At 45.6% G+C, this 50,532-nt stretch carries 37 protein-coding genes; 25 read left to right on the forward strand and 12 right to left on the reverse strand.

Features of this window, described 5'->3' with window-relative positions; genetic code table 11:
* Positions 1–790: 790 nt before the first annotated feature.
* Genes eif1A through EO92_RS15585 form a run of 3 tightly spaced genes read left to right on the forward strand, consistent with a single transcriptional unit; the run spans position 791 to position 2,461 of the window.
* Positions 791–1,126: a translation initiation factor eIF-1A gene (gene eif1A / locus EO92_RS15575; RefSeq protein WP_082108212.1), complete on the forward strand. Its 336-nt coding sequence runs from the start codon at positions 791–793 to the stop codon at positions 1,124–1,126.
* A gap of 7 nt (positions 1,127–1,133) precedes the next feature.
* Positions 1,134–1,916 (forward strand): serine protein kinase RIO, encoded by a 783-nt coding sequence (locus EO92_RS15580; RefSeq protein ID WP_048173018.1) that lies wholly within the window; start codon positions 1,134–1,136, stop codon positions 1,914–1,916.
* Positions 1,913–2,461: a KH domain-containing protein gene (locus tag EO92_RS15585; RefSeq protein WP_048136999.1), complete on the forward strand. Its 549-nt coding sequence runs from the start codon at positions 1,913–1,915 to the stop codon at positions 2,459–2,461. Before EO92_RS15580 ends, EO92_RS15585 begins: the two co-directional genes overlap by 4 nt.
* Positions 2,462–2,492: 31 nt before the next feature.
* On the opposite strand, the gene EO92_RS15590 is transcribed toward EO92_RS15585, so the two are convergent.
* Complete coding sequence (locus tag EO92_RS15590) at positions 2,493–3,896, reverse strand: dihydroorotase (RefSeq protein WP_048173020.1); 1,404 nt, start codon at positions 3,894–3,896, stop codon at positions 2,493–2,495.
* A 140-nt stretch (positions 3,897–4,036) separates the two neighbouring features.
* On the opposite strand from EO92_RS15590, the gene EO92_RS18865 reads away from it, so the two are divergent.
* On the forward strand, positions 4,037–4,162 hold the full coding sequence (locus EO92_RS18865; protein WP_255350355.1) for a hypothetical protein: 126 nt from the start codon (positions 4,037–4,039) through the stop codon (positions 4,160–4,162).
* Here EO92_RS18865 and phoU read toward each other — a convergent pair.
* The 8 genes from phoU to EO92_RS15630 all read right to left on the reverse strand — a co-directional run bounded on the left by phoU (position 4,154) and on the right by EO92_RS15630 (position 15,688).
* Positions 4,154–4,804 (reverse strand): phosphate signaling complex protein PhoU, encoded by a 651-nt coding sequence (phoU, locus tag EO92_RS15595; protein WP_048173074.1) that lies wholly within the window; start codon positions 4,802–4,804, stop codon positions 4,154–4,156. The genes EO92_RS18865 and phoU overlap by 9 nt on opposite strands.
* 5 nt (positions 4,805–4,809) lie before the next feature.
* Positions 4,810–5,586 carry a phosphate ABC transporter ATP-binding protein PstB gene (gene pstB, locus EO92_RS15600; RefSeq protein WP_048134832.1) on the reverse strand — a complete coding sequence of 259 codons (777 nt, stop codon included), beginning with the start codon at positions 5,584–5,586 and terminating at the stop codon, positions 4,810–4,812.
* Between the two features lie 53 nt (positions 5,587–5,639).
* A complete protein-coding gene (pstA, locus tag EO92_RS15605; RefSeq protein ID WP_082106023.1) occupies positions 5,640–6,497 on the reverse strand; it encodes a phosphate ABC transporter permease PstA in 858 nt (285 codons plus the stop codon).
* 2 nt (positions 6,498–6,499) lie between these two features.
* Positions 6,500–7,390 carry a phosphate ABC transporter permease subunit PstC gene (pstC, locus tag EO92_RS15610; RefSeq protein ID WP_048173022.1) on the reverse strand — a complete coding sequence of 297 codons (891 nt, stop codon included), beginning with the start codon at positions 7,388–7,390 and terminating at the stop codon, positions 6,500–6,502.
* A gap of 27 nt (positions 7,391–7,417) precedes the next feature.
* The gene (locus EO92_RS15615; RefSeq protein WP_048173025.1) at positions 7,418–8,287 is read right to left on the reverse strand and encodes a phosphate ABC transporter substrate-binding protein; all 870 of its coding nucleotides are present in this window, start codon (positions 8,285–8,287) and stop codon (positions 7,418–7,420) included.
* Between the two features lie 601 nt (positions 8,288–8,888).
* Complete coding sequence (locus EO92_RS15620) at positions 8,889–11,696, reverse strand: DNA-directed DNA polymerase (RefSeq protein WP_048173028.1); 2,808 nt, start codon at positions 11,694–11,696, stop codon at positions 8,889–8,891.
* 124 nt (positions 11,697–11,820) lie between these two features.
* Complete coding sequence (locus tag EO92_RS15625; protein ID WP_048173030.1) at positions 11,821–13,959, reverse strand: putative cobaltochelatase; 2,139 nt, start codon at positions 13,957–13,959, stop codon at positions 11,821–11,823.
* Positions 13,960–13,981: 22 nt separating this feature from the next.
* Positions 13,982–15,688 carry an S-layer protein domain-containing protein gene (locus EO92_RS15630; protein WP_235283371.1) on the reverse strand — a complete coding sequence of 569 codons (1,707 nt, stop codon included), beginning with the start codon at positions 15,686–15,688 and terminating at the stop codon, positions 13,982–13,984.
* A gap of 415 nt (positions 15,689–16,103) precedes the next feature.
* Between EO92_RS15630 and EO92_RS15635 the strand changes: the two genes are divergently transcribed.
* The 9 genes from EO92_RS15635 (at position 16,104) to EO92_RS15675 (ending at position 29,919) form a co-directional block, all read left to right on the forward strand.
* Positions 16,104–16,697, forward strand: coding sequence for a hypothetical protein (locus tag EO92_RS15635; RefSeq protein WP_048173032.1), 594 nt, complete (start codon positions 16,104–16,106; stop codon positions 16,695–16,697).
* A gap of 39 nt (positions 16,698–16,736) precedes the next feature.
* Entirely contained in the window at positions 16,737–18,257 is a 1,521-nt protein-coding gene (locus EO92_RS15640; protein ID WP_048173034.1) for a WD40 repeat domain-containing protein, read from the forward strand.
* 4 nt (positions 18,258–18,261) lie between these two features.
* Complete coding sequence (locus tag EO92_RS15645; RefSeq protein WP_048173036.1) at positions 18,262–19,980, forward strand: WD40 repeat domain-containing protein; 1,719 nt, start codon at positions 18,262–18,264, stop codon at positions 19,978–19,980.
* Positions 19,981–19,989: 9 nt separating this feature from the next.
* Positions 19,990–23,907: a cobaltochelatase subunit CobN gene (cobN, locus tag EO92_RS15650; RefSeq protein ID WP_048173039.1), complete on the forward strand. Its 3,918-nt coding sequence runs from the start codon at positions 19,990–19,992 to the stop codon at positions 23,905–23,907.
* Positions 23,908–23,920: 13 nt separating this feature from the next.
* Entirely contained in the window at positions 23,921–25,486 is a 1,566-nt protein-coding gene (locus EO92_RS15655) for a hypothetical protein (protein WP_048173078.1), read from the forward strand.
* A 74-nt stretch (positions 25,487–25,560) separates the two neighbouring features.
* Positions 25,561–27,495, forward strand: a complete 1,935-nt coding sequence (locus EO92_RS15660) for an ABC transporter ATP-binding protein (protein WP_235283372.1) — start codon at positions 25,561–25,563, stop codon at positions 27,493–27,495.
* A gap of 41 nt (positions 27,496–27,536) precedes the next feature.
* Positions 27,537–28,430, forward strand: a complete 894-nt coding sequence (locus EO92_RS15665) for an energy-coupling factor transporter transmembrane protein EcfT (protein WP_048173042.1) — start codon at positions 27,537–27,539, stop codon at positions 28,428–28,430.
* Complete coding sequence (locus EO92_RS15670; RefSeq protein ID WP_048161126.1) at positions 28,427–29,194, forward strand: ABC transporter ATP-binding protein; 768 nt, start codon at positions 28,427–28,429, stop codon at positions 29,192–29,194. The genes EO92_RS15665 and EO92_RS15670 overlap by 4 nt, the downstream gene beginning before the upstream one ends.
* Positions 29,194–29,919, forward strand: coding sequence for an ABC transporter permease (locus EO92_RS15675; RefSeq protein WP_048161127.1), 726 nt, complete (start codon positions 29,194–29,196; stop codon positions 29,917–29,919). Before EO92_RS15670 ends, EO92_RS15675 begins: the two co-directional genes overlap by 1 nt.
* A 116-nt stretch (positions 29,920–30,035) precedes the next feature.
* Here the strand turns inward: EO92_RS15675 and EO92_RS15680 are convergent, their stop codons facing one another.
* Positions 30,036–31,040, reverse strand: coding sequence for a phosphate uptake regulator PhoU (locus EO92_RS15680; RefSeq protein WP_082108214.1), 1,005 nt, complete (start codon positions 31,038–31,040; stop codon positions 30,036–30,038).
* 849 nt (positions 31,041–31,889) lie between these two features.
* Here EO92_RS15680 and EO92_RS17315 point away from each other — a divergent pair.
* From EO92_RS17315 to EO92_RS15705, 4 genes are all read left to right on the forward strand, one after another.
* On the forward strand, positions 31,890–32,537 hold the full coding sequence (locus EO92_RS17315) for a PAS domain-containing protein (RefSeq protein WP_082108217.1): 648 nt from the start codon (positions 31,890–31,892) through the stop codon (positions 32,535–32,537).
* Positions 32,538–32,678: 141 nt separating this feature from the next.
* Entirely contained in the window at positions 32,679–34,805 is a 2,127-nt protein-coding gene (locus tag EO92_RS15685) for a GAF domain-containing protein (protein ID WP_235283373.1), read from the forward strand.
* A gap of 49 nt (positions 34,806–34,854) precedes the next feature.
* A complete protein-coding gene (locus tag EO92_RS15690) occupies positions 34,855–35,655 on the forward strand; it encodes a winged helix-turn-helix domain-containing protein (RefSeq protein ID WP_048173046.1) in 801 nt (266 codons plus the stop codon).
* Positions 35,656–36,341: 686 nt separating this feature from the next.
* Positions 36,342–38,246: a uroporphyrinogen decarboxylase family protein gene (locus tag EO92_RS15705; RefSeq protein WP_048173052.1), complete on the forward strand. Its 1,905-nt coding sequence runs from the start codon at positions 36,342–36,344 to the stop codon at positions 38,244–38,246.
* A gap of 59 nt (positions 38,247–38,305) precedes the next feature.
* Here the strand turns inward: EO92_RS15705 and EO92_RS17995 are convergent, their stop codons facing one another.
* Positions 38,306–38,461, reverse strand: coding sequence for a hypothetical protein (locus EO92_RS17995; RefSeq protein ID WP_156161221.1), 156 nt, complete (start codon positions 38,459–38,461; stop codon positions 38,306–38,308).
* Between the two features lie 179 nt (positions 38,462–38,640).
* Between EO92_RS17995 and EO92_RS15715 the strand changes: the two genes are divergently transcribed.
* From EO92_RS15715 to EO92_RS15745, 8 genes are all read left to right on the forward strand, one after another.
* Entirely contained in the window at positions 38,641–40,575 is a 1,935-nt protein-coding gene (locus EO92_RS15715; protein WP_048173055.1) for a hydantoinase/oxoprolinase family protein, read from the forward strand.
* A 528-nt stretch (positions 40,576–41,103) separates the two neighbouring features.
* A complete protein-coding gene (locus EO92_RS18000; protein WP_156165862.1) occupies positions 41,104–41,304 on the forward strand; it encodes a hypothetical protein in 201 nt (66 codons plus the stop codon).
* A 64-nt stretch (positions 41,305–41,368) separates the two neighbouring features.
* A complete protein-coding gene (locus EO92_RS15720; protein ID WP_235283374.1) occupies positions 41,369–42,082 on the forward strand; it encodes a winged helix-turn-helix domain-containing protein in 714 nt (237 codons plus the stop codon).
* A gap of 839 nt (positions 42,083–42,921) precedes the next feature.
* Positions 42,922–44,817: a uroporphyrinogen decarboxylase family protein gene (locus tag EO92_RS15725; RefSeq protein ID WP_048173060.1), complete on the forward strand. Its 1,896-nt coding sequence runs from the start codon at positions 42,922–42,924 to the stop codon at positions 44,815–44,817.
* Positions 44,818–45,334: 517 nt separating this feature from the next.
* A complete protein-coding gene (locus tag EO92_RS18005; RefSeq protein ID WP_156165863.1) occupies positions 45,335–45,496 on the forward strand; it encodes a hypothetical protein in 162 nt (53 codons plus the stop codon).
* A gap of 376 nt (positions 45,497–45,872) precedes the next feature.
* Entirely contained in the window at positions 45,873–46,892 is a 1,020-nt protein-coding gene (mtaA, locus tag EO92_RS15735) for a methylcobamide:CoM methyltransferase MtaA (RefSeq protein ID WP_048173065.1), read from the forward strand.
* Positions 46,893–47,324: 432 nt separating this feature from the next.
* On the forward strand, positions 47,325–48,989 hold the full coding sequence (locus tag EO92_RS15740; RefSeq protein ID WP_048173067.1) for a methylamine methyltransferase corrinoid protein reductive activase: 1,665 nt from the start codon (positions 47,325–47,327) through the stop codon (positions 48,987–48,989).
* 43 nt (positions 48,990–49,032) lie between these two features.
* Positions 49,033–49,389 carry a hypothetical protein gene (locus EO92_RS15745; protein WP_048173069.1) on the forward strand — a complete coding sequence of 119 codons (357 nt, stop codon included), beginning with the start codon at positions 49,033–49,035 and terminating at the stop codon, positions 49,387–49,389.
* Positions 49,390–49,485: 96 nt separating this feature from the next.
* Here EO92_RS15745 and EO92_RS15750 read toward each other — a convergent pair whose 3' ends face one another.
* The gene (locus EO92_RS15750) at positions 49,486–50,436 is read right to left on the reverse strand and encodes a PGF-pre-PGF domain-containing protein (RefSeq protein ID WP_048173072.1); all 951 of its coding nucleotides are present in this window, start codon (positions 50,434–50,436) and stop codon (positions 49,486–49,488) included.
* Between the last annotated feature and the right edge of the window lie 96 nt (positions 50,437–50,532).

Here is a 50,532-nt window from a genome sequence, read left to right on the forward strand (position 1 = left end):
CTAACAACTAGCAATTCAGTTAGTTCATTTCGCGATAGATGTTGAAACATCTATCACCCAGAATTAACCGAACCGACAAATCCTCGTCAGACAGAAAAAATAACTCCTGTCTCCACCAAATTAATAATGAGTAGTAATTGCTGCATTTATGATGCAGGAAATTATAGTTACTCACTCATAGTATTTAAAGGTACCTAATTCCCCCCTTGACAGGAAGAACCTTCACCAGATTACTATGAGAAAACTTTCTCGCGGGATTTGAGGTCCACGCCAGAGAGAGAGATATATGTACACGCTCATAGTATATAAGGCATTGCATTTCTCTTTTGAAAAAGACGAAATATCAAACCACATGACTATGAGAGAACCAACCAACACAACAATATTCATGTTGGCACTGGAAACATACATACATGAGTTGTAGTATATAAAGATTTTCATTCAGGCAACATTGTAAAGAAAAACAAACATAACATATAATGAAAGTTTGATTTTTCAGCCCCTGAATTCCACCCTTGAATTAATAATTCGAGAGCGATGCACGCTTGTTTCACGTGTAAGACATACAAACACGCATCCGATATATATACCTGTCGCCGTGTGCGTCACATTGAAAAAAAGGATAATAAGAAGAGATAAAAAGAAAGCAGAAAAGCGCAGCATTAAAATAACAACAGGAAGTTGAAAGCGGCACGATGAATAACCTTAAAGCCCGAAAAAAGAGATATAGGATATATAGGGTATAAAAATTAAAAATACTATAATAATTGCAAACTACATATAACGAGGTATCACACTGGCAGACTTAAAGAAACCTATATCAAACGCCAACCCCAGCGCGGAAGAGACCGTTACAAGAATACGTACTCCGCAAAGGGAAAATAACGAGATTCTGGCAACCGTTGAAAGTCTCCTTGGTGCAAACCGTCTTAAGCTCCGTTGCATAGATGGAGTCGTCCGTATGGGGAGAATCCCAGGTTCGATGAAGAAGAAAACCTGGATTAGAGAAGGAGATGTTGTCATTGTTGTGCCATGGGAATTTCAGAACGAAAAGGCAGACGTGATATGGAAATACACAAGGCCACAGGTAGACTGGCTCGAGAGAAAAGGGTACCTGAAAGGATAACATAGGAATGGACCAGGACGAAAAAATAAGGCGCCTTGACAGCGCCAAAGATAAAGCACGTGCCAGGGAGAAAGACTCCGAAAGGCTGAAGGTGGAAGAAAATGTATTCGACGTGCCCACCCTTAAAGTCCTTTATACCCTTTCCAATAAAGGCATAATAAAGGCGCTGGGGGGCTCGATCAGTACTGGAAAGGAAGCAAATGTCTTCTATGCAGAAGGTGAGGAAAGAGAACTGGCAATAAAGATATACAGAATGGCCAGCAGCACTTTCAAGGCGATGGATGCCTATATTATGAAAGACCCTCGCTTCACAAACATTAGAAATAACAGGCGAGACATCATTTTTGCATGGACACGCAAGGAATTCCAGAACCTGACGCGTGCAAAGAGCGCAGGAATACGAGTGCCTGAGCCACTGGTTGCGGAGAAAAATATTCTTATAATGGAGTTCATGGGAGAAGAAAAGGTGCCCTATCCCCTATTGAAGAACACGCACCTGGAAAACGATGAAGCAAAGCTTGTTTATGACAGAATCGTCGAATATATGCGCCTCCTCAATAAAGAAGCGAATCTCGTCCATGCCGACCTGAGTGAATACAATATCCTCATTGATCCGGCAGATACGACCCCGATTTTCATCGACATGGGGCAGTCTGTGACTCTAGAACACCCTAATGCCAGAGAGTTTCTCTACAGAGACGTGCAAAATATACTCAGGTTCTTCAGCCGCTATGGAATAACAGACAAACCTGAAGAACTGCTTTCAAAAATACAGGCGGAAACAACATGACTCAGTATCTTAAAATTCCCAAAGAGCGAATCGGAGCAATTATTGGTCCTAAAGGAGAAACAAAGAAATTTATCGAGGACAAAACCGCTTGTCAACTGGACATAGACAGCGACAGCGGAAAAATCGATATTACCTGCGGGGAAGATCCATTGAAAGAATTCAGGATTCTTGAAACCCTCAAAGCTATAGGAAGAGGTTTTAGTCCCGAAAAAGCCCTTGGAATCCTTGAAGATGACATGTTAATGCTTGAGATCATTGACCTATCCGACGTCGCCACCACTCCAAAAGAGCTCCAGCGCGTAAAAGGCAGGATTATAGGAAGAGGTGGACGAACCAGAGAGCTTGCGGAAAGCCTGATAAATGTCAAGATATCAGTATACGGAAAAACCGTATCCATACTCGGATACCCTGAACAGAACACCATAATCCGAACAGCCATAAAAATGCTGCTTGACGGAGCTACACACGGCGCGGTATATAAGTTCCTTGAAAAGAAGCATCAGGAGCTATTACATTCCCAGCTGGACTCAATTGAATATTACTAAAAAAGTGTTTAAAATGGAGAGTTCCGGAAGCTCAATCATATCCGGCCTCTTCAGAGTTTTCTTCATCATCTTCTTCTAACCTTTTTCCGCCGCCTTCAAGGAACTTACCCCTTCCCGGCTTTGCATTAATGGACTCTTCTATCCAGATTACCTCTCCTCTGGAGAGTGTATATTGCGGAAAGACCGCGTCCATTCCTTCAAAAGGCGTCCAGCCAGCTTTACTGTGCAGCATTTCAGCTTTTATGGGTTGAAGGTTGCGTGGATCTACAATAATGAGATCTGCATCAAACCCCACTTCAAGCCGGCCTTTTCCCTGAAGATCCAGCCCGAAAGCCTTTGCCGGGTTTCTGCTTGTTACCATAATCATCTGTGAAAGGGGCAGGATATTTTTTCTGACCGCGGCAAGCATGAGAGGCATAAGGGTTTCAACCCCAGGCACCCCGGAAGGAGCTACCCTGAGATCGACATCCTTTTCAGACTCAAGGTGTGGAGCATGGTCTGACGCCACCATGTCAATAGTCCCGTCATTCAGCCCATTTACAAGCGCTTTGATGCTGTGGCTTCCCCTCAGAGGAGGGTTCATTTTTCCAAAAGACCTGAGCCTCTCCCAGTCCTTCGTAGAGAGAAACAGGTGATGAGGAGCAACCTCACATGTAAAAAGGGATGTTTTGTTTTCTCTTTTTGCAAGATATTTTTCTTTTCGTATCATTCCAACAGCTTCAAGCGTACTTAGATGACAGAAATGTGCCCTGACCTGGAGTTTGGAAATGAGTTCAAGAGCACTCTTGACAGCCGATGCCTCGCATTCGTTTGGGCGTACCCTTGAATGGTACTCATAAGAAACATCATCTTTCAACAACTGTTCCATTTCAAGGCGCATCTTTTCATCCTCGGCATGGATTGTAGCAAGGGCTCCGAGGCGTTTGATCTCAGCTAGGGCTTCTTCAAATGTTTCTTCATTGATGTTTAGCCCGCCTGTAGACTCAGCCATGAAGATTTCCCCGAAAGCCGTGACTCCCAGCCTCCAGAGTTCTTTGAGCTTCTCAATGTTTCCCGTAACCCCGCCGTTAATCCCGAAGTCAACAATTGACTTGTTCCGGGCAAGTTTGAGCTTCTGTTCAAAAGTGCGCCTGTCTGTTGTAGGAGGTATGGTGTTTGGCTGGTCAATAACGGTGGCAATACCCCCTGCAGCTGCAGAGCATGACCCTGTGTACCAGTTTTCCTTTAGAGTCATGCCCGGTTCCCTGAAATGGACATGCACGTCAATTCCGGCAGGCAGGGTAAGTGCACCCCCTGCATCTATTACCATGTCCGAACTTGAAACCCTGAAGTCCTTTCCGATTTTAGTGATTTTGCCGTTCTCAATAAGGATTTCGGCAGGCTGAAGAGAGTTATTATAATAAATTCTCGTATTTTTGATATAAATATCAGGCATGGGCGTCTATATGCTTATAAATATACTTAAAACATGCACATCACTGAAGATCGAAAAATAAGAGAAAAGAAGGGGTGAAAAAAGAAAAACTTGAGTAAAAGGAGAAAAATGAGAGAAAACAAAAATGAGAGAAAACAAAAATGAGAGAAAACAAAAATGAGAGAAACGAAAAAAGATGCAGAGGAGAGGAGGAAAGAAAAAAGATGCAGAGGAAAAAAGGAAAAGAAAAAATAAAGGAAAACAGCCAGAAAGCCGTTTCAGTTTAACTTAATGCGTTCAGCCGTCGTAAGATAGACAACACTCTCACAGATGTTGCAGCAGTGGTCTGCAATCCTTTCCAGGTAGCGGATCAGGAAGAGCAAATGTGTGGCTTTGGAAATAATACCTGGGTCTTTAGCCATCATTTCTATTAACTCTACCCAGACTGCATAAAAGATCTGATCGACCTCTTCATCCCGGGCGGCTGTCGCTCTTGCAAGTTCAGGGTCCCGCGTCTCGAAAGCTTTGATGGAATTTGCAATCATATCTGCGGTAATATCTGCCATTCTTTTGGTGTCGATGAGCGGTTTCACATGCCCACCTTCGATTTTTCCGGGAATTCTGGCAATATTGATTGAAAGCCCCACGACCCTTCTAAGGTCTGCCGCCATCTTAAGCGCCGACACAACAAGCCTGAGGTCGCTGGCCATGGGCTGCTGAAGCGCAAGCAGGTCAAAAATCGAAACCTCGATTCCTTCCTCAAGTTTATCTGCTTCCGGCTCAAGGGCAAGCGTCTTTTTGGCAAGCTCGACATTGAGGTCTATAACCGCCTCCATGGAGTCGTGAAAAATCAGTTCAGACATTTCCCCGAGAGAAAGTACGGACTCCTTGAGCAGGTCCAGCTGCCTTAGATATCGTTCTCGAACCATATTAATCACCCAAACCTACCAGTAATATAATCCTCAGTGCTTTGTTCCATAGGATTTTGAAAAATCTGTCTTGTCTGACCGAACTCAATCAGTTCCCCCATTAGGAAAAAGCCCGTGTAGTCCGAAATCCTTGCCGCTTGTTGCATATTATGAGTTACAATTACTATCGTATAATCTTTTTTAAGGTTAATGATCAGTTCTTCGATCCTTGATGTTGAAATAGGATCAAGAGCACTGCAGGGCTCATCGAAAAGAATGATTTCGGGCTTTACTGCCAGAGTCCTGGCAATACAAAGCCTTTGCTGCTGCCCCCCACTCAAGGAAAGGGCAGGAGACTTGAGCCGGTCTGAGGTCTCATCCCAGATGGCAGCCGAACGAAGGGCACCCTCGACAACTCCATCCAGATCTTTCTTAGTTATACCATGAATACGCGGCCCGTATGCGATGTTGTCGTAAATGGACATCGGGAAAGGATTGGGCTTCTGGAAAACCATTCCAACACGTTTCCGGAGGTCAACAACATCCACGCCTGTTCCATAGATATCCTTACCTTCAATCGAGATTTTACCTTCGACCCTGCAGTTTTTGATAAGATCGTTCATCCTGTTAAAACACCGGATGAAGGTAGACTTTCCACAACCGGAAGGACCGATAAGAGCGGTTACGCTGTTTTTGGGGATATGCATGGAGATATTCTTAAGAGCCTGCTTTTCCCCGTACCACAGATTAAGGTTTTCTACTTCTATCTGGGGCGGAGCTACGTTTTGAACAGCTTCAGTCATTTATGGACCTCAATTATCATATAAACCCTGATACGTTATTAACAAAACTTAAATCAAATTTTCAATTTTTGCCTGTAATGCCTGCGGATCAGAACCGCTATAAGGTTTAAGCCCAGCACAATCATCAACAGGACCAGAGCCGTCCCATACTGAAGGGGCCTGGTTTGGGCAATGTTTGTCCCGGCGGTGGCCAGCACGAAGAGATGGTAGGGAAGGGCCATGAACTGGGAATAGATCGAGTCAGGCAACCTTGGCAGGTAGTAAGCTGCGCCCGTAAGAAGAATAGGAGCCGTTTCCCCTGCAACCCTTCCAATACTCAGGATGGAACCTGTAACAATTCCCGGAATAGCTGCCGGCAGGACCACATGCCTTATGGTCTGCCATTTGCTGATCCCAAGCGCGAGAGAGGATTCCCGGTACTCTTTAGGGACTGTAATCAGGGCTTCCTGGCTGGAACGGATAATCACCGGAATGATCAGGAGAGAAAGGGTGAGAGAGGCCGAAAGTATAGAAGGGCCAAAACCAAAGTATTTAACAAACAGTGCCAGCCCGAAAAGCCCGAACACCACAGATGGAGTTCCTGCAAGATTATTAATTGCCATTTCTATAAGCCAGGTAGTTCGGGTTTCTCCTGCGTACTCGTTGAGGTAGATGGCAGCCAGAATCCCCATGGGAAGAGCCACAGCCATTGACCCGAGGATAAGAGTTAAAGTGCCCACAATTGCAGGATAGATCCCACCTTGCGTCATCATCCTTCTGGGCATCTCGGTAAGGAACTCAATGCTAATTACACTGTACCCATTGTAAACAATATAGGCAAGGATAATCAGCACAAACCCTGCTACCATCAGTGTTGCAAGCCTGAGCAGTGCAAAGGCAATTTTTTCACTTGTTCTTGCATTCAATCCCATGCTCAGTCCACCTTGAACCTGTATCGCTTTTTAATTGAATCCGCAATCAGGTTGATCAGGAAAGTTATGATGAAAAGTACAGACCCAACCGCAAAGAGGGCATGAAAGTGAGTACTTCCCTGGGGAACCTCCCCCATCTCAAGTGCGATTGTGGCAGTCATTGTCCTCACAGGGTCCAGAATGCCTCCGGGAAAAGAAGGAATTATTGCAGTATTTCCGGTTACCATCATGACAGTCATTGTCTCCCCTATAGCCCTCCCTATACCAAGCATTACAGCTGCTGAAATTCCGGAAAGGGCTGCAGGGATTATGACCTTGTATATAGTCTGCCATCTTGTGGCCCCAAGAGCAAGCGAACCTTGCTTGAGAGTGCTGGGAACAGAACTTATGGCATCCTCTGAAATAGTAATTATCGTGGGAAGCGCCATGATCCCGAGCATAATCGAGCCTGTAAGAGCAGTTTGTCCCGTAGGCAGGTTAAAGGCAGTCCGCACAAACGGGACCAGTACAACAAGCCCGAAGAACCCGAATACAACCGAAGGAATACCTGCCAGGATCTCGATAAAGGGCTTAAGGAAATCCGCAACCTTTGGGTGCGCAATCTCGGAAATATAGATGGCAGAAGCAATCCCCAGAGGCACGGCAAAAAGAATTGCTCCGGCGGTAACAAGAAGTGAACCGAAAAACAGAGGCAATAACCCGAACTGCCTGTTTACGGATGTCGGGTACCAGAACTTCCCTGTAAGAAAGTCCAGAAGAGACGTAGCTTTAAAAAGAAGTAAACCGTCCCTGAATAAAAAGAGGCATATAAGGAAAAGGAGGACGACAGTAAGGGCGCTTACTGAGAAAAGCACCGATTCGATCGTTTTTTCCTTATATTTTCTGTTGAGCATTGTATTCCCTTGAAATTGTGTTTCTGTTTACTGATTTATCGGGAAGTACCCAATTTCAAACACCAGGCTCTGCCCGTCCTCACTCATCACATAGTCGATGAATTCCTTTGTGAGGCCAGAAGGCTCCCCATCAGTATAGAAGTACAGAGGCCTTGAAAGTGGGTATGCACCACTTATGATATTTTCAGAGCTTGGGTATTCAGAGCCGTTTCCACCATCCAGGCTCAGGGCCTTTACGCTCTCATCGAGGTATGCAACGCCTATGTATCCGATTGCGCTGGGGTTCTGAGTAACCTCACTCACAATTCCCCCTGTTGCAGGCTGGGTAAGGGCATCAGGCCGGAACTCGTCCCCAAGCAACACGGCTTCCTTGAAATATTCATAAGTTCCGGAACTGCTGTCTCTAGAAATCACCACAATAGGCCTGTCCTCGCCACCAACACCATTCCAGTTGCTGATGCTCCCGTTGTAGATGCCGCGCAGCTGGTCAAAGGTAAGTTCAGAAACAGGATTATTGGAGTTTACAACCACTGAAATGCCGTCAATGGCAATAGTGTGCTCCACCGGATTGATGCCATTTGCTTTAGCAGCTTCGATTTCATCAGCTTTCATTTCTCTAGATGCAGTAGCAATGTCCACCCCTCCATCAATGAGCGCAGCAATCCCAACTCCGGACCCGCCCCCGGTAACTGTCACACTCTTTTCAGGAAATTCAGTCATAAATTCTTCAGCTTCAGCCTGAGCAAGGGGAAGAACTGTGTCTGAACCTTTCAGAGAAATATCCTGAACCGAGGAAGAGCCTTCACCATTTTCATTCCCGGTACATCCAATTCCCAGAAACACAAGCCCGATCACCAGTAATGTGAGGGTTGTGTATGCTTTGAATTTATTCGCCATGTTACACATACTCCATAAAAAATAATGAGAAATCATTAATCTATAGTTATTAAAGGTAGTTCCAGTATAATTGATTATAAAAGGAGAGAGATATATAAATATTCGCCACATATAATGTATTGTAGTACATATAAAAAATAAGTACCAATTAAACTGTTTTACTATATAGTAAAGATATAAAAGAAATATAATGCCACAGTTAATAATCTTCAAAACAGGTTGCCAAATACCCGATAAAAAAAACAGGAAATAATACCCGATAAAAAAACAGGACATAATACCCGATAAAAAAGCAGGACATAAAACAGAGGGCCAGAATGTATGGTAAAGGGTCAGATACCACGGCGCTTGGGACGGCCTGTCAGCCAGATAGATATTTTCCTTAACCCCGAGCCGTGCGTCGAGCGTGGCAAGAACGACCCGGTATAGTGAATAAAGTTGTATGGATCAGAGATATTTGTAATTCAGTCCTCTTAAGAGAAGCTCACTGCGATAAACTATAAATTAGTCTGCTTGAGCGAGCGAAGCGAGTGAAACGGACCGCGTACTCCCGAGGCGCAATTCGGGCGAGGCGCAATTCGGGCGAGGCGCAATTCGGGCGTCAGAAATCGAACAGGGAACGCTGCTCTGCACGCCCGTTTTCCGGACACTGGATTTTTTCTTCCTGTACTATCCCTTCGGTCTCCTTTTGAGAGGAGACTTTTTCTTTTTCCTGCGTTTTCACTTCAGGTCTCTTCACTTCAAAATCAAAGAGGCCCTTCTGCTTAGAATCAAAGTCAAGGGAAGACATTTTGACTCCAAAAACCCCCAGAATGCGTTCCACGGGGGGCAGAATCTGCTTCTTAATATAGTAATCCACATCTATAGGCACATTGCGCTCCCGGACATAGTCGGGATCCTCGGCCCGCTCAACAAAGAGGCCTTTTCCTGCGATGATAACAAAAGGAATCCTTGTCCCTATCGAAGGCATGACCCCGGTCCGCTTCCTCAGATTTTCTACAACGGTCAGGTGTGGCTGCTTGTTTTTGTAGCTTTCAGTTTTCCGGGTAAGGGTCCGGGTCAGGACAAGCTTTTCAATAAGCTCGGCGTCTTTTCCAGGGTCAAGGTTTCTGACATCGTTGACCACCTTACGGACGTGTTCTACAGCCTGGTCAACATCGCCCTCTATAAGCACAAGCTCAAGAACCCTGTTAAGAGTTATTGAAGTCAGTTCGCACCAGTCCCTGCGCACTGTTTCCATGCCTTTGACCTTGATTTTGTCTTCCCATCCGGAATTTTTGGGCTCAAACAGCCAGAGTGCATAGCGTTTCTTTGCAATGAGAAGGGCGCGTTTTGCAACAGATTCGAACTCGAGCTCCATCGGGTCAGGCAGAGAAGCCGAAACAATCTCTGAAAGCCTGTTCCCTACAAGACTGACATCTTCAAGGGAGACATCTCCTCCTGAACTGCAGTGCACAAAAACACTGTCCGTATCCCCATAAGCAACTGACAGTTCGACAATTCTGTCCTGAGAGGAAAGTTCCCCTGCTTCTTCGAGAAGTAAAGCTGCCGAACCTCTGAGAACGATTTTTCCTATAGTATTGTTGATAAGGTCCCGTGTATTCAGGATATTGCTTCTTCCAAAACTGGTTACGGCGTTTGCAAGCGTCAGGCTGTAGAGCCTTGCCCGGGCATACCCCGAATAACCGTAAAAACTGTTCAACAGGATTTTCAGGGCGAGCTGGGTGGCATCAAGCACACGATACTCGTTTTCATCCGAGGCCCGCTTCATCCTTTTCTTTGTCTCTCCCCTCTGGTTAAGCAGATCTTCAAGAATGGAAGGCACAATACCCCTGAATACATCCGGAGGCACGAATTCTCCCCCCGAAGGAGGTGTGATAGTTATCCCATCAGGCCTGTCTCGAGTCACAACAGTTGTGTAACACAGGTTGTGAGCCATCATGATGGTCGGATAAAGAGACTTGTAGTCAAGGATCAGCACATTTTCCAGAAGGCCCTTCTTCGGTTCCAGTACCTCTCCACCTTTCAGGTCCGAACTCATATCGTACCTTTCAGACGAAAGCTCGTCCCCTGGTTTTGGAAGAATAACCCTGTCCTTCAGCCCGAATTCCCTGAGGAGAAGAGTCTCAACCATGGAAGTCTGGCCTCCGTCAACAATCTCCTGGAGCAGGCACCCGCTTACCTGGGCAAGAGCAATGTATTTATCAAGGAGCCTCAGCTCAAGGACAAGCTCCAGGGCAAGCTCGGAGTCCCTGCGTGAATAATCAACAAATTTTCGGAATTTATCCCCGGAATCATTCCAGTACTCTTCCATCTCCATCGGAGCAACATCAAGTTTTTCACGGTTCAGAAGTTCTTTTGAAACGACTCTCAGGGTATACTGCTTCAGGCTGAAAGCTCTCCTTATAAGAGGAAGGGCATCCACAACTACCCTTCCTTTCAGTTCAGTCCGGGTAATGAGCCCGAACCTTCTATAACCTATCTGGCTGCCGTCCCTGCCAACAACAGGATTGATCACTTCCCCTTTTGCAGTAAGGGCTTTGACCCTGTCCGTGATATAAGGAATATCGAAGTCCTGGTGGTTATACCCTGCAACAATGTCAGGGTCATATTCGCAAAGAATCTCAAAAAACCGGTTTAACATCTCGGTTTCGTCCCTGCATGGAATAACATCCCCGTCCATACCTTCAGCAGGTTTTGCCAGCAGAATAAGGGTTTTATGCCCTTTATATTCGGGCTCGAAGGAAAAGCTGATCATGATTATGGGGGAGACGTCAGGAGAAGGCATCCCTCCGTCAAGGGGCAGGCACTCAATATCAAAAGAGAGGTACTTCAAAGGAGCAATGGCCAGGCTTTCAACCCTCTTTAGCCCGGATGCAAGGATTGAAGAATCACATGCAAAGTTTTCGCAATGGGAACTGCCTGCAGAACCGGTCCTGAAGTATCGAGGGGGGTCTACTGGCTGCCCTTCTGCAGAGACCCAGACCATGCCTCCAAGGTTCCTGTCAATTAAAAAACGGTTTCTGAAGAGAATATCACTTTCATAAATCTGCCAGTCCCCTTCAGCTCTCAAAACATCCCGGATCTTCAGAATCTCGTCCCTTATCTCAGGCACATCCCTTGGCAGGCGGGTAGTAATCCTGAGCATTTCTTTCTTTGTTTTCTGGTATCCGACAGGTTCAAATTTTTCGACAATTTCGACCTTTTTGACCTGCTCAAAAGTATCTTTTATAAGCCTTGCTACAGCGTGCAGGTCTCCAGAGGCCTTGAGATAAAAGTAAGGCTCAAAATCCGGGACAAAGCAGCATACACTTTTTCCGTCCGCTCCCCTGCCAAAGAGGCGGATGACAGGCCCGCTGTCATTGACGATTTGGTAATCTGCATCCAAGATCTGAAAATCCATAGGCATGGTTTACAGCTTTAGATAGACATATAGCTTTTGTTGTATTTTGGAGAAATAAAACCCTATTTTGAAAAAGGTTGTCAGGTCCGAAAATAGGCAATCAAAAAGGACTCAAACTGAAAAAAAGGACTCAAACTGAAAAATCACCTGAAGGTGACCGGAGATCAAACGGAGCTGAAGCTCGAACCGCATTGACTATAGAATCTGACTTTAAATTTTCAAGGGTCAGGTATGTGGCCCCAAGGGCGGTAGAAATCTGCTGTGCAAACCCGAATTTTATCATGCTGTTTTCCGTGTCGATTACAGCAGATTGTATGCCTTCATCTCTTAACCGGGAAGCTACTGTTTTTGTTTCCTGAAGAGGAGATTCTCCATTCATACTGACATTGGCCCTGCCGTCAGAGATCAGAACCATAAAAGGACAGGTGTCGGGATCACGCAGGAGTTCGGTTTTTATGACCTCATACCCTTTTACAAGGCCTTGCGAAAGAGGCGTCTTTCCACCCGTAGGCATTTCCTGCAAATACTTTTGAGCCAGTTCTATACTGGATGTAGGAGGCAGCAACAGTTCCGCACTGTCCCCTTTAAAAGCGATAAGCCCCACTTTGTCGCGTTTCTGGTAGGCGTCCATAAGCATTGAAAGGACTGCACCTTTGGAAGCAACCATGCGCTGCCGGGCGCCCATAGAACCACTGGCATCAACCACAAAGAGTACAAGGTTGCCTATTTTTTTCTCCCGTATTTTCGCCCTGAAATCGGATTCATGAATTGCTACGGAATTGCCATTCTTCTCCCGTGTAAGCTGGAAAGGAGCGGCTGCCCTCAGAGTGGCATCAAAGGCAAGGTCCGTGGTTTTTTCATGAGGAATTGAACTTTTTATATACCTGCCTTTTTTAGACCGGGTCAGGGCCTTGCTGCGCCTACCGGATCCGTTTCGCTGGGCTCTGCGAAATTCAGGAGACAATTTTTTTACCTGATAGTTTTCCCCGATTTCAAAAGTGGTTTCCGAAGAAGCGTCCGGTTGCTCTGTATTCTGATTTTCGGGCTCTTCCTGGTGATTACCTTCAGCTTGTTTGTGCTGCTGATCCGGGTCTTTATTCGGTCCTTTATTTTGCTGCTCGTGCTTATCTTTCTCTTTTCGATCATCGTTTTTCGGTTTTTCGTCTTGATTTTTCGGTTTTTCGTCTTGATTTTTCGGTTTTTCGTCCTGATTTTTCTGTTTTTCCTTCTGCTTTTCCTTATGTTTCTCAATACTGTCGTCCAGTTTATCCTGTTTATCGGGTTGATTATCAAAAGGCTTTCTGCGCATGCGGTGAGAAAGAGTAAGCCCTGCGGCCTCCCGGACATCTTCCTCGGTTACTTCAGTTCTTCCGTAAAAAGCGGCAAGCGTGAGCGAGGTCTTCATCATGGTGAGGTCTGCCCTGTGCCCGTCCACTCCCATGTCAATACAGATCTGGCTGATCAATTCAAGCAGGTCATCTGAAATCCAGACATCGGAAAGCAGTTTCTGAGCCAGAAGAATCTGCCCGCAAAGCTCGGTTTCGGAAGCCAGCCAGTTTGCTGCAAAAGCTTCAGGGTCTGCCTCATAACTGAGCCTGTATTTTATAAGTTCAACTCTCCGGGACACGTCACTGATACCTTTTATATCCACACATAAACCAAACCGGTCCAGCAACTGCGGCCGCAGTTCCCCTTCTTCCGGGTTCATGGTACCTACGAGCACAAAGTTAGCAGGATGGGAGTAGGAGATCCCCTCTCTTTCAATAGTGTTTATCCCCATTGCCGCAGAGTCCAGGAGCACATCTACAAGGTGATCATCGAGAAGGTTAATCTCATCCACATACAGGATGCCCCTGTGGGCCATTGCAAGCACTCCGGGCTCAAAGCGCTTTTCCCCTGTTTTGATGGCATGTTCGATATCAAGGGTCCCGACAACCCGGTCTTCAGTGGCACTTACAGGCAGGTCCGCAACTTTCATTTTTACCGGAGAAATTCTCAGGGTCCCTGCTTTTAGTTTTTCAAGGCACTCTTCACACAGTTCGTTTCTATTATTAGGATTGCATTTGAACTTGCAGCCTTCAACCACCTCGATTTCAGGCAGGAGATTGGCAAGCGCCCGGACTGCAGTTGATTTGGCAGTTCCTTTTTCCCCCCTGATCAGCACCCCTCCCACTTTAGGGTTGATAAGATTTAAGACCAGGGCTTTTTTCATTTTTTCCTGCCCGACTATAGCGGAAAAAGGGTAGATCGTGATGTTGTGGTCCCTCATGGTTTCACCTCAAGAAATTGTATCAGATTCCGACCAGGTATTCTTCAATACTCATAACAGGTATGGACAGGAGAGTGGAGGAAGGAAGAATAGATTCCACATTTTCCACCCTGTTCATGAAAGGGTAAAAGGTCACGTAGAGATTCCCTGAGGTCTTCTTTTCAAACCGGCCAATCCGGATTTCTTCCGTTACCTCGATTTCCGAACCAGCCCAGACCGCATGTTTATTTTCGAGCCTGATTTTCGGATAGGTCTCAACAACAGTAAGCTCTCCGAACTCCTTCCCATAATCCAGTCCAAGTGGGCTGTCAGAAAAATGCAGAAGGTATTTCAGAGTAACAGCAGAGAGTTCCTCTCCCTGTATGACGCTGTCAACATATACCGAAAAGAGAGGCACTTCAACCCCATTTAGCTCCTTTGTGTAGAGAAGGGTGTGAGTACCCAGGTCTGCCGACTTACCGGGAGAAATTATGCTTGAATAAACCGGGAGGTTGTTCCTGAAAACAGTCAGGCAGGCATTATCAGAATCCAGATCGGTGACTTTCAGGGTATACCCTTCTTTCAGGTCATATTCTTCGCCCGGATGGAGGAGTTTTTCATCCTCATCCAGAAGGATATTTACAATACCGCGGTCACTACCGAGAGATGCACATTTTCCACCGTTCCAGCCAAGCACGGAATATCCTTCATTAAACCAGTCTTCCCAGTAATCCCTCATCTCCGGGTTATTATATGCGACTTTAACAGGCAGGGATTCATAAACCAGACCCCCTTCAGGGATCCAATCATTTCCGGCATCAAGGGACAGTTCAAGGCTTTCTGTACTGAGATTGTACTCAGGATCGTAAAAAAGCATACCAAAAGAATCAGCTGTCCAGGTGCAGGAATCAGGAGAGGAATCCGAGCGGTTTACAGCCAGGGATGTGCCCCTGATCTTATACGATTTGATAGTATCCCTGGTCATGTTGCAAGAACATGCCCGATACACATTATCAGCAACCCTGAAATCGATCAGGTCATCAAGGATGGAGACATAATCTCCGAACTGCAACCTGATAGGCATTCTGTTTTTCAACTCAATATATTTACTCGTAACCGCAGTGACTTCGAACTTGCCGTATTCATCTCCTGTTTCGACCTTGAGAGGCGTATCTGAATACCGGTTTACGCTTGTAAGGCGCACAACGGGGTCCTTACTATCAAGAACCTTGTCCAGAGTTCCTTCCAGAATTACATATTCCGTGCCTTCTATCCTTGTCTTGAAGTTAAATTTTGATCCTTCTTCTACGGATTCCGTAGTAATAGGGACAAAATTTTTCTGAAATTCAAGCAGGGCATAATCCCCATTTATCCCCTGAAGCACCAGTTTATAGCCATTTCCAAGATCAAAATCATTACCCTGTTGAAGATCACGGCTTCCGTAACTTACCAGGCTTTCGCTAAGCAGCCCATCCTCAAGAACCTTATATTTCTTCCCGAAAAAAGCAGTCGAACCGGAACTGATTTTTGAAGTATAGACCGCATCTCCTGTTTCAATAAATCCGTCCTCTGAAGAAGAAAGTTCCAGTGACTCATAGTATGTTCCGGAAGTGGTTGAATAATAAAACCCGGGGCAGTTTTCTCCATTGAGAATGTGATGATCTCCCCCTGCAATACTTACGAGTGGCCCTCGCTGTTCAATAGCACATTCAGCAGGAATAATGACACCTAAAAGGACACATGAAAACATTAATAGAAAAAAAAGTACGCGCGATATTTGTAAAATCCGATAATTAGTATCAATAATAGTCATAAGAATTAGGACATTCATAGTACTAAATAACCCTTTCGTTTTTTCAGAAGCAGAAAATAACTTTGAGTTATAAGAAAACCATATAAACACAATACATTTTTGACTTTGCAGCATTTTGTATTTATGGAAGAGATTTTATACATTGCCTATTGATGATTAAAATTAGAAAGAACCAGCTCAAAATAGGATATTAGTTGATTACTGCAAAAATTTTTAAGCTATTTATTAAGAATATTATTTTTAAAAATAAGTCATGAAGAGTAATCATAACTTGAAAAAAAGTATAACTATATTTGTAAAATATAAATTTATTTCGAAATGTTTATTAACTCTCAGGCAATGATTGTTTTTCATGCAGCCAGGGAGAAATATTGTACTGGGATTCATGTTCCTGTTTCTTGCAGTTCTGGCAATATTGTATTTTCAAACAACGTCTGCTGAAAAGATAGTATACGAGGGAAATTTCGAAGGTGACTGCACCCTTGAAGGAGACTTTCTCAACTGCAAAGGCAACGAACTTTATCTTGATACTCAAAACCCTTCCATGACCGGGGAAGGTGTGTGGAATAAAGATGTAAGCCTGTCTCCGGGAAAAATTTCCTGGAACTGGAATGGCGAAGACCTGGACAACTTTAGCCTATGGTTAAAGATTACATTCAGCGACCATAAGTCAATTTACTATGTTGCTGCAGGAAGCATGAATCCACAATCTGAGGGGGATTATTACCGGGATAAAGAAAACAGGCGGCGTTTTTCTCCTTCTGTTGTAATCGCAGGGATTCCTATGAGTCCGGTTGAAAGAGATCTCTTTGAGGATTATACCAGATACTGCGGTCCTGCTGAAAATATTAAGGTTTTAAGCGTGAGTGCAGGTCTTGGAGACAACAGTACCCGGTACAGGAACGTTTTGAAAATATCAGACCTGAAGATTTACGGCCAATCATGAAATTAATCAAAGGAGCTTGAAAACAAGAGGGGCCTGAAAATGAAAAAAAATACTGTTATATTGATGCTCATATTTACACTGATTTTTTTAGTATGTTCAGGATGCATATCTTCTGATGTAATATCTTCCGATGTAATATCTTCCGGGAACATATCTTCAGATGAAGCTGACGAAAACGTGGGAGAGAGTGCAGGCAGCGAGCCTAATCAGGCAAATATAACGCCTCATGAAAAAGCTTCACCATATCTTTACTGGGAGTATGAGCTTGGAGATGTGACCCCGGAGAATATTCTGGAAGGAAGGTTGGGTGTCCAGGACTGTGTAAGGTATGCCCCGGATGGGAAATATGTGGCTGTAGGGACAGGCTCGAACCTTACAGTTATTGACGTGCCGGAAAAAAAGGTGCTCTGGAAAAAAGCCCTCAAAGGAAACATTTCAGATCTCGCATTCTCAAAAGACGGAAAGTACCTGCTCGCGGGGGAGAGAAGTGCTGAGGGCTGCATATATTCCCTGGATACCGGCACAGGAGATGAGATCCGGACATACAGGACTGCAGATGATCTGGGAACCAACCCCAATCCGAAATACCAGCCCTGCATATACAGGATAACGGCTGCTGATGATGCTGTGTACATTGCGGCAGGCAGATACTGGAAAGATTCCCGATATGGACTTGCTTCAAGGGTATACAGGTTCAGCCCCGAAGGTACTCTTGCCTGGAAACTCCCGGCGGCAGAAAATTACGCCCGGAGTGTTAACTGGATTGATTCAAGCCAAGATGGGAAAAATGTGGTTTTTTCAACAGGGGACTGGACAAATTCCCTTGAAACGGAAGCAGTCGTCTATTCTGTGGATGAAAGCGGAAATCTCCGCTGGAAATACGAAATTCCGCCGTTCATGCCTTATTTTGTTTCTACGGCCATCTGGCACGGACTTGATGTTTCGGATGACGGATCCAGGGTAACGGCCTATACAGGGGACGGAAGAAAATACCTTTTTAATGACCTGGAGATGAAAAGGCCAGGCGACGGCGAATCAGAGTGGTACTCCGATGAATGGCAGTCCAATGTGACAACTCCGGAGGAGCTTGAAGGAAGTGTCATCTATACTTATGGCGAAAATGCAAAAATTGCTGCCGAAAATGAGGTACTCTACCTTACAGGAGCTACACTTCCTGCCTACTACCCCGATAAAATCCCCATGGCACACCCCCTTGAAAATTCCCTCATATCATGCGATGCAGAAACAGGAGAAGTTTCCTGGGCTTATAGCCTGGGAGGACGCTGTGCAGGGATCTTCTTCTCTCCGGATATGAGGTTCTTTGTCCTGCCAGTCGGAAAAGATACGTCCTCAGGCAATACTCAGGTCCATGGGGTCCATGCCTTTGGAAACCGGAAATCCGGGAATGGGAATTCAAAGCTGCTCTGGACCTTCAATACCGAAGGGGTTGTTGCAGATGCTGCAATTTCTTCGGACTGCACCGTAGCCGCAGTTGAAGTCCCTCTGCAGCTCGAAAATGGGGATGTAACCGGAAAACACAGGTTAATAATTGTCAGGTGAGAAAATGAAATGGAAACTTTTGATAGCCCTGCTTATACTGGCTTTAATGACTGCAGGATGTGCTGAAAAAAACCAGGAGCCCGGCAGCAGCGGATCGGCCCAGGCTTCGGGATCAGGGATACAGGATACGCAGGAAATAAGTAATTCCGAATCCGGGGTACCCATAGACTCGGTAGTTTTCTCAAGGACCGGAGCCCTGCTAACCCTGAAAAATGAGGTGGATATCTCAGAGATAAGGATTTCTTCGGACAACAACCCTGTGGCTTCTCTGGAGATTGAAAAAACCGAAGATCAGGCCTTTGCAGCTTTTGACTGGAACCCTGAAACCCGGTACAGGTTTGAGGTGATAACGGATTTGGGGACATCCGGTGCTCTGGAGGTCTATGCTCCTGAAAAACCGGCTTTGAAAGAGGAGTACACCATAGAGCTTGAGGATGTAACTCCCGGACCCATCGAAAAAACCTCCACGAATATAAAAGGTGTAACGAAATTTTCTCCTGACAATAGTTATCTTGCCATTGGAACTCATGGAGGTTCTCTGAAACTTATAGAGCTTGCAACAGGTGATAAAGTATGGGAAAAGCAGCTTGTTAAAGGGATATCGGATGCGAGAATCGCGGACATAGAGTTTTCAGAGGACAGCAAGCGCCTTATTGTAGGAGAAGAGAGCCCGGATGCTTTGATCTATTGTTTTGACCTTAACGGTACCGAAATCTGGAAATTTGGGGCAAGTGAAGACCTGGGTTCAGACCTCAAGTACATGCCTGCAATGAAAAAGATAAAACTTGATTCGAACGGGAATATTTATGTCGCTGCCAGCAGGGCCTGCGGCTATATAGGTGAGAAATACAAGTACCTCGGAAGGGTTTATTCCTTTGACCCTGAAGGCAACCTGCGCTGGAAATTCCCCGAATCCGAACTCATGGACTCGGGGGTTACATGGATTGATGCCACTCCTGACGGAGAATACGCCGCTTTTGGCACCACCTGTTTTACAAAGGCAGATAAATGGCAAGATGGGACCGTGCATGTCCTGAAAGGAAATACGGGAGAAGAGCACTGGAGCTACAAAATCCCACCAGTTGAACCGTTCTTTGACTATTCTGCAATCTGGTACAGCACACAGATTACTCCTGACGGGGAACAGATAATAACAATGACAAGTGATGGCCGGGCCTTTTTATTCAATAATTCCCGGATCATTGAGACAGGGGTTCCTGAAATTACGTGGCAGCAGAACATCTCAACCCCGATAGTCGTAAGTGGAGTACCCATCTACGGCAGTGCGAATTATGCTTACATTGTCAACGACACCCTGATCTTTTCAATCGGGAGCACTTTCTCCAAAGATAAAAATAAGGATGCTCCTTTTGAACACCCCAGCGGGAACAGCCTCTTTGCCTATGATTATGACGGCAATCTGCTGTGGAAATGGAGACTTGACGGCTATGCAGGGGAATGTGCACGGAATGACCGCTATCTTGTGATCCCCCTTGCCCAGAACCTGGTAACCGAGGACAGAAGCGTTCACGGGGTCTATGTCTTTGACGTCTCAAAAAGCGGAGGTGCAAGTTCCAGGCTCAGCCAGATTTACGGAACCGAAGGAATTACGGTATCTGCTGACATCTCTTCTGATGGAAGGTATATCGCAGCCTTAGAAGCCCCTGCAAGGCTTGATGACGGCACAGTGCTCGGAGAATATAGAGTGCATATCCTGACATGAGGGGAAAGAATGAAAATTGTTTCAGTAACCTGGAATTCATACATCCCCACGCTTCTTGAAGCAGCAGAGGAACAGGGAATAGAGCTCGAGGCTTACTACTCAAAAATCCTGGAAGAAAACCCTGAAGAAGCTGAGAAGGTGCTTTCTGCATGTGAGCAGGCTGATGCCGTCTTTATTTACCATATAGCCAATCCTTTCTGGGAAGAATTCTATGAAAGGCTCGAACCCTTAAAAACAAGAATACCCGTAATCTGTGTGGGAAGCGACCCCTCCAGTTTCACCCTTTCTTCCGTGAAACTTGAGATCGCAGCTACATGTTTTTCTTACATAATATATGGAGGAAAAGAAAACTTTGGAAATATGCTGTGCTACATCTCAAAAGAGGTTTGTGGAACTGAGATTGAAGTAAAACCCCCGGAAAAGATTCCATGGGACGGGCTCTATCACCCGGACGCAAGGGAAATGTTCTCAAGCCTCCGGGAGTACCTGAACTGGTACGGGCCCCTGAAGGACAAAACCGTGGGGCTGCTTATTTCCAGGACTTCCTGGGTAAACAATGACCTTGAGATTGAAAAGACCCTCATAAGAGATTTCGAAACCCTGGGACTTTCTGTTATCCCAGTTTTTGCTTATTCATTAAAAGATAAAGAACTTGGAAGCAGGGGCATGGATGAGGTCATTGAAGATTACTTTATGGAAAACGGAAAAACCGTCATAGACGCTCTTGTGAAACTCTCCCCATTTTTCATAATGAGCAATAAAAACAAAGAAGATAAAAGCTCATGTGCAGCAAAAGGCGTTGAACTTTTACAGAACCTTGACGTCCCTGTTTTCCAGCCTGTCATTTCCCACTACATCACATTAGAACAATGGCAGGAGTCACAGGGTTTAAGCACTGAGATCGGATGGGGCGTGGCTCTGCCTGAGTTTGAGGGCGTAATTGAGCCCATTATAATAGGGGCAGGCAAAAAGGAAGGAAATTACATAGGTCGTGCCCCTATCCCTGAACGCTGCTCAAAACTTGCATCCAGGGTCCTTAAATGGATAACCCTTCGGAAAAAACCGGTTAACCAGAGAAAGGTTGCTTTTATCCTGCACAATAGGCCCTGCACAGGGGTTGAGGGCTCGGTTGGGGATGCTGCAAACCTTGATTCCCTTGAAAGCGTGGCAAGGATATTAAACCGGATGCAGGAAGCAGGCTATGCAGTCAACTCTCCCCTGGACGGCAGGGAACTTATTGAAACTATCCTCAACAGAAAAGCAATTTCCGAGTTTAGATGGACCCCGATTAATGAAATCGTAAAGAACGGAGGGGTTCTGGCTTTTGTGGAAAAAGAAGAATATGAACAATTTTTCAATACCCTGAGCCCGGGTGTCAGGCAGAGGATGACCGAGGGATGGGGAAACCCGCCTGGGGAAGAAGTCAACGGCATTCCTGCTGCAATGGTCTATGAAAACAAAATCGTTGTGACCGGGGTACAGTATGGAAATGCTGTTGTCTGTGTGCAACCAAAACGCGGGTGTGCAGGAGCCAGATGTGACGGAAAAGTCTGCAAGATCCTGCACGACCCGGATATTCCGCCAACCCATCAGTACCTTGCGACCTACAGGTACCTTGAGAACACTTTTGGAGCTGATGTGCTCGTACATGTAGGGACCCACGGCACCCTGGAGTTCCTGCCCGGAAAAGGGGTGGGACTTTCAGGAGACTGTTATCCTGATATCGGAATCGGAACTATTCCCCACCTCTACATTTACAATTCCGATAACCCTCCGGAAGGCACCATTGCCAAACGCCGGAGCCTTGCCTGCCTTATTGACCATATGCAGACGGTCATGACCTCGGGAGGGCTTTATGGAAGCCTTGAAGAACTTGACAGGCTGCTCGGGGAATACGAACAGGTAAAATATGACAAGGGACGAGCACATGCCCTGAAGCACCTGATCCTTGACGAAATTAAAAAATCAAACCTGGACTCCGAAATAAAAGCTGACCACCAGCCTCCTTTTGAGGAAATTATAAGGAAAGCGCATGAAGCTCTCGGAAAGATAAGGAACAGCCAGATCCATAACGGGATGCACATCTTCGGGCAGCTCCCCGAGGGCGAGAAGAAAGTTGAGTTCATAAACTCGATTTTAAGGTACGATGACCAGGAAAGTGTGGGAAACAGGGTTTCGATCCGGAGGCTGATTGCAGAACTTCTGGGGCTTGACCTTGACGAACTGATCTCTGACCAGAGCCTGATTTCAGCAAATGGGAAGTCAAATGGCCAGAGGCTTGAGGAGATTGATTCGCTTTCAAAAGATTTCATCAGGACATTCATAAGTAACCCGGAAAAAGAGCCGACCAGCATAATCAAAGAGATTTTTGCCGGGCAGAATTTTACAGAAACGGGTATTATAGGACAGGATTCCGGAGAACAGAGTTTTACAGAACAGAGTTTTACAGAACAGAGTTTTGAGGTTCAGAGCACAAACCCGACCTCCTCCCGGATCGCTGCTGCAATCTGTGAAAGGATTCTTGACCTTGAGTCCAGAATAGATGCCTCTCTGGAAATTGAAGCTCTTCTGCATGGTTTTGAAGGAGGGTATATCCCGGCCGGACCTTCAGGCCTGATCATGCGCGGAAGGGATGACGTACTGCCAACCGGCAGGAATTTTTATTCTCTTGACCCAAAACGGGTCCCGACAAAAGCTGCCTGGAGAGTAGGACAGCAGCTCTCCGGGGTTTTGATTGATAAACACCTCAGAGAGGAGGGCCGTTATCCTGAAAACGTAGCATTTTACTGGATGGCAAACGACATCATGTGGGCTGATGGAGAGGGCATGGCCCAGATTATGAGCCTGCTTGGGGTTGAACCGCTCTGGCTTGGCAATGGGCGCCTTAAGGGGTTCTCTGTTATTCCCCTTGAAGAGCTGGGAAGGCCCAGGATTGATGTTACTATCAGGATCTCCGGAATCCTCAGGGACAATTTCCCGAACTGCCTGGAGGTTATAGATGAGGCAATCCAGGCTGTGGCTTCGCTTGATGAACCGGAGGACATGAACTATCCGGGAAAACACAGCCACAGGATGATTGAGGAAGGAGCGGGTTCCAGAGAAGCTACTTTAAGGATCTTTTCAAGCAAACCCGGGGCCTATTCCGCAGGGGTGCAGCTTGCAGTCTATGCGAGTGCCTGGAAGGACGAAAAGGACCTGGCAGACATCTTCCTTTACTGGAACGGATATGCATATGGAAAAGACGTAAAGGGCCAGGAAGCCCACACCCAGCTTGCTTCAAACCTCAAGACGGTTGACGCTACCTTTAACAAAGTAGTCAGTGATGAGTACGACCTCCTTGGCTGCTGCTGTTACTTTGGAGTCCACGGAGGGCTCACGGCTGCCGCCAAACAGGCTTCGGGCAGGGACGTGAAGGTCTATTTTGGAGATACAAGAGAACCGCAGCATGTCGAAGTCCGGGACATGGCCGATGAACTGCGAAGGGTCGTAAGAACCAGGCTTTTAAACCCGAAATGGATCGAAGGCATGAGACAGCACGGGTACAAGGGCGCACAGGACATTTCGAAGAGAGTCGGAAGAGTCTACGGCTGGGAAGCTTCTACTCAGGAAGTGGATGACTGGATCTTTGATGATATCACAAAGGCTTTTGTGCTTGATGAAGAAATGCGCAGGTTCTTTGAAAAGAACAATCCCTACGCTCTTGAGGAAATGTCTCGCAGGCTCCTTGAAGCGCAGTCAAGAGGGCTCTGGAACCCTGACCCGCAGGTGTTTGAAGACCTGAAAAACTCTTACCTTGAGATAGAAAGCTGGATGGAAGAGCTGGCAGGAGAAGGAGAGTTTCAGGGAGGAGCTGTGGACATCATGAGCTTTGAAGATGTCCCTGACTGGGATAAGAAGATGCAGGAAATCCGAAAAATCCTCAAGTGAAAAAGGTTGCGGAATGAAAAACATAGTTTTTTTCTTCCTTGTACTGGTGCTGGCAATACAACCCGCAGCAGCCGAGGAATTCAAACCTGAAGATATGACCACATTCATGATTCAGGCCCCACATGGAGTGGAGGGAAGCGGTCTTGCAGTCGGAGGCAGCAACCTTTCTGCATACCTTTTTTTTGAGAGCTATTATGACGGAAATATGAATGTGACAATGGAACTTGATTTACCTGAGGGTTTTGTGCTCCGGGATACTCCTGTCCATTCCTTTTCACTTCAGACCGAGTACGAAGACTGGTACAGGCTCGTTGATTTTTATGTGCCTGCTGACATTTCCCCCGGGACCTATAACATAACGGCAACTGCAGTTGTTGAGGTTGAAGGAAATAAGCATACCATTGTGCGCAGGACCCGGCTTAAGGTTGCTTCGAAAGAGGAAATCGCAGGGGAAATCGCAGTATCCAGACTTACAGTACCATCGGATGAGGACGGATATGGAGACCCGAGTCATCCTGCCAGCACCCTGATCATCCGGGAAACCTCGCCTGCTCTCAAAAGGCTGCTGAAGGTTACAGACCTACAGCTCGATAGGGAGGAACTCACTTCAACCTACATAGGAGTGGAAATTACCAACAATGGAGACAGTACGGTCCCTGTTATAATTACATATGATGTCCTTGACATTAAGACCGGAGAGCCGGTAAAAGCTTTTAAGCCTGCCATTATGGGAATGAACGCCGATACCCTGTGCTATGCCACTTTAACCCTTGCCCCGGGTTCAAGTTCGCTGGTAAGCCTTCCTCTCTATATATCTGAGGATGCGATGGGAGGAGAGTACCTGCTAAGAGTAAAGGTAAAGCTCACAGGCAGCGACTGGGTTGCGGTAACAAAAGATCAAAAAATAACTGCAATCTCCAGGAAATGGGGACCCATAATAATTACTCTCGTCTCCTCTTTACTTGGACTGACTGCAGTAAGCCTCTTCTTTTCAAGATCAAAAGAGATAATGGACAGGTTTAAGACCCGTAACCTTGTGCTGATTTCCCTTTTTGGTACTGTTTCTTTTGCAGCCATAAACCTGCCTATGACAATTCTGTGGGAGCTATCCCATGCAGTATTCGGGCCTTTCAGTTTCCTTTTTACAGGGCTCTTCCACGAGATTCTCCTTTACATGCTCATTGCCTCTCTCGTAGTCCTGATTCCAAAACCCGGAGTTGTAAGCCTTTTTATGATGGTCAGGTTCCTGCTTGGAGGCTTTATAACCGGGAGTTTCACCCCGATTACTTTCATAACATTGTCCCTGAGCGCGGTAGTTCTGGAGGTTCTGATGTATGCTGCAGGGATTACCGGTAAAAACCCGGCCCCGGAAAACAGATTCAGGATGGGGATTGTCTGCGGAATTGCCGATATGGCCAGCGGGTATGCGTCCTTCAGTGTCTGGATGGTGCTCTACAGGCTGTTCTACAGCGACTGGTATATTATGGCAAACATCCTGATCGATGGCTTCCTCTACACTTTCATTGGAGCCTGGTTTGGAATAAGCCTCGGAAAGAGGCTGAAGAAGGTGGCAGAATAAAGATGGCAGACAGAATAAGGTGGCACAATGAGGAGAAATAAAGTGGTACAGTGGAGCAGAATAAAGGTGGTACAATGATAGAGATAAAAGACCTGTGGTACACCTATCCCGGAAGAACGGAACCGACATTAAAAGGGGTCAATCTGAAAATAGAGGAGGGGGAGTTCGTCCTCCTGACAGGACCTACAGGCTGCGGGAAGAGCACTTTACTAAAAACCCTTAATGGCATAATTCCCCATGAATCCGGAGGAATATTTTCAGGCAGCATCCGGATCAACGGGATAGAAACCAGAGATTCAAACCAGATGGAGCTTTCAAGAGGTGTAGGCCTTGTTTTCCAGAACCCCGATGACCAGATCTTTTCTACAACCGTTGAGGACGAAATAGCCTTTGGGCCCGAAAACCTCTGCATGGAGAGAGAAGAGATTGATAAGAAGGTAGAAGAAGCCCTTCGGATGGTCGGGATGTCCGGACACAGACAGGACTCCACGAATTCGCTTTCGGGGGGACAGAAACAGAGGATCTGCATTGCAAGCATGCTTGCTATGATGCCTGAAATCCTTGCCATGGATGAGCCGGTAAGCCAGATGGACCCGATGGGCACCCTGGAAGTCCTGAATACTGTGAGGGAACTTAACAGGAAACTGAAGATGACCATTCTGCTGGTTGAGCACCGGCTGCATGATCTTGCATCCTTTGTAGATAGGATTGTCATAATGGATTGCGGAAAAATAATCTTTGACCAGCCCGCTTCAAAAGCTTTTGATAATCTGGAGGTATTTCACAGGCTGGGACTTCGGGTTCCTGAGCCCGTTGAATTCTGCCACAGACTGGGAATAAGGGCAAGTCCCCTCAGTGTCAGGGAAGCTCTTGCCGTGCTGAACAGGAAAAACTTTAAAGAAAATATGAAAACTCCTCAGCTCTTTCCGGACCCGGGAGAAGATACTGAAGCACAATCTGAAGTACGAGCTGGATCTCCCGAAAATAATGATTCTATAGAAAATAATGATTCTATAGAAAATAATGATCCTATAGAAAATAATGATTCTATAGAAAATAATGATCCTATAGAAAATAATGATTCTATAGAAAATAATGGTCCTATAGAAAATAATGACTCTATAATATCTATCCGGGATATATGGTCAGGATATGAAAAAAACAGGATGGTACTTAAAGGCATAAATCTGGAAATCCGTAAAGGCGAAAGAGTTGCAGTCATGGGTACAAATGGCTCAGGCAAATCAACCCTGCTTTTGAACCTTGCAGCCATGCTCAAACCATACAAAGGAAGTGTAAAGGTCCTCGGGGAGGACACAAAACCCAGAAACCCGTATTCTTTTGCAGGTAGAGTCGGGTTCGTATTCCAGAACCCTGACCTTATGCTCTTCTGTGATTCAGCTGAGGAAGAAGCGAGATTCGGACCTGTTCAGTTAAAGTATAAGAATATCGAGGAAAGGGCAAGGACCTCGCTTGAAGCCATGTCAATTCTAAACCTCAAGCAGGACCTCCCCCAATCTCTGAGCCGGGGGCAGAGGCTCAGGACAGCCGTTGCCTCGGTACTTTCCATAAATCCTGAAATCATTCTCCTTGATGAACCTACAACAGGGCAGGATAGAGTAAATATAGAACAGATGATGGATTATTTCAAAAATAACCATTCCACCCTGGTTTTCTGTACCCATGATATCGAAATTGCAATGCTCTATGCTACAAGAATCCTTGTGATGAATGAGGGCCGGATTATAGCAGATGGAAAGGGAAGAGAGGTCATAAAGAACATCGAGATCCTCAGGAAAGCCTCCCTTACCCAGCCCCCGGTTGTTGAGATTGCGAACTATCTGGGAGTGGACGCCTTTTCGGTCACGGAACTTGTGGAAATGCTGACCCGTAGAACTTCTGAAGTGATAAATTCTGAAGTGATAAATTCTGAAGTGATAAATTCTGAAGTGGTAAATGTTGAAGGGATAAAATGTGAAGTGATAAATTCTGAAGTGATAAAATGTTGAAGTGATAAAATGCTGACCTTTAGAAACGCTGAAGTGATAATATGATAGGTGCCAGATCAATTGCAGAACCAACGATTAAAGACACAATCATTCACAGGATGGACCCACGGGCAAAGATACTGGTTCTGATCTCCACTGCTTTTGTCGCAGTAACCCTGGACAATCCCAAAACCATGTTTTTGTTGTTTCTGATCGTACTTTCGGGATTTGCGCTTGCAAGGATGCCAGCAATAAAGCTCAAAACCCTGACCCTACTACTCGTGCTTTTGATCTGGGGGACTATCTACTCTCAGGCTCTTTTTTATTCCCAGCTTCCAAGAACCGTGATTTTTACCATAATCCAGCCTGATTTTCCGGTTCTGGGCTGGCTGACAAACGGAGGGCTTTTCGTATATGAGGAAGGGCTCCGGCACGGCGCAATTCAGGGCTTAAGGTCGGCTTCAATCCTGTCCCTTGGACTGTTGATGTGCTGGACCACGGACTCAAGGGATATGCTAAACGGGCTTGTGGGGCTCAGGGTCCCTTACAGCGTGGCCTTTATGGTGGTAACAGCAGTCCGGTTCCTGCCAATAATAATCACTGAAGTGGTTACTGTAGTAACAGTCCAGAGACTCAGGGGTTTTAATCCTAAAAGGTTCGGATCAGGGATCGTAAAAACGTCCCTTAATATACTGACTCCGACTCTCTCAAACTGTGTAAGGAGGACTGGCACCCTTGCAGTTTCAATCCAGAGCCGGGCTTTCCGGGCAAATCCGGACAGGACATACCTCAAAAAACTGAAGTTTTCGGAACTTGATAAGGCAATGGTCACGGTCTGTATTTTTGCTGCCATAAGTATTGTGATCATAAAGCTTCTTTACAATATGTACACAAGTGGAATTTATTATACCTCAGGTTTAAGGCCTGTTTATGCGATTGCAAGGGGATACCTGTGATAGAAATAAAAAAATTATCCAGATCCTTCGGAAACCTGCTTGCTGTTGATAATATCGACCTCGATGTGGGAAACGAGATCTTTGGCCTCCTGGGGCCCAACGGGGCAGGCAAAAGTACGACAGTCATGATGCTTACAACCCTGATAAAACCAAGCAGCGGAACTGCAAAGGTCTGCGGGTATGATGTTGTAAGGGACTCCAAAAAAGTAAGGTCAAAGATAAGCTATGTCCCCCAGGACATGGCAGTGGACCGAAAGCTCACGGGCAGGGAAAATGTGCTGCTTTATGCAAAGCTCTATGGGATTCCGAACCGAAACTCAAAAGTTGATGAAGTGCTTGAAATGATGGCCCTTTCGGACCGCGCCGGTGACCTTGTAAAAACATACTCGGGAGGAATGAGAAGGCGCCTGGAACTTGCTCAGGCGCTTGTGCACGAGCCTGAAGTCCTTTTTCTGGACGAACCCACCCTCGGCCTGGATATAAGCGGAAGAAGGAAGATCTGGGAACATATCAGGATGCTAAAAGCCGAAGGGATGACCATATTCATGACCACTCATTACCTTGAAGAGGCAGAAAAGTACTGCAACAGGGTTGCTATTATTGACAAAGGCAGAATAGCAGTTGTTGGCTCTCCTGAAAACCTTGTAAGTTCAATAGGAGAAAATGCATCTCTCAATGACGTTTTCCTCGAAAAAGTCAAAACTCCTGAAGAGCAGGCAGGATTTAATTCAACCCAGTTTAGAAACCTTCTGAGGCGAAGATAATGAGAGCAGTATTCTACTATTTTGAAAGGGACCTCGTAAAATGGCTCAGAGGAAGGATTACCGTTATTTCTTCACTTATAATGCCTGCAGCCTGGTTGGTATTTGTCGGGCTTGCCCTACCCACAAAATTTACTGATAACTACCTTGAGTTTATCACCCCTGGAATCCTTGTCATGACGACTCTCTTTTCCTCCCTGCAGGGCGGATCACTTATGATTTTTGATAAAATACTGGGCTTTTTGAATAAGTTCCTCGCCATGCCCTCCCCACGTGAAAGCCTGCTGTACGGAAAAATCCTCTTTATCAGCGTAAGGGGCCTGCTGCAGGCAACTGTGATCCTCCTGATGGCTACGCTCCTTGGGGTAAGGGTACTGAACCCGATAAATATAGTTCTGATATATCTGACCCTGTTTCTGTTTTCGGTATTTTTCTCTGCGCTATCAACTATGATAGGCCTATACTTAAATGACCATGACAGCTATGCAGCTGTGAACAGCATGATCAGCATGCCGCTCTTTTTCACAAGCAGTGCGCTTATGCCCTACGAAGTCATGCCTGCCTGGTTGAAGGCACTTGCCAGACTCAATCCTGTCAGCTATGCCATAGACAGCACAAGAATGCTGTTTGAAGGAACGATCCCTGTATACGGAATCCTTGGACTCGCAGCAGGAGCCGGAATCATGGTTCTCCTCGGGACATATCAGTTCCGTAAGGCAGTTGTGTGAAAAAAGAGAAAAAGAGAAAAAGGAAAAAGGAAAAAGGAAAAAAAGTTATTTACCCATAATTAGTCCTCTTGAGCGCAGCGAAAAGGACCTCGTGCTCCCGAAGCGAAACTCGGGGTTTAGACCTGTTTTATGTTCATGTTGAGGGCAACTTCTGCGATATCGGCGCTGTATTCCGAAACCCTCCGCAGGCTCTCGAGGATCATGCTGAGCTCGATGTTGCCAGAGCCTTCTCCACTCTTGTTTTCAAGAGAAACTCCGAACTGGGAAACTTTTTTGGCTTCAACAACGATTTTGTTTATAGCCTGGAGGTCTTCTTCCTGCATTGAATCTATTGAGCTCTCAAAAACTTTCTGGGAGAGTGCAGACATCTTGAAAATAGGGTCATCAGTACTGATTCCGGAGTCCATCTTAAGTACATTTGTAGCTATCTTAACCGCGTGATCTCCGACACGCTCTATGCTCTTGGTAATAAGCCTGTACCCAAGACATTCCCGCGGGTGCCTGATTCCTATTTTTTCTGAAAGTTCGATATCCTCAATTGAAGCCTTTAGCTGACGGACTGAGAGAAGGTAGAAACGATCCACATCATCATCTCTCTGGATGACGTCCTCTGCGATCTCCACATTATGGTCCCGAAGGGCGGTCATGGAGTCCTCAAGCATGGAAAGAACAAGCCCATACATGTTTTTGATTACACGGCTTAGAGGAAGGTCGTTGTAGTTCAGGAGGCACTGGAAGACAAGCTCATTTCTAGATTCTTCCACAAGTTCCAGACCTATAAGTTTCTGGCGCACAGAATCCTTTATAAACTTACGGTCATAGGCGCTGAAACCCTTTTTAGTGGTCAACCTGATTACGTCATAACCTACCAGATAATGTGAAATAAGGATTCTCAGGTTGTTTTCCGCACTATCGGAGTGAAGGTAATCTATAGTTGCCTTAAGGGCAGAATGGTCTTTTGAAACCACACTGGAGGAAACCAGCAGGGTTTTGTTAGGCATGGGTGTAAGGGTAAGGGTGTCTCCGGCCTCAATCCCTATATCTCTGACCCATTTAATGGGGAGGGACACTATATAGGTAGAATTTCCGGTAAACTGGACTTTTCTTTTATCCTTGGTAATAAATAAGCCCCCTGAGGAGTTACTAATGAATCGTACAGAATCTATATAGACAAGGGGGATATATAAATGTATCCAGAAAACCGAAGCTCAAAATAAGAAATAAACCATGATTTTGTCGTCTAAGTATAGTATATAGGATTAAGTATGAATCATAGAAAAACATAGAATTGCTTAAGGTATTACCTACAATTTGTGTAGAAAACAGGGTTTATAAAAAAATATGTCTTTCCATAAACTCCCTTTACTGGGAACTGAAAAACGGCTGGGGCAAGGGGAGTATTTTTTCATGCATGGGGTATTTCTCCATAGTATTGGGCCTTTTTTAGTATTGACATTAGTTCGCTTGTTGTTTTTTCACACCTGAGGGCAGACCGGCTACAGTCCCGTGCAGCAAATGAAGAGGAGGTCAGAAGACCTCGATTTTGGTATTTTGAATATCAACAGGTTGATCAAAGACTGCAGAGAATTATAAGAGAAAATAGAGAAAAAAATTAAAAATATAAAAGAAATGCAATTTAAGTAATATAAGTATAGATGAAAAATAAAAAAAATAAAAGAATAAAAAGATAAATAAGCCAGTACTTCCATTTTATTTGAAAAGAATTCAGTTTTTTAAATACAGGCAGCTCCTGAGTCCCAAAACAGAAAATTCTCAGGGCACTCAGCCATGGAAGTGGAAACCCGCCTTAAAGCACTTTTGCAGGTATACCCGTACCCTTAACATTATAGTAGCTCAAAACCAGTGGTTTACGTAGAGTTTGTTCCCTTAACCCTGAACAGGTCAACATTTCAAGTCTATAGTTCATGGAAATGGGTAATCCATAAAATTAAAATGAAGGAATTGGATCGATGAAACAATTCGATATAAATCTGGAATCGCTTATAAATAGCAGCCCTATAGTTATTTTTTTGTGCAAATCAACAGGGAACTGGCCTGTGGAACTTATCACGGAAAACGTCTGGCAGTTCGGCTACTCAGTTGAAAACTTCATCTCCGGAAATATCAGGTATCTTGACATTGTCCATCCTGAGGATATTGAAAGGGTAAAATCTGAGATTGCCGGATGCTCGGAAAAGGGATGCACTGAGCTGACACAGGAATACAGAATAGTGACAGCTTCGGGAGAAACGCGCTGGGCTGAGGTCAAGGTCCTGATCCGAAGAGACGAAGACGGAAAAGTTAGCCATTACCAGGGCACCCTCTGCGATGCTACCCAACGCAAAAAAGCCGAAGAGTCGATGCAAAAGGCACTGAAAAAGAAGAATGAATTAAAAAACATCATCAAGAGCAGCCCCGTGTTTGTATTTCTGTGTAAGCCAGAAGAGGGCTGGCCCGTTGAATTTGTCTCTGAAAATATCACAAAGCTGGAATACACCACTGAAGATTTCACCTCTGGAAAAATAAAGTTTGAAGACCTGATACACCCTGAAGACCGTGAAAGAATCCGCGCCGAAGTGTCAAAGTTTTCCAGAGAAGGATATAAGGACTGCACCTAGGAGCATCGGATCCTGACAAAATCAGGAAAAGTACGATACATAGATGACAGGACCCTCATCAAAAGGAACGAAAAAGGAGAAATTACCCATTACCAGGGAATCGTTCTGGACATCACCGAGCGTAAGCTTGCTGAAGAGATAGTGAAAGGACAGAACCTGGTGCTCGGGCAACTGGCTTCAGGAGCTCCACTCAAAGAAGTGCTTCTCCTTCTTATTCAAAATATGGAAAAGATCAGACCAGGCTCTATATGTTCGGTAATGCTGCTTGACCGGGAGAAAAAGCATCTCTTTTACTGCGTTGCTCCGAGACTTCCTGAGTTTTACAGGCAGAGGACTGACGGAATCGAGATTGGTTTTGGAGCGGCTTCCTTCGGAACCGCAGCCTTCTTGAGAAAAAGGGTAACCGTAGATAATGTAATGGAACACCCCTACTGGACTGAATACAAGGAGCTTGCAGCTGAGGCTGGATTGAAAGCCTGCTGGTCAGAGCCTTTAGTTTCATCCTCCGGAGAAGTCCTTGGTGTTATTTCCATATATTACAGCGAAGTGCACAGGCCAGAAAAAGAAGACCTGGACTTTATGAAAACAAACGCCCAGCTGGCAGCCATTGCAGTTGAGCATAAGCTGGCAGAAGAGACCCTGAAAGAATCCGAACACAAATTCAGGACCGTCTTCAACAACATCAATGACCAGCTGTACATCCGCGAGCCCGAAGGAAAAAATTACATGGACGTAAACCAGGCAGTGGTAAAACGGCTCGGATACGAGAAGGAAGAGATCCTGAAAATGGAAGCCGAAGAGATCATTCCTGCCGAGTACTGGGACTCGGTCCGTGAAAATCTAAAAAAGATCAGGAGCGAGGGGTCCAGGGTATATAACTCAGGAGCTGTCTGCAAGGACGGCACAGTTGTCCCCCTTGAAGTCAGCGCCAGAATTATTGATTACGAAGGGAAAAAAACTATCCTCTCGGTTGCCAGGGACATTACCGAGCGCAAAAAAGCCGAAGCTGCACAGAAACTTAACGAATCCCGGCTTGAAGCCCTTGTAAAACTTAACCGGATGACAGGAGCTTCCTTAAAAGAAATAACAGACTTTGCCCGCGAAGAGGCAGTCAGGCTTACAGGCAGCAAACTCGGGTACCTCGCTTTTATGGACGCCTATGAGACTTCCCTGATAATGCATTCCTGGTCAAAGAGCGCAATGGAAGAATGTGCAATCGAAGACAAGCGCTTTATCTACCCGGTAAAAACAACAGGTATCTGGGGAGAGGCAATCCGGCAGCGCAAGCCCATTATAACCAATGATTATACAGCTCCGAGTTCCCTGAAAAAGGGATATCCGAAAGACCATGTGCATCTTACCCGCCATATGAACGTACCGGTTTTTGACGGGGACAGGATAGTTGCAGTTGCAGGAGTTGGAAATAAGGATGAGTCATATGATGAATCTGACTTACGCCAGCTAACCCTTCTCATGCAGGGCATGTGGCAGCTTATCCAGAGAAAACAGCTTGAGGATGCCCTTAAATCCTATTCAGAAGACCTGTCAAAAGCCAATGATGAACTCAGGTCCCTTAACAGGATAAAAGCGGAATTTATGGCTGAAAGCCTTCCCCAGATAAAGGTAGATTACAGCGACCTTATGGATTTCGAGACAATGGAGACTATCGAAGACCAGCAGCAGAAAGCTATAGACGCCGTAATCAACAGTTCGGAGCGGTTGAAACAGATGGTGGATTCCCTGCTCTACCTGAGCCTTGAACAGGCAGGAAAGATCGAGTACTCTTTTGCCGAAGTAGAGATAAAGAAGATACTCTCGGATGTTTACCTTAACCTGGTACTCCTGATAGATGAAAAAGAACTGAAGGTCGAAAAGGAACTGCCTGCAAACCTGCCGCCTATTCGTGGCGACAAGCAAAAATTGACAGACCTCTTCACAACTCTCATGGGCAATGCCATCAAGTTCACACCTCACGGTGGGACGCTGGAAGTAACAGCCATAGAGGAGGAAGAGAACATCCACATAACCGTAAAAGACAGCGGAACAGGCATCCATAAAAGACTGATCCCCCACCTTTTCCACAGAATCTACCAGGTTGACGATTCCATGACCCGCAGGTACCAGGGACTTGAATCGGGGTTCTATATCTGTAAAAACATTGTCAACGCCCATGAAGGGGAAATCTGGGTAGAAAGCGAGGAAGGTTCGGGAACCACGGTGCATGTTAGGCTTCCAAAAAAGAACTTTGAAACCGGAAATGTGAATTAAATATAATCGAAGTTGAAAAATGTTCAAATAAAGTGGCTGGAGATTTACGATGAAACTGGAACTACTGGGCACTCTTTTCCTTTCGGACAAAAGGAAAGACCTTCTTTTGCTGCTGATGGAGGAACCCCGAAACATTGAAGATATAAAAAACATACTCAATGTGACTTCAAGTGCGATTATGACCCAGATCAAGATCCTCATCAGCCAGGGGCTTATCATTCATGAGGACGACCTTTACAAACTTTCTGATATCGGAAAGGTGGTAGTTAAGAAAATGAGGCCTCTTCTGAACACCCTTGGCGTGTTTTCAGAGCATATGGATTACTGGGAGAACCACAATATAAGCGCAATCCCTGTCCCCCTTCTGGACCGAATAGATGATCTAGGACACTGCGAATTCATCGAACCCGACCTTGACAGGATGTATGAAATCCCCCAGAAAATCGAAGAAAAGCTGACCAGGTCAACCCATGTTATGGAAGTTTCCTCTTATTTTAATCCTGCTTACCAGTCAACCTATGTGGAACTGGTGAAAAAAGGAACTGACGTATCTCTGATAATCACAAAGCCGGTATTCGAAAGGCTGAGAAGGGAATACAGCACATCCCTCAGGGAATATCTGGACAGAGACAATGCAAAAATCTTCGTCTGCGACTGCCCTGTAAAAGTAGCCTCAAGTGTGGTAACAGACCATTTTCTGGCTCTTTCCCTCTTCTATAGAAACGGGATATACCACAACCATGCAATGATGAGTATGGAAAAAACAGCCCTGAAATGGGGAGAAGACCTCTTTTTGCATTACATGAAACATTCAAAGGAGATAAAAGAAATAGTATTTGAGAAAGCCTGAAAGCTTCATCAGGAAATTAAACTCTGCAGCACATGAAGAAATACAGTTATCAAGAACGTGATGCATATGGATCGAAACCGATGACCTCCAGCCTCTTATTTTTCGATCCACTTAACCATCTGCACCCACTTAAACATCTGCAAATTCTACTTAATCAACTCACTAAATATACTCAATCCATTAACAAATCCTGGCTTTCCTCCAAGATGATCTTTCTGCCGAGAAAAAGATCCATTCAGGGTTTACCTGAAAAAGGAAAAAATATAGATTTCGTCTGGCAGCTCATATTTTGAGGGGGTTCATTGTTTCCCCGTCACATTGTTTTTCCATTATATCCTGACCGCTAAGATCCCCTTTCCCAGATGATCTTCCATTATGTAATCAAAGGCTTTGATCAGATGAAAGCCCCTGATCAAATGAGAGTGCCACACGAGATCATGAAGGTTAACAATATCAGGAAATAGTACTGGATCAGAGGGATTTATAATATCAGGAGAATTAGCAGAATTAAGCATCAAGAGAGATGTTAACTGCGTTAATCAAATCTCTGCGTTTATGTTATATGTTTTGCAGTAAATGTATCATTGGAAGTTAACAGTCATACAGAGGCTTACTGAGCAATGAGCCTTAATTGAGCTACTTACTGTTAACCAGGGAATAACTGTAAAAATGGAGGAAGTTTTTTTATGGCAGCAGATATCTTAAACCAATTAGCGGAAGCTGTCGTCGATGGAGACGACGACCTTGCAGAAGAACTTGCACAGAAATCACTGGATGACGGCGTTGATCCCTACAACGCGATCGTCAATGGGCTGGCAAGAGGAATGGCAATTGTCAGCGACCAGTATGAAAAGGGAGAAGCCTTCGTACCCAACCTGCTCCTTGCCTCTGGCGCAATGTATGCAGGTATGGACATCCTTACCCCCTACATGAAGGCAGCAGAATCAGGCCTACAGGCAGTGGGTGTTATAGGAACCATTGAGGGAGACGTGCACGACATCGGAAAGAACCTCGTAAAGACGATGCTCAGTGCCGGTGGGTTCAAAATGATCGACCTGGGAGCAGATGTCCCAATCGAGAAGTTTATCGAAACCGCAAAAGAGAACAAAGTCGACCTGATCTCAATGAGTGCCCTGATGACCACAACCATGACCAATATGGAAAAGGTCATTGAAATCCTCCAGGAAGAAGGCATACGCGACTCCATGATTGTAATGGTAGGAGGTGCCCCTGTTTCCGAAGAGTATGCCACGGGAATCGGTGCTGACTCAACCCACCCTGATGCAATGCACGCAAGCGCCTGGGCATCCGAAGCCATAAAAGAACTTGAGCCCAAAGACGCAAGGTGGAGCGAAGTGAAGGTCAACCTTGGAAAGATCAAATACAGGGAAATCCTCGCAAAGAAGGTAGTCTCCGAAAAGGTCGACATCGGGCTTGAGACTGCAAACAAGATCAAGGAAGAATTCGAAAGCATCGGTGTAAAGAGCAAGGAGGAAATGACCCACATCGACAGGACCGTATCCGCCATGTCCGATAAGAAGGTCGACCGCCTGCCTGTCTACCCGCTTGCCTGTGGTGTGCTCAGGAAGTTTGCCGGAGTCAACTACAGGGACTATGCCACAAACGCAGAAGCTTTCACCCAGAGCGCATTCCTTGGTTCAAAGTACCTGGACCTGGACATGTTCGTGGGCCTTGCCGACCTTTCAGCTACATCCGCTGACTTCGGATGTAAGATCAAATACCCCGAAGACGACACCCCGTCCTCCGAAGGACACATTAAAGACTATGAGAAGATTGAGGTCCCCGAACTTAAGGAAGGCACCCGCGGCTACGAACTGGTCATGGCCTCAAAGATGGCAAAAGAAAAACTCAACAAGGAACTCAACACCCCCTTCGTCGGTTTCCATGAGGGCCCACTCCTTACCCTTACCCAGCTGATGGGTGCAGACCGCGTCCTTATGGACATGAAGACCCAGCCTGATGTTGTCCTTGAAGCAGTCCAGAAATGTACCGACTACATCTGCCAGCTCTCAGAGCTCTTCTTCAGTGAAGGAGCCTGTGACTCTCTCTGTATCGACAACCTCTGGTCAAACAACGTCATCATGAGCGAACAGGACTACTGGAAGTTCGACGGCAAGTTCGTCTTCGACCAGCACATCCCGATTTTCAAGCAGTACAACCAGCCATACGTAATCCACAACTGTGCTGATGCCGTGCACTTCGAGACCCAGATAAGGAAGTTCGGAACCTCCCTGTACAGCTACGCCTACTACGAGAAATCAAAGGAAAAGGGATCCCAGAACTATGCAGACCTCATCCCCAAGTATGGAGACATCTGCTGTATGATGGGAGAAGTAAACCCTGTTGAGTTCATGGACGGCTCTGCAGCCGGCGTGCAGAAAGTCAAGGACGACACCAGGAACCTGCTCCAAAACGTAATGCCTGTACTCAAGGAGAACGGGTACCAGTCCAAGTATATTCTATCCACTGGCTGTGAAATCCCACCAGGAGGACCACTGTCCACTGTCCAGGCAATGGTGAACACCGTAAAGGAACTTGGTCCGGAACTTCAGAAACAGATAATGGGGTAAACTCTCCGTAATGGGGTGAGATCACCTCCCCCATTTCGATTAAAATCTGGACAGAATGTTTAATAATAGAATTCAGAGCCTAAAATAAGAGAAATCTCCATAAAACCTGTAAAATCCAGAAAAAACAGAAAAACATCCACAAGCAAGTAAAAACCATATTCTAACCTCCAGAAGGGCGGAGTTAAGACGATTGGGTCTTCTCCATCCTTTTCCATTATAAAAGCCGCAAAGTAAAAACTGTAAGATCTTTTTTGAAAAAGGTTTTTGCCTTTGAAATTATGTCGGGCTCTCAGGGTTGTGAGAAAGCAGAGGTAAGGTTGGCTAGAAATGTTAGAGACAGGGACTGAAGTAGATGAGAGAAGACCAGCCATAGAAGTTGCAGAGGAGGAATGTAATGTATCTGGGACTGGGCATTGATACTGGTGGAACATATACCGATGCCGCTATTATGGATATGTCAAACGGAACCGTTATCGAGTCGAATAAAGCGCTTACAACTTATCCTGACCTTATAAGGGGAATAAAGAATTCAATTGAAGGGCTGAACCCGGATGACCTGAAAAGGATAAAATTCGTTTCTGTTTCTACAACTCTTGCTACCAATACCACTCTTGAGGGTAAAGGCTACCCTGCAGGGCTGATCCTTATAGGGCACACTATCCCGAAAAAACTTGCCAGCAATTATGTAATATCAATAGGAGGAGGCCACGATTCCGATGGAAACGAAATTGCTCCTCTTGAAGACCTGGAAACCGTAAAAGAATTTGTAAGGCAGATAAAGAACAAAGTAGCTGCTTTTGCAGTTTCCGGTTATTTTGGAGTAAGGAACCCGGAACATGAACTCAGGGTAAAGGAATTAATTCAGGAAATAACTGACATGCCTGTTGTTTGCGGGCACGAGCTTTCCATGAGCCTTGGGGCTTACGAAAGGGCTGTGACAGCTCTCCTGAACGCCGAACTGATCCCGGTAAGCAAGCAGTTTATCAAATCCGTCCAGGCTGTAATGGAAGAAAAGGAGATAAAGGCAACCCTGATGATGATGAAATGCGACGGGTCCCTGGTCCGCATCGAAGAAGCCCTGCAAAAGCCTGTCGAATCAATCTTTTCCGGACCCGCTGCAAGCCTTGTGGGAGCCGCCCACCTGACAGGCCTGGACACCTGCGTGACAGTGGATGTGGGAGGCACCAGTACCGATATTGCCATGATTTCCGGAGGCATTCCCGAGATCAGCGACACGGGAGCAAAAGTCGGGGGCTGGAAAACAATGGTAAAAGCGATCAGGATGGATACCTCAGCCCTTGGAGGAGACAGCCTGGTCTGGATTAAGAGAAAAACCTACCTGGGACCCACAAGGGTGATCCCTCTCTGCCTGGCCGCTTCAGAGTTTCCGGAGATTCTGGAGAAACTCGAAAAAACCGACACTCCAAAAGAAAGCATTATGGATGAGATTATACAGCCAACCTCATTTTTCATAAGGAACGGGGTGAATTCCCCTGAGCTTCTTAGCGGGGAGCTTGAAGAAGATGAGATTGCAATAATCGAACACCTGGGGACAGAGCCTCTTTCGGTATTCGAGATCTCGGAAAGGATTGGAAAACATCCGCTTATGTTCGCAGGAACTTTGAAGAACCTGATCCGAAAAAGGCACGTAAGCCAGATAGGGTTTACCCCAACCGATGCCCTGCATGTGCTCGGGGAATATTTAAGATGGGACGGGAGAGCTTCCTTCATAGGCGCTAAAGTCCTGGGAAAGAATCTCAAAAAAGGAGCGGAAGAGTTTTCAGCCCAGGTTAAAGCTGAAGTCGTAAGAAAACTCACCCTTGAACTGGTCTCCTTCTTTGCAGACGATCTGAAGAAAGAAGACGTTGAAAAGATGATAGGAAAGGAGGCTTTCCTGAAATTCCATATAAAGGTCCCGGTGGTACTTGTAGGAGCTCCGGTGAGAGCCTACCTTAAAGAGCTGAATGAAGCAGTGGATGCGGAGATCCGGATTCCTGCATTCCATGAGGTAGGAAATGCCGTTGGCGCTCTTGTAGGAAAAGTAATCCACAGGACAGAGGTCCTTATCCGCCCGACTGCCGCAGGAAATGCAGCATATTCGGTGTTCTCTGAGCTTGGAAAAGAAGTTTTTGAGGACTACGGAGAAGCCCTGAATTACGGGCTTAAGCTCAGCCACAGGCTGGTCTCGGAATATATGGACAGTTACGGCCTCGATATGGGCAACGTGGAATTCGACCTGAAAAAGAATGATGTGGGAAGCATTGGAAAATCCCCGCTGGAAACCCGCCTGGTTGGACTCGGTGTAGGAACAACCGGAAAACTGGCATAAGAACGTATTTTGAAAGAGCGAGTTTTGGCGCTGGAATGCAGCAGATAGGAATAGTGTCCTGGAAAATAAACGGCAGGAATTGCAGCAAACGGGGAAAGGACATGGCAAGTGAGCTAAAAACACCAACAAGCCCTAAATAGAAAGCCAGGCCGGAATGGAGAAACTGGCAAGGACGATAAGGGACAAGATTCTCATCGACGAGCCGGTAAAAGAACATGTAATACTTTTCCTGAAGGGTACAGGTTTGCCATTTTAGGTACCTCCAGGAAAGAAAAGTATATATCCAGAAAACCCCTCAGGGAAGACGGCTCAGTGATCTTCCTTTGTAATCTTCTTTTAAATCTTCCTTTATTATCAAAGGCAAAACTCCTGAGATAGGATAAGAAGAATAGATCCCTGAGAAATAGAAGTGATCTGAAAAAACATACCCCTGGAAAAAACAGGCCCCTATAAAATCAAAATCCCCCTGTAAAACCGAAGACCTTCGTGTGAAACCTCAAATTATGTTATATAGAGTTAGTCCCAAAGTTGAGGAAAAATACCGTTGCCCTGATGATTGCTATTGTTGTTGCAGTTGAAATCTGCCACATCCGGAGATTAAAAGATAATTCGACTGGTTCAGGAACTGCCCGGTCAATGGCGGTTCTTAATCACTGCGGTATAAAAAGGACTATAATGCTGAGAGGAATTACTTTTTATAGTGTCCCGGGGTACGAGGCTAGAAGTTGATATTATGACAGGACTTATAGATTTAATTTTTTTTTCTGAAAAAAGGAAGGAAATTCTGATCCTATTGGCAAATGGACCAAAAAGCGCCGATGAAATCAAAGACGGACTTCATGGAGACGTATTTTCTATAATGCCACAGCTAAAAAAGTTGAAAGACATGGATGTCATTATCCAGAAAAGGGACATCTACGAACTCTCAGACATAGGAAAAATAATTGTTGAAAAAATGCTGCCCTTAACTGGTCTCCTTCAGGTTTTTGAAGGAAACAACAATTACTGGTCAAAGCACGACAGAAGGCCAATCCCTGAGCATCTGATGAAGAAAATACATATGCTTGGAAAATGCAAACTGGATGAGCCTGACCTGGATCACCTCTTTGAATTCCCAAAAGACCTGAAAGAAATGTTAGGTAGGTCCGAGAGGTTAAGGAGCTTTTACTCATTCTTTTGCCCCGAATGTCCTTCAATTCAGGCAACCTGTGCAAAGAACGGAGCAAAAGTGGACCTGATTCTGGATGAAAAGGTATACATAAGACTGAAAAATGATTTTAAGGACACATACAACTTGCTGCTTGAAAACAATGTTTCACTCTATATTTACAGGGGAAAAATAAAGCCTTCTTCCTTCATAATTTCAAATGAATTTATGATGCTGAAACTCTTCGGAAAGGAAGGAGAGTTTGATCACAGAAATATAATGAGTTTCAACAGCAGTGCTATTGAATGGGGAAACGAACTTGCTGATTACTACATAGGACTTTCAGAAAAAGTAAATTAAACAAAAAAGGCGGTGCATTCAGCTGCAACCCCCCGGAGCTGATTATTTGTGCCTCCGCCAACCATCCCAAATAGATAGTTTTCACTTGCTTTTATGTGACTTTTTCCTCTTTTTTCCTGAAAATCATCAGAAACTTCAATGCAATCGGAAGTTTTCCATCCTCCACTGTAATTAATTTCACAGAATTAATATCACTGCTCAGTAAAGATTGAGTCATGCACAAAAACAATACCCTCAAATATTTCGAGGTAGAGTTATTTTTGAAGGTATCTGTTTTTTTGAACCTGGCAATTCAGCGAGAAAAACTTTTTTCACCCCACCACCAAAAGCTCTCATTTACTAATTTTCTTTTTCTCCAAAATGTCCTGATTGAACAATTTCCCTGCTCTCCCTGAAAGCCCTCCTTTACAAATTTTCCGGCCCTTCCTGAAAGAGCTCCTTTGCCAGAGAATAAGGCATCCTGAAAAGGACACAGCTGAAAACTTAAACATGGACGCAAAACAGGAAAGGCAAAAAAATAAGAGCACGACAAAATATTTGCAGATTAGACAAAAACAGCATCGGCTATGCTATATAATATTGAATAATACTATCAGAATGTAAACAACCATAGCAGAAAGATGACCATCCGGAGATGGAAAAGCGGCTATTTTCAGGCATACTGACGAAAGATCGTTAGGTTGGAGAAATAGCTACTGGATAGGCATCAGGTACTGGATAGGTATCAGTAGCTCTATGGAAAAATTAAGGACAGGGATCCTTTAGAGAACCCTACCCAAAGCAGTAAAAACAGGATGCCAGGATCTGGCATATCTAATCCTGAAAAATGGAGGTTTAATATGGCAAAAGAAGAAATTTTAAGCGCTTTAATGGATGCTGTCGTCGAAGGAGACGACGACCTTGCAGAAGAATTCGCACAGAAAGCTCTTGACGAAGGAGTCGACGCATATGAAGCGATCATTGATGGTCTCGCAAAGGGCATGAACGTAGTCAGTGACATGTACGAGAAAGGAGAAGCCTTCGTCCCCAGCCTTCTGCTCGCAGCAGATGCAATGTATGCAGGTATGGAGATCCTGACCCCTCACATAAAGACTGACGCAACCACTGTTCCAAGGAACGTCGTCGTTGGTACTGTTGAAGGTGACGTGCACGACATCGGTAAGAACCTCGTCAAGACAATGATCACCGCTGCAGGCTACAATGCAATTGACCTCGGTGTTGACGTCCCACTCGATAAATTCGCAGAAACTGCAAAGGAAAATAAGGCAGTTGCAATCTCCATGAGCACCCTGATGACCACCACCATGGGCGGCATGGAAACTGTTATCGAACAGCTTCAGGAAGCAGGCCTCAGGGACTCCCTCGTAGTCATGGTCGGCGGCGCACCCATTTCCAGGGAATACGCAGAATCCATCGGAGCAGATGGCACAGCCGGTGACGCAAGCGGAGCAGTCGAAAAACTTGCCTCCCTCCTTAGCGCACTTCCTGCCGATACATGGAGCGAAGCCTCAGTTTCAGCAAGCAAGATGAAGTACAAGGAAATCCTCGCACAGAAGGGCACCAAGGAAGACATCGACGTTGGGCTCATCACCGCAGAGAAGATCCTCGCAGAGTACGACTCCGTTGTACCCAAGTTCAATGAGACCATGACCAAGAAGGAAAGGTTCGTCTCCGCTTTCCAGGACAAGAAGGTCGACAGGCTCCCTGTAGCACCTCTCATCTGCGGTCTCTCCAGGAAGTTTGTACCCTGTACCTACGCAGACTACTCCACCAAGGCAGAAATGTATGCAGCCAGTGCAGTCGCAGGTACCAAGTACTTCAACATTGACAACTTCGTAGGCCTTACCGACCTCTGTGTTGTCGCAAGTGACTTCGGTGCAACCATCAGAGTCCCTGAAGAAGACACCCCTGCAGCAATCGGTCACCTTGAAGACTACGAAACCATGGAAATCCCCGAAATCAAGGAAGGGACCCGTGCATACAACCTTATTCAGGGTAACAAACTCGCAACCGAGAAGGCAAAGGCAATTGATGCACCTATCACAGCTCTTTTCGAAGGCCCAATGGTAGCCCTGACCCAGATCATGGGAGCAACCCGTGTCCTCTCTGACCTCAGGACCAACCCCGACGTTGTCCTCAAAGCCCTTGACCAGACCACCGAGTACTGTAAGGAAATGGCCAAGATGATGTTCGAGGAAGCCCAGCCCGACAACCTCTGTCTGGCAACTCTCTGGACTAACAACATCATCCTCGGAGCAGACGAATACATGAAGACCGAAGGAAAGGTCATGCAGAACGTCTTCGCCCCGCTCTACAAGGAGTACAACAAGCCCATGGTTGTCCACAACTGTGCAGATGCCCCTCACTGGGACCTTATGAGCAAGTGGAACACGGAGTACTACAGCTACACCTTCTACCCCGAGCAGGTAAGCAAGGGCTCCAAGGACCACAAGTACCTCATTGAGAACTACGGGAAAGATGTCATGTTCGCTGGGGAAGTCAGTCCTATCGCATTCATGGACAACAGCCCCGAGAACATATCAAAGATCAGGAACGACACAATTGACCTCCAGAAGAGCGTCCTGAACACTCTCAAGGAGAATGGAATGCAGTCCAAGTACGTGATTGCAACCGGTTGTGAAGTCCCACCAAGAGGTCCATGTGACACAGTAACTGCCCAGTCCTACACTGTAGCAGAAACCGGTCCGGAACTCTACAAGAAGATCATGGGATAAACCCACTGATATCACCCAGTAAAAAAAGGCAATGTAAAAATTGCTGTTTGAGGGGACGGGCATTTTTGTCCGTCCTCTTTTTTATGAAACTTTATGTATTTCCAGAAGCTTTCTGGGCCTTATTAAGAATGACACTTGTATAAGTGAAATTAATTCTGCAGATGCCGAAAAATAAATCCAGCGAAATCTTTATACATTAAGTCAAAACCCCATATTTCAAATCAAATATTCACACATTCAGTTAAACCTATAGAATTCAAAGAAAATAGAATTCAATGGGATTTCCACACTCTCTCCACACGAAGTCCTGAATTACAAGGTAAAATATCACGCTGATGACAATGCCCATCCCTCTCAAAAGGCATTGTTATCCAATCTCCAATAAAGTGAGTAGACCAGAAAAACTTCCCTAGAACACATATTTGCCATTTTAACGTGCCTTAGGAGAAGTAAAGTCTAAATCCACGGAAAAACGGTTCAATGCTCTCAGCCTCAAACCTCCAGGCAGGAGAGGGCAATGAGCCGAAAAAAATCAGGACAGAAGCACTGTTCAAGCTCTGTTGCCATTTTAAGAGCTGAAAAAGCGCTGCCAATCCTGAAAACCCTCCAACAGATCGGTATGCCCCGAAAACTGCAGGAATCCTCCGAGCAGGAAAAGGGGCAGAAATCCGATTATTGATAATAGAACGTCAACGTTACCCGACAGTCCAGGGATCTTTTTTCTCATGCTCTGTTTCCTGGCAGGGTTTCATTCTATCCACTTCAACACCTGTATAAATATCCATGAATCTCTTTTAATCCATGAATCTTATTTTTACAAGCTTTGTTTTGTGAGACTCTCTGAATCTTATTTTTACAAGCTTTGTTGCCATAGCAAAAGCGTGAGCTGAAGGCGCATATTTGTTTTCAGAAAAAGCATTTCTGCATGGATTTATATAATTTGTACACAGATATTTTAACTGAAAAATATAAAAGTGATCCAGCCTGTAATAAATATCCAGAAGAAGCCAATTATGAGGCTTAAGTAACAAAAGGATTTTTGATGGCAGGTTTAAATGGCAGATCCAGACCTGAGAGACCGTTTTCTGAATACCCTGACAGGAAAAGCTGTGGATAAAGTGCCAGCTCTATCGGTTACCCAGACCGGGACCGTAGAACTCATGAAAGAGAGTGGAGCTGCATGGCCTGAGGCCCACTTTGATGCGGAGAAGATGGCAGCTCTGGCACTTTCAGCCCACACTTTTGCAGGCCTTGAAGCCGTACGCTACCCTTTCTGCCTCACTGTGCTCTCGGAAGCCATGGGATGCAGGATTAATCAGGGAAGATACGATATCCAGCCTTCTCCGGGGTCTCACCCTTTTGCAAAGGAACCGGAAAAACTGGAGCTTCCCTCAGACTTTACGGAAAGAGGAAGAATACCACTGGTTTTTGATGTGACTTCCATCCTGAGGAAAAAAGTAGGAGAAGAAGTTCCACTTATAGCAGGTATGGAAGGTCCGGCATCCCTTGCTTCAAGATTGATTGGTACGTACAATTTCCTTACCTGGACACTTAAAAAGCCCGAAATATTAAAAGAATGCCTTGAAGTCACAAGAGCAGTCTGTTCCATATACACAGAAATGCTTTACGAAGCCGGAGTAGATGCTGTCTGCATAGTTGATGGGATAGCAGGGCCTGACACGCTTGACCCCAGACATATGGATGCCCTTATAAAACCGGAGTATGAAAGGTTCTGCAGGTCAGGAAAAGGAATAAAACTCATACATGTCTGCGGGAACTCAACCTCTATCCTTAAAACTCTTTCAAGATGCGGTTTTCAGGGGATCAGTATAGAAGAAAAAGTAACCGACCTGCGAGCTGCAAAAAAACTTGTTGGAGGAAAAACAAGCCTGATAGGAAACCTTTCCTCTTCAGGGGTAATGCTAAACGGAACCTGCGAAGAAATAAAAGAAGAAGCCAGAAGATGCCTGGAGGGAGGAATTGATATTCTTGCCCCTGGCTGCGGGATTGCACCAAAAACCCCTATAAAAAATTTAAGAGCACTTATTGAAGCGAGAAACGAGTATTACAGGTAACATTACAAAATAAATAACATTGCAAAATAAATACATTGCAAAATAAATACATTGCAAAAATCAGAAGTTTTTATTATTACGACCCTTTTTTTACGAAGTTTACTGACAAATATGTTGTATATGCCTTAAAAGAAGGGCCTCCGGAAATCAACCCCCCGGAAAAATCAATGCACCCTCAAAAATCAGCACCCCTACTAAAATCAAGACCCTTCACGACAAGCCCCGAATTATGTTATATACATTTAAGACTAAAACTTAGTTAAAGACAAATTAAATAATAGTGAAAACGCTGCGCAGCCCATTTCACTCCCTAGATTATATCCAGTTCATAACAGCCTGATACAGCGGATAGGCTCCAATTTATTTTTTTTCAATTTTCAATCGCTGCAAGTGGAGTAAGAATTTTCAATCGCTGCAAGTGGAGTAAGAAAAATGTATGGGATCGCACTTGACCTGGGAACCAGCGGCTTTAGAGCGCAGCTTATAGACCTGGAAACAAAAAAAGTAGTCAGAACCGCAATGACGATGAGGCACCCCCTTCCGGGGGGCAATGTGATCGACCACCTGGACTTTGCCCTTGAAGTAGGGGAAGATATTGCAAACAATATCATACTGGACGCAGTAAAGAAGATCATTGAGACCCTGAATGCAGATCCAGCTAGCATTAAGAAACTGGTGGTATGCGGAAACCCGATCCAGCTTTCCCTTTTCCAGAACTCTGAAATAAGAGACCTCGCCTTTGCCGGAAAGAACATGCAGAAAAGGCTTGGAGTCGAGAATGTGGACAGGAGTGCCAGGATCTTTCCGGCATCCGAAATTTTCAAGGGTGTTCTGGACCTACCGAATTGCGAAATAACCGTACCTCCGGCTATCGCCCATGAGATAGGAGCCGATGCCCTGGCGATGATGATCGAAACCGATTTTCTGAACCAGAAAGAGGTCTCCATTGTCACTGACTACGGCACGAATGCAGAAATGGCAATAAAAGTAGGGGACAGGATCATCACCGGCAGTGCGGCTGCAGGGCCTGCTATAGAAGGGCAGGGAATCAGCTGCGGGATGATTGCAAGCCCGGGTGCGATTTCAGACGTGAACTCCGAAGGGGAATACTGGCGTCTTACGGTCCTGAATGAAAAGATGGAAAGCAAAACCGGAGACCTTGTAAACCCGGTTACTGGGGAAATCCTTGAGAAGGGCGAAATCGAAGCTGTAGGTATTACCGGTACAGGCGTAATTGCAGTTATCGCAGTTGCCATGGAAACGGGCCTTATGGAGCAGCCCCCTAAACTGCCCAACGGGAAGCTGATCCTTGGAAAAGACATAGAAATCACCAGCGAAGATATTTCCGAAGCCGGAAAAGCTATAGGGGCAATCCACGCAGCCCAGCTTGCACTTATTCTGGAAGCCGGAGTAACCTTCGAAGAGCTCGAAAACGTCTACATGTCCGGAGCCACCGGAACATACGTGGACTGCAAGAAAGCCAGGAAAATCGGCTCCTGCCCGGATTTCTCAAGAAAAGCCGTACAGTTCGGAAACACTTCCATGGCCCTTGCCAGGGAAATCCTCCTGGACGAGTCCAGGCTCAAAGAGGTCATCGCCCTTGCCGGAACTATAAAAGCCGACCACCTGATGATGGCGACCAGCGAGACCTTCAAGAACATCTACACCTGCGAACTTTCCTACTGGACCGAGGGTATGAACATGAAACTATACAAAAAGTTCATGAGAATGTACAAATATCCCCCTCTCCCGGAACCCGTAGAGAATGCAGTGCTGGAAAAAAGGGCAGCTAAAGATATCGAGGAAACAGGAGATGTCCCGGTAGAGATCGTAGAAGACGTGGGGATCACCCTCGAAGTCCCTGTAGAAGGTTGCCTCCAGTGCAGTCGCTGTAACGAAGAGTGCCCGGAAAATGCCCTTGTAACCATCGAGAAAAACGGAAGTTTCTTTGCAAGCTGCAGGACTCAGGACTGCCTTGGGACAAGCTGCAGGCGCTGCGTACGGGCCTGCCCGATAAAAGCAATAGACTTCAAGAACATCGCAGCTCTGAGTGTAAACGGACTTCAGAGAGACAGTATGACCGGCGGAGTATATTGAAAGGAAAACTCTAAAAACATATCAAATAGCAGGGGTTTTGAAAATGATAAAAATAAATGTATCTTCCTGCATGTGCAGTTTTAGCCATACGATAATGGGAAGGGTGAAAGGAGACAGGATTATCATAAAGATCGATACCCCCTGCGAAAAATTCAAAGAACTCACCTACCTGGAATTCCCTCTTCAGGGACTGCCCGAGAATCAAAGTAATCTCACCCTGGAGATGGAAAGACAAACGGACTGCTCCCTCGAATGCACTAAGGAATGCGCCCTGGACTGCACCCGGGGATGCCTTATTCCCCATGCAGTGTTCAATATCTGCAGAATAGAAAGGAAGCTTCCGGAAACGCCTATTCTTGAAAGTACGGAATACACAGTTTCAGAGTGCAGTGACTATTGATAAGTGACTTCCCACAAATGATGCATTGAAAACGGGATTATTTTTCAGGGCTAAAAAAGTCAGGAAGGAATTAATTCCTTCCTACTAAAATTCGAATTATTTTTTCTCTTTTGTCTGCCGGTACACCAGGTATGCCCCTATAATAAGGAGCAAGAACAGAATCGACATCGAGAAACTGATCTTGTGCCCGGTTTCCTGCCCGCGGACCCCTTCCGGATCAAGCTCCGTGGTGTTCTGCCCCTCTTTGTCAACATCAAGCTCTCTCGAACCCGAAGCACTATTTTCTCCTGAATCATCAGATTCTCCCGAAAGAGCAGAGTCCGTATCTTCATTCCCGGCATCATTGACATTTCCATCCTCAGCTGCCGAAGAAGCAGGAACAATAGTAGCCGAACCGGTCCCATGACCTCCCCTGTGTGGAGTGGAGACAGGTGGTGTGGAGATATTCTCGCCTGTTATGGAGAACGGGGAAAAGCCCGGAGTCTCTGCACGGAAATAGTAATATTTTGCATCTGAACCGGTTTCCCAGGTATTAAGAGACTGCCATTCCCCATCATGGTACCTGTTTAGCCGGACAGTGCCCTGAACAACTGTTTCCATCCAGGCTCTGGTAACTCTGAAATCAATAAACTTTGAGTCGGAACCAGTCTCATTCATAACCGTATGGTTGCTGAGGTGAATGTTCATGTGCTGGTAAACATCACCTTCAGGGTTTTCTGAAACCTCAGACGCCCTATCTTTCAGGACTTCGACAAAAATGGAAACATTTCCGGCTGAAGAAGCATTGAAAGAGACTCCGAGGATGCTGTTGTCACCGGTATTGTCCGGGTCCTCCGTGAAATCAAAGGTCACAGATTCGTTCCTCTTTACTTCCCTGACCGGCAGCACTACCGTATTATTGATATTTTCTTTGCTTTCCGCGGAATCTGTGATAATGAAATTCCAGGTATGGTTTATAGCAGCACTGCCGTTTGAAACTCTGGTGGTTACGGCATACTTGCCCGCAAAGAGACTGCTGTTTTCAACACTTGTGTAATTGTTCGTCAACTACTCACCACTGAAGTGGCAAGCATGGATATCCCTGATTTCTCAGATCATATTATCCGTGTGGGTGGTTGACAGACACCCCTGAGACTCTAAGAT

The sequence above is a fragment of the Methanosarcina sp. 2.H.A.1B.4 genome (genome assembly GCF_000979385.1).
Classification (GTDB): Archaea; Halobacteriota; Methanosarcinia; order Methanosarcinales; family Methanosarcinaceae; genus Methanosarcina.

Excerpts from the sequence above, each read along its gene's own strand:
- EO92_RS15635 (WP_048173032.1), top strand. The coding sequence starts at position 16,104 with ATGCAGCCAGGGAGAAATATTGTACTGGGATTCATGTTCCTGTTTCTT.
- EO92_RS15640 (WP_048173034.1), top strand. The coding sequence starts at position 16,737 with ATGAAAAAAAATACTGTTATATTGATGCTCATATTTACACTGATTTTT.
- EO92_RS15645 (WP_048173036.1), top strand. The coding sequence starts at position 18,262 with ATGAAATGGAAACTTTTGATAGCCCTGCTTATACTGGCTTTAATGACT.
- cobN (WP_048173039.1), top strand. The coding sequence starts at position 19,990 with ATGAAAATTGTTTCAGTAACCTGGAATTCATACATCCCCACGCTTCTT.
- pstA (WP_082106023.1), bottom strand. The coding sequence starts at position 6,497 with ATGGGATTGAATGCAAGAACAAGTGAAAAAATTGCCTTTGCACTGCTC.
- pstB (WP_048134832.1), bottom strand. The coding sequence starts at position 5,586 with ATGACTGAAGCTGTTCAAAACGTAGCTCCGCCCCAGATAGAAGTAGAA.
- EO92_RS15715 (WP_048173055.1), top strand. The coding sequence starts at position 38,641 with ATGTATCTGGGACTGGGCATTGATACTGGTGGAACATATACCGATGCC.
- EO92_RS17995 (WP_156161221.1), bottom strand. The coding sequence starts at position 38,461 with ATGGAAAAGGATGGAGAAGACCCAATCGTCTTAACTCCGCCCTTCTGG.
- mtaA (WP_048173065.1), top strand. The coding sequence starts at position 45,873 with ATGGCAGATCCAGACCTGAGAGACCGTTTTCTGAATACCCTGACAGGA.
- EO92_RS15655 (WP_048173078.1), top strand. The coding sequence starts at position 23,921 with ATGAAAAACATAGTTTTTTTCTTCCTTGTACTGGTGCTGGCAATACAA.
- EO92_RS15615 (WP_048173025.1), bottom strand. The coding sequence starts at position 8,287 with ATGGCGAATAAATTCAAAGCATACACAACCCTCACATTACTGGTGATC.
- EO92_RS15725 (WP_048173060.1), top strand. The coding sequence starts at position 42,922 with ATGGCAAAAGAAGAAATTTTAAGCGCTTTAATGGATGCTGTCGTCGAA.
- EO92_RS15690 (WP_048173046.1), top strand. The coding sequence starts at position 34,855 with ATGAAACTGGAACTACTGGGCACTCTTTTCCTTTCGGACAAAAGGAAA.
- phoU (WP_048173074.1), bottom strand. The coding sequence starts at position 4,804 with ATGGTTCGAGAACGATATCTAAGGCAGCTGGACCTGCTCAAGGAGTCC.
- EO92_RS15625 (WP_048173030.1), bottom strand. The coding sequence starts at position 13,959 with ATGAGGGACCACAACATCACGATCTACCCTTTTTCCGCTATAGTCGGG.
- EO92_RS15580 (WP_048173018.1), top strand. The coding sequence starts at position 1,134 with ATGGACCAGGACGAAAAAATAAGGCGCCTTGACAGCGCCAAAGATAAA.
- EO92_RS15675 (WP_048161127.1), top strand. The coding sequence starts at position 29,194 with ATGAGAGCAGTATTCTACTATTTTGAAAGGGACCTCGTAAAATGGCTC.
- EO92_RS18865 (WP_255350355.1), top strand. The coding sequence starts at position 4,037 with ATGAGAGAAAACAAAAATGAGAGAAACGAAAAAAGATGCAGAGGAGAG.
- pstC (WP_048173022.1), bottom strand. The coding sequence starts at position 7,390 with ATGCTCAACAGAAAATATAAGGAAAAAACGATCGAATCGGTGCTTTTC.
- EO92_RS15585 (WP_048136999.1), top strand. The coding sequence starts at position 1,913 with ATGACTCAGTATCTTAAAATTCCCAAAGAGCGAATCGGAGCAATTATT.
- EO92_RS15590 (WP_048173020.1), bottom strand. The coding sequence starts at position 3,896 with ATGCCTGATATTTATATCAAAAATACGAGAATTTATTATAATAACTCT.
- EO92_RS17315 (WP_082108217.1), top strand. The coding sequence starts at position 31,890 with ATGAAACAATTCGATATAAATCTGGAATCGCTTATAAATAGCAGCCCT.
- EO92_RS18005 (WP_156165863.1), top strand. The coding sequence starts at position 45,335 with ATGAGCCGAAAAAAATCAGGACAGAAGCACTGTTCAAGCTCTGTTGCC.
- EO92_RS15705 (WP_048173052.1), top strand. The coding sequence starts at position 36,342 with ATGGCAGCAGATATCTTAAACCAATTAGCGGAAGCTGTCGTCGATGGA.
- EO92_RS15620 (WP_048173028.1), bottom strand. The coding sequence starts at position 11,696 with ATGCCTATGGATTTTCAGATCTTGGATGCAGATTACCAAATCGTCAAT.
- EO92_RS15665 (WP_048173042.1), top strand. The coding sequence starts at position 27,537 with ATGATAGGTGCCAGATCAATTGCAGAACCAACGATTAAAGACACAATC.
- EO92_RS15740 (WP_048173067.1), top strand. The coding sequence starts at position 47,325 with ATGTATGGGATCGCACTTGACCTGGGAACCAGCGGCTTTAGAGCGCAG.
- EO92_RS15660 (WP_235283372.1), top strand. The coding sequence starts at position 25,561 with ATGATAGAGATAAAAGACCTGTGGTACACCTATCCCGGAAGAACGGAA.
- EO92_RS15745 (WP_048173069.1), top strand. The coding sequence starts at position 49,033 with ATGATAAAAATAAATGTATCTTCCTGCATGTGCAGTTTTAGCCATACG.
- EO92_RS15630 (WP_235283371.1), bottom strand. The coding sequence starts at position 15,688 with ATGTTTTCATGTGTCCTTTTAGGTGTCATTATTCCTGCTGAATGTGCT.